The sequence below is a fragment of the Pueribacillus theae genome (assembly GCF_003097615.1).
Taxonomy (GTDB): domain Bacteria; phylum Bacillota; class Bacilli; order Bacillales; family UBA6769; genus Pueribacillus; species Pueribacillus theae.
Map to the genome: position 1 here is coordinate 1 of NZ_QCZG01000020.1, position 57,671 is coordinate 57,671.

Consider the following 57,671-nt stretch of genomic DNA (forward strand, 5'->3'; position numbering starts at 1 on the left):
TTATCTAGACTACTTGATAAATAAGCATTACTAGGACATCAATGAATTTCTATGAATAATTCAGGTTTAATTAACAGTTGGCTTGAGTTAGCCAATTATTGAAAATAAGGTTAATTATGCGAGGGTCGGATCTAAAATTCCGATCCTTTTTGATTCTTGAATAAACTTGGCAAATCGTTCTCAATTCATATAAAAAAATAGCCATATGGCTTTGTCGCCCAAATCATTGTTTCCTTCTATGGTTTTATATGGGGCAGGGAATTTACTTGTAGGCTGTTGCCTAATGTTGTCACCAAAATGGATTCCTGCTGCTTATCGTTGGAAAAATTTTGTTGATTAGTTTTCAGTGGCTGGAAATTATCTCTGATTTTCTATATCGATTAATCATAATCATTCCATAGCCAGCATAACCTGTACTGTACCTAGTCGGTTGAAAGGAAGTGACTAAATGATGGATAGTCTTTTACATTTTACAGTGGAAGAATCGGTATGGTTTAGAAAAGGAGAAGAAATTGAAGATATTTTATCCGTCTCGTTAGAACCTGAAATTACTGTCGAAGAGGACGGCGATTATGTATTCATTAAAGGTGAGCTTAGATTGAACGGTGAATTTCGTATTTTAGAGAATAACAACGATTTTGATGACAGCGATAATGAACAACTTTCATTTCGAACTGTACAAGACATCAGGGTTCAAAATGATGGGACAGCTGAATTTAATCACCGGTTCCCGGTAGAAATTACGATCCCGGTTGAAAGAGTCGATCAGTTGGATGATGTTTATGTCGTTGTCAATTCATTTGATTATCATTTACCTAATGAGCAATGCTTTCAATTGACAGCGGAACTCGCGATTTCTGGAATCAAAGGAGAGAGCACATCAAAATTTAATGAAACGAAAGAAATCGAAAACGATAACAGGCTCGAGCCATTTGAAAAAATGAAAGAACTCTATTTATCTGACAAATCCTCCTTTGAAATAAATATAAAGGAGCAAGATGTTGAGATGGAAAGAGAAGAAGAGAATGAAACGAATGACAACCTAGAAAAGCGGGAGGTATTGGAACAAACCCCGCAAATTGAACTGAAAGGCCGAACGGAAGAAGAAGAAAAAGAAACGTACAAGCAATTCGATCAAGCGTATCAAAATGATAACGATGCGTTACTATCGCTAAGCAATGCTGCTGACCGGGCAAGTGAGGACAAAGACATAGACATTCCAATGGATTTTCATGAAGATCAGGAAGAAGCTGAAGGAATTGACGACGTTGTAAATAGGGAAGAAGAGATCGTAACGAGTGAAGAAGAAATAGAAGAAGAGGAAACAGCAAAAAAGGAACCTCGAAATGAAAATGCATTATATCTTACTAAAATGTTAACGAGGGACGGTGAGGAATTCTCGAAACTTCGAATGCGAATCATTCAGCCAGGCGACTCTCTTGATTCGATTGCTGAAGTCTATGAGTTACAGCCGAGCCAGATCGCGAGAGTAAATCGGCTCGAACGTGAAGAAGTGGAAGAAGGTCAAATCTTATATATTCCGGTTAAAAAAGCAGGAAAATAAAATTTTAAAACCACTCCAGAGCTAAACAAAGCGTAATCGCTGCAAAAACCAATAAAAGAACTACGTCCAAAGCGGTTGGAAAAAAGAGTGTCCGAATCAACTGGAAAATGACGAGAGGCAAACAAACTTGTGCAGCAATGTCTCGAATTGTTAATACCCAAGGCGGATATTTCAATCGGCGGTAATACAATTTCTTTCTCCCAAACATAAAGCACCCTCCCGCAGCATTTTTTACAGTATATGTGAGGAATAACAAATGGTTCGCGACTTGACGATTCCCTCTACTATAGGTAAAATTTGAATAAATTAATGATTATAAAAAGCAACGAGAGGGAAGAGTAAGTGAAGAGCGCCTTATAGAGAGAGAAATCATCTGCTGAAAGATTTCTTAAGGTAAGCGTCATTGAAGTCGCCCTTAAGCAGTTTCTTTGAAAATTATCTACAAGTTCTCTTTAATGAGTAAAAGAAACCGGTCAAGCCGTTACCCGAACAAGAGTACAGTTAACACTGTGAAAAAAGGTGGCACCGCGGAATCTTTCGTCCTTTACGGATGAAAGTTTTTTTGTTTTTTGCCCTTGTATTATGCGCACCCGCGGGTCGATTTACCTTCCGAGAAGCGGTTCAAAGATGTGATTACGAAATGCATAAGTTTGCACCTGCGTCTAACTAGCCTATGCTCCGCTGTAGGCTTCCTCGGTGCAAGGCAACAAAGATGCAGAGTCAAGTAGTCGCCTTTCTAACGAAAAAAGGTTCTCTCCAGGCAAAATCGCCCCGCTAATATCCATTAAATAAGGACAAGCTTACATTCAAAAGTAAATAAACGTGACGGAGGAAGAATTATTATGGAAATGCCGAAAAAGTATAATCCGAAGGAAACAGAATCAAATTGGTATGCCTATTGGCTTGACGGAAGGTACTTCGAAGCGACAGGCGACAAGAATAAAAAGCCTTATACCATCGTTATCCCGCCGCCAAATGTTACCGGAAAACTCCATTTGGGACATGCATGGGATACGACCCTTCAAGATATGCTCACGAGAATGAAACGGATGCAAGGGTATGATGTGCTATGGCTGCCGGGTATGGACCATGCCGGGATTGCGACACAGGCAAAAGTTGAGGAGCAGCTGCGTAAAGAAGGATTAAGCCGCTATAATTTAGGACGTGAAAAGTTTTTGGAAAAATCGTGGGAATGGAAAGAGGAATATGCCGATTTTATCCGCAAGCAGTGGGCGAAGCTCGGCCTTGGCCTTGATTATTCCCGCGAGCGCTTTACGCTTGACGAAGGGCTTTCAAAAGCCGTTCGAGAAGTGTTCATCAAGCTTTATGAAAAAGGGCTTATTTACCGCGGAGAATATATTATTAACTGGGATCCAGAAACGAAAACGGCTTTATCTGATATTGAAGTGATTTATAAAGATGTCCAAGGCGCCTTCTATCATATGAAATACCCGTTAGTTGATGGAACAGGGTCTATTGAAATCGCCACAACAAGACCAGAAACAATGCTTGGAGATACGGCTGTAGCCGTCCATCCTGACGATGAGCGCTATAAGCATTTAATCGGAAAAAAAGTAATGCTTCCCATTGTTAACCGTGAAATTGAAATCGTCGCGGATGACTATGTTGATATGGATTTCGGCTCAGGAGCGGTAAAAATTACGCCTGCCCACGATCCGAACGACTTTGAAATCGGGAACCGCCACAACCTCGAAAGAATACTTATCATGAATGAAGATGGCACAATGAATGAAAACGCCGGTCCTTACCAAGGGCTTGACAGATTCGAATGCCGTAAAAAAATTGTCGAGGATTTAAAGGCGCAAGGAGTATTGTTTAAGATTGAGGAACATCTTCACTCCGTTGGCCATTCAGAACGAAGCGGTGCAGTCGTAGAACCTTATTTATCAACGCAATGGTTCGTGAAAATGGAACCGCTCGCGAAGCAGGCGATTGAACTCCAAAAATCGGAAGGGAAAGTAAACTTTGTTCCTGAGCGCTTTGAAAAAACATACCTTCGCTGGATCGAAAACATTCGCGACTGGTGCATCTCAAGGCAATTGTGGTGGGGACACCGGATTCCTGCATGGTATCACAATGAAACAGGCGAGATTTATGTAGGGCATGAGGCGCCAGAAGATAGCGAAAACTGGCATCAAGATGAAGATGTGCTAGATACATGGTTCAGTTCGGCACTTTGGCCTTTTTCAACGATGGGTTGGCCTGATGAAGATGCAGATGATTATAAACGCTTTTATCCAACAGATGTTTTAGTGACAGGGTATGACATCATTTACTTTTGGGTTGCCCGCATGATTTTCCAAGGCATCGAGTTCACTGGAAAAAGGCCATTCAACGATGTGCTTATTCACGGCCTTGTTCGTGATTCGGAAGGCAGAAAAATGAGCAAGTCGTTAGGCAATGGCGTTGACCCGATGGAAGTGATTGACAAATACGGGGCAGACGCGCTTCGTTATTTCCTCGTTACCGGAAGTTCACCAGGCCATGATTTGCGTTTTTATTGGGAAAAAGTTGAAGCGGCATGGAATTTCGCCAATAAAATTTGGAACGCATCGCGATTTGCCTTAATGAACATGGATGGATTAAAATATCGTGACCTTGATTTGTCTGGAGAAAAAACGTTGGCTGATCAATGGATCTTAACGAGATTGAACGAAACGATTGAAGAAGTGACAAACTTAAGTGAGAAATATGAGCTTGGTGAAGTCGGAAGCAAGCTCTATCACTTTATTTGGGATGATGTCTGCGACTGGTATATCGAAATGGCCAAGCTTTCGTTATATGGTGACAATGAAGATGCAAAGAAAACGACAAGATCTGTCCTTTCTTATGTTTTGGAGAAAACGATGTGCCTCCTCCATCCGTTTATGCCTTTCATTACGGAAGAAATTTGGCAGCATTTGCCCCATGAAGGAGATTCGATAACCGTTGCGAAATGGCCTGAAAAACAAAATGAATGGCATAACCCTGATTCGTTAGAAGAAATGAAACTCATTCAAGAGGTTATCCGTTCAAACCGAAATATACGAGCAGAGATGAATGTTGCGCCAAGCAAACCAATTGCCATGGAAATCAAACCGCTTACTGAACAGGCGGAAGCAACACTTCAAAAAAATGAATCGTATATTAAACGTTTTTGCCATACGAGCAGCCTCGTGATTTCAAAAGAAGCGAAAGCACCTGAAAAGTCTGTAACTCAAGTGATAACCGGTGCTGAAATTTACTTGCCGCTTCAAGATCTAATTAATCTTGAGGAAGAAATAAAAAGATTGAATAAAGAATATGAAAAATTAACAAAAGAAGTGGAACGTGTCCAGAAGAAACTTTCGAATGAAGGATTTACAAAAAAAGCGCCAGAAAAGATTGTTGAAGAAGAGAGACAGAAAGAACGAGACTATATTGAAAAACGCAAGCTAGTAGAGAAACGAATCAAAGAGTTACAAGGTTAAAGTGGATGGAGAGTGGTTGCGTGAAGACGTTGGATGAAGCAATGGATTGGCTAGGTTCCCTGCTGAAATTTGGTATAAAGCCTGGGCTGGAGAGAATGGAATGGATGCTTGAGAAACTTGATCACCCGGAACGGAGGCTGAAGTCAGTTCATGTTGCGGGTACGAATGGAAAAGGATCGACGGTCGAGTTTCTAAGCCAAATCATGATGGAAGCCGGGCATGAAGTTGGCACATTCACATCTCCTCATGTTTTGAAAGCAGCGGATCGGATTGCTGTAAATGGCGAGCCGATCCCAGATGATGTTTTTCTTACTCTTACAAATAAACTACGTCCTCTTGCCGAAGAGCTTGGTGAAACAGAATACGGGCAGGCGACCGAATTTGAAGTCATGACGATGATGGCAATCGTATATTTTGCCACAGTTGCCTATCCGGATGTCGTTATTTTTGAAGCCGGGCTTGGGGGTCGCCTTGATTCTACGAATGTGATTCACCCAATGGTTTGCATCATTACGAATATCAGCGAGGATCATACAGATGTACTGGGAGATACAATTGCTGACATCGCAAGGGAAAAAGCAGGGATCATAAAGTCAGGGGTTCCTGTTGTCACTGCGGCAGAGGGAGAAGCGTTATCCATTATTGAAAAAAGAGCAAAAGAAAAGTTAACGAAAACTTATCGGCTGGGACATGAGTTCCATGTTTTCAATGAACAATCATCTGCCGATGGCGAACGTTTTGATTTTCAGTCGCCATTTTCAAAGAAAGAGTCGCTCTGTATTTCTATGAAAGGGAAACACCAAGTTCAAAACGCTTCACTAGCCCTAATGTCACTTGATTATTTGTACTCTTTCTTTGGCTTGAACGTTGAGTTCGAACATATTCAAAAAGGATTGAAAAAAGCAAAACTCAAGCTGCGGTTTGAAGAAGTAATGGAAAAGCCGAAACTGATTTTGGATGGTGCCCATAATCAGGAAGCAATCGCGAAGTTAACGGAAATGATTTTAGATCGTTTTCCCAATGCGCATATCCATATTATTTTTGCCGCGCTCGAAACAAAAAATGTTAAAACAATGATTTCAAGTCTTGAAAAAGTTGCCGATGAAATGACATTTACGTCTTTCTCCCATAAAAAAGCGCACCGACCGGAAAAACTTCAATTATTTTCAACAATGGAGGCGACGAGAACAATCGACGATCCGAAGGAAGCCATTGATCAAGCGATTGCATCATCAGACGAAAACACGGTTATCATCGTAACAGGCTCTCTTTATTTTATTTCAGAAATTCACAATAGCATCCTGTGAATCTCCGGACTTTTTGAACAACCTCTAATCATAATTTTGCCAAGCTATCATATATTGATCGTACAAGCTGTCATCAAAGGAGCGGGTACGACAATGGAAAATAAACACCGGCAAATTACAATCGTTATTAACGGGAAAGAACAAATTGAGCGGATCGAGGATACAGAACATCACCACAATCGTTTTATTGAGGAAGTAACGCCAGAACAAAGTTATCCTATCGAAAACAGCCAGACGCCGGTATCGAAAAAAAAGAGAAAATGGCTGCGGGAAAGCAAAAAGAAATTGGCTCCAATAAAAAAGGTATGGCTATCCGCTGTTACAGCCCTTTTTATCGGCTCTACCTTTGGCATGTTAATGTTAATGATGTTTACTGGCGAAAACTCAGGCATTGAAAATGTAGAAGGACAAGCAATGAAGCCTGAACTTCGGACTGCTGCCTCTCCAACATCGGCGTCCAATCTTAATTTAAAGCTTTATGTCATTCAAGGAGGAGCCTTTGAAACGAAAGGATCAGCGGAGAAGTTTTCAAATGCGCTAATAAAGAAAGGCTATGCAGCTGTGATTGATGAAACAGAAAAACCATTCCGAATGTATATAGCGATTGGAACAAGTGATGGGAAAATTGAAGCTCTTGCAGCCGAGTTTGAAAAGATCGACCAAGAGACGTATACAAAAGAAATTGAAGCACTTTCTTCAGCCGAATTTGATAAAGAAAAAACGGTTCAATTCATTGAAGAGGGAAAGCAACTTCTCATTGATTTAATAAAAAACAAAGAAGCTTTATTTGACGGACAATTAAAGGGAAGCAGCCAGAAAAAAACTACTGAAAAACTTAAAAAATGGAAAGAAAAATGGGAACGCGCAAATAAAGATGACATTACATCAGGTTTCGCAGATGAATTATTACAGGCAGATGAAGCGATTACAGCAGCTCTCAATGAAAATAAAAAAACCGGATGGAAAGCTGAGCAACATTTAATCACTGCTTTTATCGAATATAGGAAAATCGTACAAGGTGAGTAAGCAAACCGTGATAAAATGGCGGTTTGCTTCTTTTTTTAAATAAGAAAGCATAAATCGGCAATTCCCAATTTAATCCATTCGCACCTCGCATTTCCAACCTCCAAGAAAAGCCGCATTAACGAGTGAGTACTAAACCGCTGTCTGCGCTATAAGGCTTGCCAATCGACAAGTTTTCTTTATTTAATGAATATGCTAAACTTTCATTAAAGAGCTTTTTTTGAAAAAATAGTACTCCATATCCCGCCTTCCGTTAGAGCAGGATCCTTCGTTTGTCAACACGTTCGATTTTACTCCATTTTTTCCACAACTAGAAACATTTTTCTATCAGTTTTCGTTTATTAAATAGAAGAGGTGACGCCATGGAAAAATTTCCTATTATGATTCGTGATGTTCCAGAAGAGGAGAGGCCGAGGGAAAGGCTTGTAAACAGGGGCGCTGCGGCGTTATCTAATCAAGAATTGCTTGCGATAATTCTCCGAACAGGAACTGTGAAAGAATCCGTTTTGGAAATTTCCCAACGCTTATTTATGCATTTTGAAGGCTTGAGGCGATTAAAAGATGCTACGATTGAAGAATTGACTGAAATAAAGGGGGTCGGTGAAGCAAAAGCGGTTCAAATTCTTGCGGCGATTGAACTCGGCCAGCGCGTCTGGAATTTAAATCCAAGTGAAAAATACACGATTCGCTCACCAGAAGATGCTGCGAATTATGTAATGGAAGAACTGCGTTTTCTGAATCAGGAACACTTCGTGTGTGTGTATCTCAACACTAAAAACCAAGTGATACATAAACAGACTGTTTTCATCGGAAGCTTAAATGCATCGATCGTCCATCCGAGAGAAGTGCTGAAAGAAGGGATTCGGCGTTCTGCTGCTTCCTTTGTATGTTTTCATAACCATCCGAGCGGCGACCCGTCCCCAAGCAAAGAAGATATCGATGTCACGAAACGTTTAGCCGAATGTGGAAAACTTATTGGAATGGAACTGCTCGACCATCTTATTATCGGTGACAAAAAATATATTAGCCTAAAAGAAAAAGGCTATGTCTAAGCACAAGCCTTTCATATTCCCTTCCGAAAAATTTTCACAGTAAAATGCCACTTTTTGAGCGCTTCATAAAAGAGGTTGTTCAAAAAGCCCGGAGGCTTACAGGAGATAAGTCGGTTCGACGTTATCACAAGACGTGGTTTATTAGTCGAACTTCAATTAAGGCTGCGAATCTCTTCGCCAGCTTGCTTTTCCGCTCCTCAACTAATTGAAAGAAGCTATGTACCTGCGTCTACAAGCATTTTGCTCCGAAGCCTGATTCCTCGGCGCAACTCGCAGCGGATCGTAGAAGTATTGCTCGTCTCTTCGATGCTCAGAGCTACGCTTCCTCGACGGAGCCAGGATGGCGACATTTCAACGTTGGCTACAGAGACGCGGCCTGCCTTTAGTTGAAATATCCTCTCGTTGTCCTCCTTTTTGAATACAAAATAGAACTTTTTATATAAGTCGATTTTCTCCTATCATTTTCATGCTTTTTAAAGTATAATCGAACTTGTTGATTATTTTTATCCTGCTCTAATGGAAGCTGGGATACTTTTGAGATTTGGGCACGGTTTTCGTCTTTAATTTGCTTTCACTCTTTGGGCATAAAGGGCCCAATTTCAGCGAAAGAAAGGCCACGTCCTGTGGTCAACGTTCAAACCAACTCACATCCTGTGAGTCCCTGTAGTTTTTGAACAACCTCTTTTAGGAATGAAGGGAGTTTTAATATATGTTTGGTGGATTTTCAAATGCAATGGGGATCGATCTTGGAACTGCGAATACGCTTGTCTACACAAAAGGAAAAGGTGTCGTTGTCCGCGAACCGTCCGTTGTAGCGATTATAAAAGATACTGGCCAAATTGAAGCTGTTGGCAATGATGCGAAAAATATGATCGGCAGGACACCGGGAAATATTGTTGCTGTGAGGCCGATGAAAGATGGCGTGATTGCTGACTATGAAATGACGTCCACGATGTTGAAATATTTTATTCAGCAAGCCCAAAAAAAGGGCTTTTTCTCACGCAAGCCAAATGTGATGGTCTGTGTTCCATCTGGAATTACAGCTGTTGAGAAGCGTGCCGTTGAAGATGCGACAAGACAAGCAGGGGCACGCGAAGCGTATACAATCGAAGAACCTTTTGCTGCTGCAATTGGTGCTGACTTGCCTGTTTGGGAGCCAACTGGAAGCATGGTCGTCGATATTGGCGGCGGAACGACCGAAGTAGCGATCATTTCATTGGGCGGCATTGTGACAAGCCGTTCGATTCGTGTGGCTGGAGACGAAATGGATGAAGCGATCATTCAATTCATTAAAAAGAACTACAATCTTATGATTGGGGAACGGACCGCCGAAACATTGAAAATGGAAATTGGATCTGCTTCTGTAACAGAAGACATGGGTGAAATGGAAATTCGTGGCCGAGACCTGTTAACTGGGTTGCCAAAAACGATTTCAATTAGTGGAAAAGAAGTGGCTGAAGCGTTAAGTGAAACAGTGAACAGCATCATTGAAACTGTAAAAATTACGCTTGAAACAACGCCGCCGGAGCTTGCGGCTGATATTATGGATCGTGGCATCGTTTTGACCGGTGGCGGTGCTTTGTTAAAAAATCTTGACAAAGTTTTAGGAGAAGCGACCAACATGCCTGTTGTCGTTGCTGAAGAACCTTTAGAGTGTGTTGCGATTGGAACAGGAAAAGCATTAGAAAATCTTCACTTGCTTCGTTCGAAGACAGGCATCACATCGCGTTCGAAATCACGCTAATTTTAACGACCGGAAGTTAGAACAAATCAAACCTCTATTCTCTAACTTCTAACCTCCAAATTGAAGTAGGTGTTTCCATGCGTCATTTTTTTTCTAATAAAAGACTGATTATCCTGCTTATCTCAATCATCGTGCTTGTTGCAATGATCGGTTTTACTATGAAAGAGAGAAGTACATTAAGCAAACCCGAACAGTTTTTTAAAGACTCGGTTGCATTTGTGCAATCCATCTTTTATAAACCCGCTAAAGCAGTAGCGGGTTTCTTTGAAAACATTTCCGATTTAAAAAACATGTATGATGAAAATAAAGTTTTAAAAGCTAGATTGGATGAATATGCAAAACTTAAAGTAGATTATGAGGATATAAAAAAAGAGAATGATGAATTAAAGGAATTAGTCGGAAAGAAAGACAGCTTGCGGGAATACAATATCATCTCAGCAAGCGTCATTGCCCGTTCTCCGGACCGGTGGAACAACCGCATTACAATTGATAAAGGAAGTGAGGATGGGGTTGAGACCAATATGGCTGTCATGACTCCAGCAGGTTTAATCGGCAAAGTGAAAAATGCCCAGCCATTCTCAAGCACAGTTCAACTTATTAGCGATGTTGATCGAACAAATCGAGTTTCCGCTTTCGTACAAGACAAGCATGATATATTTGGAGTTATTGACGGATATGATCCCGAGAAAAAAGCGTTGCTTTTTAATAATATAAGAATTGATATTGAAGTGAAAAAAGGCGCTAAAGTTGTAACCTCAGGACTTGGAGGTGTTTTCCCTTCAAATTTAATGATTGGTGAAATTATTGAAGTGAAAAACGATAAATACGGGTTAACTCAATCTGCACTCGTTAAACCTTCTGCCGATCTTTACGATATTAATAATGTGATGATCGTGAAAAGGAAAGCGGAAGTGATTACCGATGGACAAGAAAAGGAGGAGGAACGTTGAAACGTATTTTCCTTCCTTTGCTTCTTTTCTTTTTTTTCGTGTTTGAGGGAACAGTTATGCAAGTCGTTGCACCTGAAAATTACGGTTCCGAATTGGTGTTAGTTCCACGTTTTACAATGGTCATTATTGTATTGGTTGCGATTTATCATTCAATTCCTAAAGCCGTTGTTTATGCCATTGTAACAGGTCTTCTGTATGACATTATTTATACGGACTTAGTTGGTGTATATATGTTTTCAATGGCGATTACAGCATATATCGTTGGCCAGTCCGCCAAAATTATCCATGTTAATGTGATCGTTGGATTGCTGCTTACAATGATTGCGATAGCGATTCTTGACTTTCAAGTGTACGGTTTATATACATTAGTGGGAATTGTCCAACTCCCAATAAAGCTATTTCTCTATGAACGGCTTTTCCCAAGTTTAATCCTAAACAGCGGTTTTTTTATTCTTATGTTTTTCCCAATTCGAAAATTGATTGACAAGATTGACTAATTTTCGATTGGAAGAAAAGGATTTCGATTTCATGTTGTTGAATATCCTATGTTGAGGTGAATCATCATGGTAGAAAAGCAGCAATACGTTACAATCAAAGGTACGAAAGAAGGATTTACCCTAATCCTAGATGATCGCTGCTCTTATGATGACTTGCTGTATGAAATTGAAGAAAAATTGTCTGTGAATACACGTGAGAGCAAAGATAACCGGCTTGTCCCCGTTTTTTTGGAAACCGGCAACCGGTATTTAAACCAAGAACAAATTGATAAAATTTCTGAACTTGTACGCAAGAAAAAAAATCTTTCCGTGGAGGACATTCATTCAAATGTCATAACGAAAGTGGAAGCGGAAGAAATGCATAAAAAGAATCGAATCGTTTCAGTGGCGAAAATGATCCGTTCAGGGCAAGTGTTATCCATAACGGGTGATTTGCTTTTAATAGGGGATATTAATCCAGGCGCAAAAGTGGAAGCGACCGGCAACATTTTTATAATGGGCGTGCTAAGAGGGATTGCCCATGCAGGAATAGATGGCAATATAGATGCCGTCATTGCAGCGTCACGAATGGAGCCTTCCCAGCTTAGAATTTCGGATATCGTCACAAGGCCCCCAGATCATACAAATGATTCGGGCCATGACATGGAGTGCGCATATATAGATAAAGAAAAAAACCAAATCGTACTTGAAAAAATACAAGCCCTACCTTGGCTACGGTCAGAATTAACAAGGCTATAGGGAAAGGAGCATCTAATACAATGGGAGAAGCAATTGTCATTACATCCGGAAAAGGCGGTGTTGGAAAAACAACGACAACCGCTAATATAGGTACAGCACTCGCACTTTCAGATAAAAAAGTGTGCTTAGTCGATACGGATATTGGGTTAAGAAATTTAGATGTTGTGATGGGGCTGGAAAATCGAATCATCTATGATCTTGTTGATGTAGCAGAAGGCCGCTGCCGCTTGAAGCAAGCTTTAATCAAAGATAAACGGTTCGAATGTCTTTACATGCTGCCCGCAGCACAAACACAAGACAAATCAGCCATTCAACCAGAACAAATAAAAAACATCATTAATGAACTTAAGCAAGATTATGATTACGTATTGATTGATTGCCCGGCAGGGATTGAACAAGGGTATAAAAATGCTGTCGCTGGCGCTGATAAATCGATTGTCGTTACAACGCCTGAAAATTCTTCAGTCCGTGATGCTGATCGCATTATAGGACTGCTCGAACAGGAAGACATAGAGCCGCCAAAGTTAATTATTAATCGAATTCGTGGAAATATGGTCAAAAGCGGGGAAATGTTAGATGTTGATGAAATTGTCAATGTTCTCGCCATTGAGCTGTTAGGCATTGTCGTTGATGATGAAAGTGTCATTCGCGCTTCCAACAAAGGAGAACCGATTGCTCTGGATCCTACAAGTAAAGCATCGCTTGCTTACCGAAACATCGCAAGAAGGATACTTGGCGAATCGGTGCCGCTCTTATCCTTTGAAGAACCTAAAGGTTTTTTTGCAAAATTCAAAAAGTTTATTGGCATTCGTTAAAAACTCCCAACCTATTTTTGGGAGCTTTTTAGATTAATATAAGTATAAATTTGCTTTGTCGCAAATTTAGACCAATCCGGCTTCTGACCCCTGACTTCTGTTTCATGTTCTATCTCTCAAGGACAAGTCATAACATGTAGAGAGTATAAAGGACAGAGGAAGGGTGCATATGGGAAACAATTTGGATCGTTTTCGCAAGAGGCACAGAAGGCGTAAAGCTTTACGTAAAAATTACCGATCATTTCAAGCGAATCGCCCAAGCGAGGAAACTCACAATCACTCAATCAACACTTTGAATGAAGAAACAGAACGGATTCATCCTTTGTTTTCGAAAGAAACGTTTTTATTAAAATGCTTACTTTCTGTTACCCTTTTTTTCGCGGTGGCCATTTTATTCAAACAGCCTGAAGGCAAATTTGATAAGATTCGCCAAGCGATCGTTTATTCATTCGAGCATGATTTTCAGTTTGCAATGGTGGGGAATTGGTACGAAGAGCAGTTTGGAAAGCCTTTAGCACTTCTCCCTGAAAGTCTTACCAAAAATGAAAAGGATAAGGAAACAAAAGTAGTAAATAAACAAGAAAATTCGTATGCCGTTCCTGCAACGGGACGTATTGTAGAACCATTTGAAAAGGAAAAAAAAGGAGTGATGATTGAAACAGATAGCAAATCAGTAATCGAATGTGTACAAGACGGTTGGGTGGCCTTTGCAGGCAAGCGTGACAATTTGAATAAAACGGTTATCGTTCAGCATAACGACGGCAGTGAGTCATGGTATGGCAACTTAGACGAGGTTGATGTTGCGCTCTACGATTATATAAAAAGCGGCGACCCAATCGGTAAAGCCTCAATCGATGAAAAAGGTAAAAATGGGGTTTTCTTTTTTGCATTGAAACAAGGGGAATCGTTTATTGATCCAATCCAGGTGATGTCTTTTGATAAAGCGAATTGACATTCATCCACTTACGTGGTTTGTGTTCGGCATTGCCATTATAACAGGTTTTTTTCGTGACTTAGTCCTGTTATTTTCTATTATCTTCATCCATGAACTGGGTCATTATAGTATGGCCCGTTTTTTTAATTGGCGTGTCCGTAAAATTGTTTTATTGCCTTTCGGAGGTGTGGCGGAAGTCGATGAACATGGGAACAGGCCATTTAAAGAAGAGTTTTTAGTTGTCATCTTTGGTCCTTTTCAACATATTTTACTCATTGCTCTTGGGTTTGTTCTAGCGCATTCGGGATTGTGGACGCCCGCTTTTTTTGAAAAATTTCTTGCTTTTAATATGATGATTCTTATTTTTAATTTACTTCCAATTTGGCCATTGGATGGGGGCAAACTATTATTTTTAGCTTTTGCCTACTTTCAGCCTTTTAAACGAGCCCATCATTCTCAATTGCTTTTTTCCTCGATTTTTTTATTCCTTTTTGTTTGTATAACGATAACAATGTATAATTTCAACCTGAACTTGCTTATTATTCTTATGTTTCTGGCTTTTTCCATCTATACGGAGTGGCGCCATCACTACTATGTTTTCCTCCGTTTTTTATTAGAAAGGTATGAGGCCAATAAGGGCAAAGGAGGAAGGCAAAAACCAATTCATGCAAAACCAAGCCATGTACTTGAACAAGTATTAAAACGATTTCAAAAAGGTGTCCACCACAATATTTTAGTGCGGGCCGATGACAAACTGATGACAACAGATGAACGGAAATTTCTAGATGCCTATTTTGCTAAAAAAAAATACAGAACTACTATTTCTGAATTATTTCGGTTAAAATAGCCGGTAAATGAAAAGTATTTGTGGAGGAATGGCGTGCGAAAATTTTTTATTTCCAATTGGCAAGGTAAAACAATCCTTGCGGTTACGGAAAATCAAAAAACAGTGGAAATAATCGTTTGTAACAAGAAGATTGGGAAACTCGGAAACATATACAAAGGGATTGTGAAAAAAAGCAAAGAAGCAATGGATACGTATTTTGTACAAATTGGGCAAAATGAAGATGGTTTTCTTCTCGCAAAAGACTGCTTAGTTGAGCGGCTTGAGCACGGAGAAGAAATTGTTGTCCAAGTTGTAAAAGAAAGAAGCCGGTTCAAAAGTGCAAAGTTAACGATGAAATTGTCGTTTCCCGGAGTTTTTCTTGTTTATTCTCCATTCGCGGATTATGTGGCAGCATCAAAAAAAATGTCCAATAATGAAAGGGATAAATGGATATCTTTTGCAGAAAATCAGAAGCGTGGGCATGAAGGATTCATCATCCGAACGGCAGCGAGCGATTCAACTCTTGAAGAAGTTGAGAGAGAACTGAAACATTTAAGACAAACGTCGAGTCGCTTGTTATGGGAAAGCAATCATTTACATGCCCCTACGCTTTTACACGAAGGCTTTGATTGCATTGAACAAGCATTTCACAACTACATCTCATCAGGAATTGATGAGGTTGTGACAGACGATAAGGATGAATACGAAAAAATAAAAACCCTTGTAGAGAAAATTGATAACGACCACTCTTCAATTGTTACGTTTCAAACTAATCTACCTATAAATGTTGAAAATGAAATTCAGCTTGCTCTAAAAAAAGTTGTTTGGCTTCCAGATGGAAGCTATCTTCTTATCGAAGAAACAGAATCAATGACAATGATCGACGTAAATTCGGGAAAGTCTAGGTCCGGAGTAATGGAAATTAACAAACAGGCCGCCATTGAAGCGATGCGCCAACTTCGCCTAAGAAATCTTGGTGGAATGATCGTCATTGATTTTCTCCGAATGAAAAAAGAAGATGAACAATTGATTTTACAAGAAGTGCAACGGGCCTCATCAGCTGATCGAAAAACAGTAAAAATTTTTGGTTTTACACGCATGGGTTTATTTGAATTAACAAGAAAAAAAATTGGCGGCACATTAAAAGAAAATCTAGAGCCCGCAACTGCTGCACAGATTGACAATCAGTTTGGTTCGTGGTAACATTTCAATGTTAGTTGTTTGGAGCACCCAAAGAGCTACAACCGCACGGAGCAGGTTAAGGGCACTCCCTTATAAGCTTTCAGCACCTGCAATGGCGAGTCTTAGACAAAATAGGAGGTGCAGAAAATGTACGCAATTATAGAAACTGGCGGTAAACAAGTAAAAGTGGAAGAAGGACAAGAAGTTTACATTGAACTGCTTGACGCTGAAGTTGGCGATACAGTCACATTCGACAAAGTGCTTTTAGTTGGTGGAGAAGACGTGAAAGTTGGAGCCCCGCTTATTGAAGGTGCAACTGTAACTGGCAAAGTTGAAAAGCACGGCCGTTCCAAAAAAATCATTGTTTACAAATTTAAAGCGAAGAAAAACTATCGCAGGAAACAAGGCCATCGCCAACCTTATACAAAAGTAACAATTGAAAAAATTAACGCATAGCATGGTTGAAATTCAAGTTGAGCGTTCATCAAATCGCATTACGTCGTTCACACTTAATGGACATGCAGATGCGGGGCCTTATGGCTATGATCTTGTCTGTGCAGCCGTTTCGGCTGTCTCGATTGGTGCAATTAACGCAGTCTTTACATTGTGCAATGTTGAATTGCCAACAGAAACAGGCAAAGAAGGAGGCTTTCTCCGCTGTGTTGTTCCCAACAATTTACCAAAGGAAACAGATGAGAAAGTACAACTGCTGATCGAAGGAATGCTTGTTTCATTAGACGCTATCGCACAAGAGTACAGTGAACATATTACGATTCAAGAAGTATTTAAATAAAACAAATCTTAAGGAGGTGGATCGTCATGTTAAAAATGGATCTTCAATTTTTCGCATCGAAAAAAGGTGTAGGCAGTACGAAAAACGGACGTGATTCGATTGCGAAGCGACTTGGCGCAAAGCGCGCTGACGGCCAATTGGTTTCCGGAGGCTCCATCCTTTACCGTCAACGCGGGACAAAAATTCATCCAGGACTCAACGTCGGACGCGGTAAAGATGATACCCTTTACGCAAAAGTTGACGGCGTTGTTAAATTCGAGCGTTATGGCCGTGACAAAAAACAAGTAAGTGTTTACCCTGCTGCCCAAGAAGCATAAGCAGTCGTAACAAGCCCTTGCCAAGTGATGTTGGTTTGGGGCTTTTTTGTTTTTGTAATTTTTCATAAGAAGTTGTTAAAAATATCATACATAATTGAAAGGTGCTATTGAAACGGGTAAAGTATATTTAGAACTGAATTGAGCAAAGAAGGTGGATCCCCATGTTTATCGATCAAGTAAAGGTTTATGTGAAGGCTGGCGATGGCGGCAACGGAATGGTTGCTTTCAGGCGGGAAAAATATGTTCCTGACGGCGGACCAGCGGGAGGAGACGGTGGGAAAGGGGCAGACGTCGTTTTTGAAGTGGACGAGGGGCTGCGCACGCTGATGGACTTCCGTTACAACAAACATTTCAAGGCCAAAAGAGGTGAACACGGTGGCCCAAAAAATCGTCACGGAAGGAATGCGGAACCATTGATCGTTCAAGTACCTCCCGGGACAATCATCATTGATGAAGATACCGGCGACGCTATAGCAGACTTAACGAAACATGGACAAAAGGTTATTGCTGCGAAAGGCGGCCGCGGGGGAAGAGGGAATACCCGATTTGCGACACCGGCAAATCCAGCGCCGCATCATGCTGAAAACGGCGAGCCCGGAATGGAAAGAAACTTAATCCTCGAATTGAAAATGCTTGCAGATGTAGGTCTTGTCGGCTTCCCAAGCGTCGGAAAATCAACGCTCTTATCCGTCATTACTTCTGCCAAGCCAAAAATAGCCGATTATCATTTCACGACGCTTTCACCCAATTTAGGGGTTGTTGAGACAGAAGACAACCGCAGCTTTGTGATCGCGGATTTACCCGGCTTGATTGAAGGCGCCCATGAAGGCGTAGGTCTCGGCCATCAATTTTTAAGGCATATCGAACGGACTCGGGTCATTGTCCATGTCATTGATATGTCCGGTACAGAAGGCCGCGATCCGTATGATGACTATGTCACAATTAACGAAGAGCTTCGCCAATACAATTTAAAACTGACTGAGCGTCCTCAAATCATTGCAGCAAACAAAATGGACATCCCTGGCTCTGAAGAAAATTTGAAGCAATTTAAAGAAAAAATGAAGGATGATTCTCCGATTTTCTCGATTTCGGCCATAACAAAAAAGGGCTTGCGGGATCTATTGTTTGAAATCGCAAATACGCTTGAAAGAACTCCGGAATTCCCGCTTGTGGAAGTTTCCGAACAAGAGGAGCATGTGACATACCGTCACGAGAAAGAAGAAGAAAAAGGTTTTTCGATTACACGGGCAGATGACGGCGCTTTTGTAATTAGCGGGCCAAACGTAGAGCGGTTATTCAAAATGACTGATTTTTCAAGAGATGAAAGTGTCAGGCGTTTCTCCCGCCAGCTTAGAGGCATGGGGATTGATGATGCACTTCGTGAATTAGGTGCTGAAGACGGCGATACGGTAAGATTATTAAAGTATGAATTTGAGTTTATTGAATAAAGTGAGGAAAACCGGTGTGAAGCGAAAACCAGTCCAATATTATTTAGTTCGTGAAGATGTGTTGACCGAATCTATGAGAAAAACACTTGAAGCGAAGGCGCTGCTTGAAAGCGGAAAGGCAGAGCAAATCAACGATGCTGTAGCTAAAGTAGGATTGAGCCGGAGTGCATTTTACAAGTACCGGGATAGTGTCATTGCTTTCCATTCTCTTGTAAAAGAAAAAATAATCACACTGTTTATTTTCCTGCAAGATCGCTCCGGGGCATTGTCCCAAGTATTGCAAACGGTCGCTGAGCTTGGCTGCAATGTATTGACAATCAATCAGACCATCCCTCTTCAAGGAAGAGCCAATGTCACATTGTCGATTGAAACGGGCACCATGGTAGTCGGCATCAGTGAATTGATGCACCGCCTTGAAGAAGTTGATGCGGTGGAGCGTGTTGAAGTAATAGGGTCGGGAATGTGATGCTTTCAGAGGTCAGATGCCGGAAGCCGGACATGTAAAAGATATAAAAAATGAACAAAAGATTTTAACAGCAGTCTTTTGGAATTTGGATAGCTAAACGAAGAGAGCCGGAGAGCGGTCTTTACTTTCAGTCGCTCGAAAGATCTCGAAGTGTCTTGAATACATCACAGCTAAATTCAAACCCAATTGTGTTTAAAATTCTTTTGTTTAGCATATATAGAAAATTGATGGATAGGGGATTTATAAAAATATGAGTTTGAAAATAAGTTATCTTGGACCTAGTGGAACATTTACAGAATATGCCGCCAAAAAGATTTTTCCCAATGACGAGCTTATTCCATATAAAACGATTCCGAACTGCATTGATGCAGTAAGGGAAAATGAAGTCGAGTACAGTGTTGTGCCAATTGAAAATGCAATTGAGGGATCTGTCACAGTAACCGTTGATTACCTATTTAATGGAAACGGAAATCGGCTTCCGATTGTAGCTGACATTACGATTCCAATTAAACAGCATCTTATGGTTCATCCTTATCACGAAAAAACTTGGGAGCTGGCAAAATCGATTTATTCCCATCCCCAGGCTATTGCGCAGGCACATCATTATTTAAGAGAAAAGTTTCCGAATGCCTCGATCCATTATACAGATTCAACTGCTTCAGCGGCAAAATTTGTAAGGGAGAACCCGGATGAGATGATAGCGGCAATTGGAAATCAGTTCGCAGCGGAAACGTATGGGCTACAGATTGTCCAACATGATATCCATGACTTTCAAAATAATCATACGAAATTTGTTGTCTTGTCAAGAAAAAGTGAAAAATTGCCTAAGGGCAACTTTTACACTGGCGATAGAACAACGATAAAAGTGACACTGCCATCCGATTATCCGGGAGCGCTTCATCAAGTGTTGTCTGCTTTCGCGTGGAGAAAGCTAAACTTATCAAAAATCGAATCCAGGCCGTTAAAGACAGGTTTGGGCAATTATTTTTTCATTATTGATGTAGAGATGGAAGCAGATGAAGTGCTTATTCCTGGAGTGAAGGCTGAGCTTGAAGCATTGGGATGCGGCGTTGACATCATTGGAAGTTACCCGTGTTTTAAAGTGGAATGAAGAAGATCGTGAGATGGACAAAACGGAGAATCGCTTTGTCCATTTTTTTAATCATTTTGCCGTAATAAAAAGCCAGCTTTTTCTAAAGCATGGCAAGCCTCCTGAAGCTGTTCCTCATTTTCCGCATCCAGCGTATGCATATGAACCCCATCCGTTAGTTCTGATAGCAGGGAGGCCTTTGCCGATTTCATTTTTTTTATAAATAAGTCAACATCTCTTCTACTGGAAATCATGAGGGATCCAGTTAAATCACCATAAACTGGATGTTCAATCGTTGCATCTCTAACAGTGACACCGTGATCCACAAGGATTTCTAATTCTTTTCTCGTGTCTTCAGGCTTATGCTTCACCGCAATAACCCACTGGAAAGGCGGTTTAGCAGGCGGCTGCTCCATGTATAAATACCCTTGTGCGGTTGCTACAATCGGTTCATTTTTCGCTTTTAACAGGGAAATATCTTGGACTATAACCTGCCTCGATACATTCGTTCTTTTAGCAAGGGCACTGCCTGTTATTGGTTTTCCTTCTTCTTTTAGCCACTTTAAAATAAGCGCACGCCTTTCATCTCCCAAAATTTTTTCCTTGTTCCCTTTCATTGGAATCCTCCATTTTATTTCATTCTCGATTTTTGACGATTTCGTTTAAACAATTCGCAGCAGTGATGCAATCTTTTTCATCGGTATATTTTCCAAATGAAATTCTTATGAACTCTCTTGCTTCGTCAATGGTTCTTCCTAAAGCGTGCATCGTGTAGGATGGCGTATGTTCACCAATTTGACAAGCGGAGCCTGTGGAAAGTGCAATCCCGTGCCGGTTGCACTCAAGCATTGTATATTGTCCTTCCACACCTTTTAATCTCAATCCAAGCAAATACGGTGATTGAGCTTTGGAATCAGGGTGTTCCTCTACGATAATTTTATCATGATCCATTATACACGACAGAAAGATGTCACGTAGACGTTGAATTCGATTTTGTTCGCTCAAGATTGCTTCACAAGCTTCCTCAGCAGCATATACGAATGATACGATGCCTGGAAGATTGACTGTCCCAGGACGGAATCCATTTTCATGTGTAACATCATCAAACAATGCTTTCCACTTTATTTCAGGCGAGATATAAACTGCACCCACTCCTTTCGGACCGTAAATCTTATGGCTTGCTAGGCTAATACTTGATAAGTTCGCTTTCTGGGTGTCAATTTCTATTTTTCCAAATGCTTGTACACAATCGCTGTGAAATAGAATCTTTCTCTTTTTTAGGAAAGCTCCAATTTCTTCAATATTTTGGATGACGCCAATCTCTCCATTTGTATAGGCAAGTGATACGAGTATCGTCTCGTTTGTAATGAGATTGGCTAAAGCATCTCGTTCAACAATCCCGTGTGCATTGACAGGTACGTAACGAACGTCGAATCCTTCTTTTTTCAGCAGTTCAAAAGCTTGCAACACGGAAGCATGTTCCATTTTAGATGTAATAATTTGTTTCCCTTTCTCTTTATGAGCCCGGGCAAGTGAAAGAATTGCTAGATGATTGGATTCTGTTCCACCACTTGTAAAATAAATACCATGCTCGTCACCGTTAATTAATTCAGCAAGTGTCTTTCGGGAAGCTGTTAATGAATGATCTGCAATGGTGCCGACATCATGTAAACTTTTTGGATTACCGTATTGATTTTTTGCGATATGACCATATATTTCTAACGCTTTATCTGATATAGGTGTTGTTGCCGCATAATCTAAATAGATCATATATTATCACCCTTTAACTTTTTTCTATAAAAATGGAAATATTGCCTGAACATTTATTCTTGTCATGTGTAATATTATATGTCAATATAGGTGTAAAGACAACTGGAGTAAAGGGGAAGATCTATGCAAATAAGAAGAACGGATTGTCTCATTATTGGATCAGGTATTGCGGGGTTAATGATGGCAGAAATATTGTCCCAGTATAGGGAAGTTACGATAATTACGAAAAGTTCATGGCATGACAGCAATTCGTTTCTAGCTCAAGGAGGGATTGCATCCGTAAGTACAGAGGATGACCATTGGACCGAGCATTTTTTAGATACGGTCAAAGCAGGAGAATATCATAATTTAGCAGAAATGGTCCGGCTGCTCGTTACAACGGCGCCTGAAATGGTGAATAAGCTGAAAGAAATTGGGGTGCCTTTTGATCGAAATAAAGATGGATCGTTTATGTTGGCTCAAGAAGGAGGACATAGCAGAAGAAGAATTTTTCATGCAGGTGGGGATGCAACGGGAAAAGAAATTGTGTCGTGTCTTTACGAGCGTGTGAGACGACATGTAACAGTGATTGAATATGAAACAGCTATTGAACTTATTTCAAAGAATGGCTTTTGCTACGGGACGTGGACAGTTAACAGTGTAGGCGAGCGGACGGTTTATCTCGCGAGCCACACGATTTTGTCAACTGGTGGATTAGGCCAATTATACTCCTTCACCTCCAATCATCCGAATGCAACAGGAGACGGAATTGCGCTTGCGTATCGTGCTGGGGCAAAACTATCTGATCTTGAGTTTATTCAATTTCATCCGACTTTATTGATTAAGGATGGTAAATGCTTAGGGCTTGTCTCTGAGGCCGTTCGTGGTGAAGGAGCACGTCTCGTGACAGACAGTGGCCAATTTTTAATGGATGGCATTCACCCGATGAAAGACTTGGCACCTCGTCATATTGTTGCAAATGCCATTTATAACGCGATAAGTCAGGGAGAGAGAGTATATCTCGATATAAGTGCTATTCCATTATTTGAAAAGCGTTTCCCGACAATTTCTCACATTTGCAAAGTAAATGGTGTTTCTCTTTCAGGGGGCCTTCTTCCTGTTGCTCCAGGATCTCATTTTCTGATGGGTGGTGTTGTAACGGATTCAGTTGGACGGACGAATATTAAAAGGTTATATGCCATTGGTGAAGTAGCGAATACAACTGTTCATGGGGCGAACAGGCTTGCCAGCAACTCACTATTAGAAGCGATTGTTTTTGCAAAATGTGCGGCAAAATCAATTTTAAATGAAGGGTTTTTAACGACACCGATTTTTGAACAAGCTTTCAATGTCTCTTTTTGTGCTCTTCCAAAAGTAGATGAAATTAGAGCGGTAATGGACAGGTATGTTGGCATTGTACGTCATTATGAAGGTCTTTCGTATGCAGTAAATTGGTTTGAAACTTATTTAAGAAAAGAAGAAGCCAATCAAAGCTTTTCACTGGATGATGTAACAAGAAGAAATATGACAATGGTTGGCTGGCTTGTCGCTAAATCTGCTTTATTAAGAACGGAAAGTAGAGGAGGACATAACAGAAGCGACTATCCGAACAAATCGGATAAGTGGTGTAAAAAAAGAATCATTCATCAACATTCATCTAACGGAGCAAAGGAAATGGTTAATCAATAAAAAAGGGGATTTATATGAATAAATTACTTTTAAGAGAGAAATTAACGCAATTTTTCATGGAGGATATTGGAGTTCGAGATGTAACAAGCAGTTCAATTTTTAAGCATGGGGAGCAAGGAAGCGGTGTTATTGTAGCCAAGGAAGATGGTGTTATCGCAGGATTATCGATTATCTCAGAAGGTTATCACATTTTAAATCCGTCAATGGAAACTAAATTTCACTGTACAGATGGGGATCGTGTAAAAAAAGGAGATGTCATTGCACAAGTATATGGAGAAATAGCCGATTTACTGAGTGGTGAACGGGTCATTCTGAATCTTTTTCAACGTATGAGTGGTATCGCTACGAAAACGAATGAAGCGGTACAAAAACTTCGCTGTTCTCATACAAAGGTGTGTGACACGAGAAAAACGATGCCGGGACTCCGAATGTTTGACAAGTATGCGGTTCGCTGTGGTGGAGGAGATAATCACCGCGTTGGTTTGTATGATGGTGTCATGCTAAAAGATAACCATATCGCACATATTGGAAGCATTACAAAAGCTGTTCAGAAAGTAAGAGAACAAGTGGGGCATATGGTAAAGATCGAAGTTGAAACAGAATCTGAAGAGGAAGTTATCGAAGCGGTTCAAGCGGGTGCGGATGTGATCATGTTTGATAATCGCTCTCCGAAAGAAATTGAAGCATTTGTTAAATTAGTTCCGAAGCATATCATTACAGAAGCTTCAGGAGGTATTACCGTCGAAGCTTTGTCAGATTTTCGCCATACTGGGGTTGATTATATATCGCTTGGAGAATTAACACATTCAGTAAAAGCAATGGATACGAGTTTACTCGTTGAAGGAGGCAAAAAACATGAAAATGTTAGAACGGATTCAGAATAATCAAGTGCTGCCACAACAATATAAATCTCTAGATCGACATGAGATGGAAAAAAGAGTGAGCGAAATAAAAGAAAAATTAGGTTCACGCCTCTTTATTCCTGGCCATCACTATCAAAAAGACGAAGTGATTCAATTTGCGGATGCAACAGGCGATTCACTTCAGTTGGCAAGATTAGCACAATCCAATCAATCAGCAAAATTTATCGTCTTTCTCGGTGTTCACTTTATGGCGGAAACTGCGGATATATTAACGAATGATGATCAAATCGTTATTTTGCCTGATATGAGAGCAGGTTGTTCGATGGCAGATATGGCCAATATTCATCAACTTGATCGAGCATGGAAGAAGATGCTTGAACAGTTTGAAGATACGATATTGCCGCTCACGTATGTTAATTCTACAGCGGCGATTAAAGCATTTTGCGGAAAACATGGTGGTGCAACGGTTACGTCTTCAAATGCGAAAGAAATGTTACAGTGGGCTTTTTCTCAAAAATCTCGTGTTTTATTTTTGCCTGATCAACATCTTGGGCGTAATACTGCTTTTGATTTAGGCATCAATTTAGATGAGATGGCTGTTTGGGATCCGATTGAAGATGTATTCGAATATGAAGGTGATTTAAATAAAGTGAAAGTTATTTTATGGAAAGGATATTGCAGTGTTCACGAGAAGTTTACAGTGCAAAATGTAAATGATATTCGAGCGAAAGATCCAGAGATCAATGTTCTCGTTCATCCTGAGTGCACGCATGAGGTTGTTCGCTTGTCCGACTTTTCAGGTTCGACGAATTTTATCATCGATACAATTGAAAAAGCTCCTGCTAAGAGTAAATGGGCAATAGGGACAGAAATGAATCTCGTTAATCGATTGATTTCGATGCATCCAGACAAACAGATTGAATCATTAAATCCGAATATGTGTCCATGCTTAACGATGAATCGAATTGATTTGCCTCATTTATTATGGACGCTTGATAACATTGTTGGGGATAACATTCATAATCAAATAAGTGTCGATGAAGAGACGGCTTCTTTTGCTCAAATTGCTTTAACAAGGATGTTAGAAAGGTCGCTCAAATCCCTTCCTGAAAAAGTCATATTAGTTACGCAGAAAACATACATTTAAAGAGAGAATTTGATTGTGAAGTGTAGCATAACGCCTATCCGCACATATACTGTATAGACTTATTCTCAGGAGGGGAATGTAATTGAAGATCCATATCGTACAAAAAGGGGATACACTTTGGAAAATTGCCGAGAAGTATAATGTAAATTTTGAAGAACTTAAAAATATGAATACCCAGCTTAGCGACCCAAATATGCTTATGCCAGGTATGAAGATTAAAGTGCCAACAGGCGGCATGCATGTGAAAAAACATAAAAAAGAGGCCCCAATTATAAAAGAACAACCAACAAAACATGTCCCGATGCCACCACCAGTGCCAAAAAAGTTCTATGACGAATCACCAGAGTCGCCGGAAGGTTTTCATCCAATGCCTGAAGTCAATATACCGATTAACCAACCTGCTCCATTACCGGTGATGCAGGCGCCGACCCCAATGCCTTGTGGTTGTCCGCCGATGATGCCACCTCCGCCTCCAGTGCCTTGCGGATGTCAGCCTGTTATGCCGCCATGTCCTCATCCAATGCCGGGAATGGTTCACGGGATGGGGTACCCGGCTTACGGGAACGTGATGATGCCGCCTGGACCTGTTATGGGAGAAATGGAAATGAATGACGAATCATCAAGCTTCATGCCAAGTCCGGATTATCATCATCATATGGGAACACAAGGAATGCCGTATGCTCCATATTACGGCGGTTATGAAATGGGAGGCCAAGGTAATCCCCATATGTACGGAAACCCACAGCCATATTATTATGGTGGACAGCAAATGCATGGCTATTCTCCAATGATGCCAGGCTATTCACAAGCACCATTGTTCCCTGGCTATGGATCTAACCCGTATGGCATGGAAAGTTCGTACATGGGGCATTACCGGGAGTCGGAAAATGAAGAGAAGTCGAATGATGATGATGACACAATTTAATAATGAGAAAAGAGGCGATTTGTACAATAATCGTCTCTTTTCTTCTCTATTGTCTCAAAAAGGGCTTACTATTACTCAAATTCATCACATAAAAGAAAATGTATTGTTGCTCGAAACGGATAAAGATAAAAAGATTTTAAAAGGATTTCGCTCAAAACGAGAACTTTTCTTTCAATTTTATTTTATAAATACATTAAATCGAAGATCTCCGGATTCCTTTATCGCATTTGAATATTTTCCAGATGGCAACATTTTTTTTAAATATAATCATCGGTATTGGGGTTTGATGACATTTGTTAATGGAGAGCAGCTTCATTTCGCAAAAAAACAAGACCAACGTGACGCTTTTTATGCAGTGAGGCACTTTCATAAAATGAATCAAGGCATGGAGGCGATTCAGAATACCCGTTATTATATAGGGTTGATTGAGCATTATGAATCAAGGCTTCGTTTCTTTACACAGGCCGTCCCATATCTGCCCGATCAATCACGCGGAATGTTTAATGAGATACTTAACTGGGGAAATTATTCTTTAACGCTGTTGTCACAGGAACCGATCAAGGAAATGGAAGCGCAAGCGATACAAGAATTGCATTGGATCCACGGTGATCTTGCTGATCACAATTTTATTCGCAGTCATGACAAACAAGTTTTTCTCATCGACTTTGATCTCGTTGCAATCGCCCCCCAGCCCTATGACGATTTACAGCTTTCACATCGTATTCTTGTCAATAATGGCTGGGATATACAAGAACTGCTTACTTGCATTCCAACATTAGAACACCTCTTGTGTGAACGGTGGTTTCTATGTGCGCTTCTTTTTCCGAATGATCTAATTAGGGAATGGAAGCATTGGTTTAATGGGCGCCTGCAAATCAATAAGCAATCTTTATTGGAATATAGTGAAAGGCAGTTTACGCTACGATCACCTGTAGTCCGGGAAATCATTCATATGTTAGACTAAGACAGGAGAAGATGGAAGGTGGGAGAAGTGTGGAGAAGAAGGTAAATTTTTTAGTGGATTGGCTTCGGGAGAAAGTGAACGAATCGAAAATGAACGGATTGCTTGTCGGGGTAAGCGGTGGGATTGATTCGGCGGTTGTTGCCTTTTTAATTAAGCGTGCATTCCCTGACAACTCGCTCGGTGTCATTATGCCTGTCAAAAGCACGTCATCTGACCGGGATGACGCCCTTCAAGTAATTCAAAAAGCAGAGTTGGATTACATTGATATCGATTTATCGGAAGCCCACGAAGTTCTTTTTCATGCAATCAATAACAAGTTAAAAGAAAAGAATGCATTAAATGAGCAAAAGATGCAAATGGGTGATGCCAATTTAAGGGCAAGGATTAGAATGAGCACGCTTTATGCGATTGCCAATAATTATGGTTATCTTGTTTGCGGAACGGATAATGCAGCTGAATGGTATACAGGCTACTTTACAAAATATGGCGATGGCGGTGTGGACATAAATCCACTCATTCATTTGAAAAAAGGACAAGTCCGTGAAATGGCATCCTATTTAGGGGTCCCTGATTCCGTTGTATCGAAAGCACCAAGTGCCGGGCTTTGGGAAGGCCAGACAGACGAAACAGAATTAGGTACAACATATGCTGCGATTGATGCATTTTTGGACGGTAAAGAGATTCCTGAAAAAGATAAAGCAATTATAAACAAGCTTCACGAAATAACAGAGCACAAAAGAAATACGCCTGCAATCCCTCCAAATTTTTAGAGGTTTTGCCTATAAGTGTAAGGATGAAACCGACTCCTTTTCGCCATCATAGAAGGTGAAAGGGGGTCAATTTAATGAAAAAGATTGCATTAACGATATCCACAATGATGTTAGCCGGAGGGCTTGCGGCATGTAACACGAATGACGACAACGCCTTTAACGATAGATACGATAACAACACAAGGCCTATCGGTTATTATACGGATGACAATGACAACACCAGGCGTGGTTGGATAGGCAACGGCGATAACAATGCCAATCGAAATAACAACGATCGGCGAGGCTGGTTTGGTAATGGCAATAACAATGGGAATGGAACCGGTTTTGGCAATAATAATGATGGGCGAGGATTAGTTGGTACGAACGATGATGCGAACCGAAGACAAAGCCCTTTCATGGATCGCGACGATCAAGTGAACAACCGGAATGAAGGCCCAATAACTGACATGATGGATCGGGATGACCATGACCAACTCGGAAACAACCCTCAAAACAACAACCGAAGAGGAACAATGGAAAACCGTGGAAATGTTGGTTACTATGACGGCACAGATGGAAAACTTGCACGTAAAGTATCTGATCGCGTAAAAGATCTTAAAGGCGTTCAAGATGCTCGAACAATTGTCTATGGCGACCAAATCATTATCGGTGTAGACACGAAAAACGATAACGACAGAGATGTTGACAGACAAGTCCGCAACGCTGTCCGTGACATCGTCCAAACGCGAAATGTTACAGTTGTCTCTGATGACGATGATATGTTTAACCGAATTCGTACAGTAGACACGAATTTGCGCAACGGAAACGGGATGGACGAAGTTCAGTCTGACATTAATGCAATTTTGGATGACCTAGGTGATGCGATTTCACGTCCTTTCCAAAACAATAGATAAAAAAAGAAAAACAGGGAATGACATTCTGTCAGGACCCTGTTTTTCGCTGTTTTATGTTATATTAAAAAATAATAGATGTAGGAGGAGCACATATGGCAGGACATTCAAAGTGGAAAAACATTCAACATCGAAAAAATACGCAAGATGCCAAAAGAGGAAAAATTTTCATGAAGCTTGCAAGGGAAATTTATGTAGCAGCGAAAAATGGCGGGGGAGATCCCGAAACAAACTCCGCTTTGCGCCTTGTTATTGAAAAAGCACGAACGCATAACATGCCAAACGATAATATTGAACGAGCCATTCAAAAAGCGACTGGCGGCCAGGACGACACCCAGTATGATGAAATTACATACGAGGGCTATGGGCCTGGAGGGATTGCGGTCATGGTAAAAGTGCTTACAGATAATCGAAATCGATCAGCAGCCGAAGTACGCCACGCCTTTACAAAAAATGGCGGCAATCTTGGAGAGAATGGCTGTGTTGCTTTCATGTTTGAACGGAAAGGTTTATTAATGATCGATAAAAATGTTGAAGCAGATGAAGAAGAAATAATGCTTCAAGCGATTGAAGCTGGGGCTGATGAAGTGGAGTCAGAAGAAAACGGAATGATTATTTATACAGAGCCGGATCATCTGGAGTCCGTAAAAGAGGCATTGGAGGCGGAAGGGATTCAATTTGTCACCTCTGAAGTTACGATGATTCCTCAAACAACAACAACCCCCAGTGAAGAAGATGCAATGAAAATGCAAAAACTAATTGATATGCTTGAAGATTATGATGACGTTCAAGACGTGTACCATAATATGGATTAAGTTCGTTATCTGTGCAGAATGAATAATTATTGTCACCTCGGGGCAGTCTGATGGGTAAACCCACTTAACTCAATACGCGAGGTGTATTATGGGTAAACCAATGAAGTTTTTTTATATTGTTGCATCCATCATGATTTTTCATATCGTTTTTTTAAGTGAAACTGCTGAAGCAGGTTTTCAAAGCCATGAAAAAACGATCGAAGTCCAATTGGTAAGATCCTATCTGGACGGCGAAAAAAGTGTAGAAGTTGTAAACATGACAGTGGAATCAATGGAAAATTTGCTGGAAATTTTTGAAGGCTGGCAGCTTATTGAACAGAATGGGAAACAGTTTACATTTCATAAAGAAATTCAAGACATATCGCCTCTACTGAAAACAAATGGCTATTTCGGATTATCCGAGGATGGAATTTTAACGATTTATGAAGGAAAGCCAAAAGAAGACAATGCGATTCAATCCTTTTACCAGCTAAATATTGATAAGCTCGAAAGCAAAATGGCAAATGAGCTAAAAGCAGGAATTCCGATTAAGTCAAAAAAGAACTACTTGAGCTGGATAAATGAATTAAAACGATTTGAAAAATAAATGATCGATCAGAAGCCAAACGGCTTCTTTTTTAATGCCATATTTTGGACTAAAAAACAAATGCGATCTCGCATTTATGTTACAATAAGATATTGAGAAAAAGTTAGAGGAGCGATCGAACGTTGTTCGAATTTTTTGTTGGCGAAATCGATGATGTCCACCCTGAGTATATTGTGGTGGAAACAAATGGAATTGGCTATCGAATCATTTGCCCAAATCCATTTATTTATAAAAACATAAAAGATAAGGTAAAAATATATACTTACCATTATGTGCGTGAAGATGCATCATTATTGTACGGTTTTCAATCAAGGGAAGAGAAAGCTCTTTTTTCTAAATTGATCAGCGTATCTGGCATTGGGCCGAAAGGCGGGTTAGCCATTCTAGCAGCCGGAGAACCTAATCAGGTGATAACAGCAATTGAAAATGAAGATGAAGCATTTCTTATGAAATTTCCAGGCGTGGGCAAAAAGACTTCGAGGCAAATTATTCTTGATTTAAAAGGCAAGCTTGGGGATTTGGCCAACGTAAGCAATCATACTTTATTTAATGAACAAGACCGAGAAATCGCAGTTGAAAGGAATCCGTTGAATGAAGCTCTTGAAGCGCTTCGTGCGTTAGGCTATGCAGAGAGGGAAATTAAAAAGGTGGTTCCAAAATTAAAAAATGAACAATTAACGACAGATGCTTTTGTGAAGAAAGCCCTTCAATTGTTAATTCAGCAATGACAGAGGTGATTGCATTTGGAAGAACGGATTGTGACTGGAGAAATGACAGTCGATGACTCATTTGAATATAGCTTAAGGCCAACAACGTTAAACCAGTATATCGGACAAGAAAAGGTAAAGGAAAATTTGCAGATTTTTATTGAAGCGGCAAAAATGCGCAATGAAACACTTGATCACGTACTTTTATACGGCCCGCCTGGACTTGGTAAGACAACCCTTTCAACGATTATCGCGAATGAGATGGGTGTAAATGTCAGAACGACATCAGGGCCTGCAATTGAGAGGCAAGGTGACCTCGCAGCCATCTTAACGGCGCTTGAACCTGGTGACGTGCTTTTCATTGACGAAATCCACCGGCTCCATCGATCCGTCGAGGAAGTGCTTTATCCGGCTATGGAAGACTTTTGTCTTGATATTGTTATCGGCCAGGGGGAAACGGCTCGCTCACTGCGCATTGACTTGCCACCATTTACGCTGATCGGAGCAACGACAAGGGCGGGGTACCTTTCCGCACCTCTTCGTGATCGTTTCGGTGTGATGAGCAGGCTTGAATATTATACGGAAAGCGAGCTTACATTAATTGTAAAGCGAACCGCTGAAATTTTTTCAACTGAGATTGAAGAGTCGGCAGCCATCGAAATTGCGACTAGGTCGAGAGGGACACCGCGGATTGCCAATCGGCTTCTTCGCAGGGTAAGGGATTTTGCACAAGTAAAGGGCAATGGCAAAATTACGCTGAAACTGGCTGTCGAGTCGCTTGAACGATTACAAGTTGATCGTTTAGGGCTCGACCAAATTGACCATAAAATAATAACAGGGATTATTACGAAGTTTAAAGGTGGGCCAGTTGGACTGGACACCATTGCATCGACAATTGGAGAAGAGTCGCAAACCATTGAAGACGTTTATGAACCTTATTTGCTGCAAATTGGTTTTCTGCAGCGGACACCGAGAGGAAGAGTGGTAACGGAGCAGGCGTATCGCCATTTTAATATGGAGGTGCCGGAGTAAATGGAGTTTTCCAAAATTTTTATCGTTTTGGGGATAGCTTTCTTAGTCATCGGTTTCGTTATGCAATTTATCGGTAAGCTTCCCGGTGACATCGTCATAAAAAAAGGAAATACAACGTTTTATTTCCCAATCGTTACCTCAATTGTTGCGAGCATCGTTCTTTCATTGATATTTTATTTTATAGGGAAATTTAAATAAGGATGGCTATTTATGGACGTTACAGATTTTGATTTCAACTTACCAGAGGAACTGATTGCACAAACGCCATTAAGAGAACGTACAGCATCAAGATTAATGGTTGTTGATCCTCTTTCTGAAAAAATTGCGCATCGACAATTTACTGATCTTGTTGACTTGCTGCATCCCGGTGATTGCCTTGTCTTAAACGATACAAGAGTATTGCCTGCAAGGTTGATTGGCCTGAAAAGTGATACAGGTGCAAAGGTGGAAGTGCTTCTCTTGAAGCAAATCGAGGGCGACAAATGGAGCACGCTCGCCAAACCTGCAAAACGGGTTAAAGAAGGGACTGTCATCACGTTTGGTGATGGCAGGCTGAAGGCTACTTGTACTGCCGAAGGAGAAAATGGCGGGAGGGAATTTGAATTTCACTTTGAGGGCATTTTTTATGAAGTGCTGGAGGAACTCGGAGAAATGCCGCTTCCGCCTTATATTAAAGAGCAGCTTGACGACAAGGAGCGCTACCAAACTGTCTATGCCCGGCACAAAGGCTCGGCGGCCGCGCCAACTGCAGGGCTCCATTTTACGAAGGAATTGCTAAAAACTTTGGAGGAAAAAGGGATCCATATTGCGTATCTTACGCTTCATGTTGGCTTAGGTACGTTTCGCCCAGTTTCGGCGGAAGTGGTGGAAGAACATAAAATGCATGCTGAGTTTTACCAATTGTCGGAAGGCACAGCAGCTTTATTAACGAATGTTCGGGAAAATGGCGGGCGAATTATCGCTGTTGGTACAACAACAACGAGAACATTGGAGACGATAACGGCTATGAACCATGGGAAATTTAAAGCTGATGCCGGATGGACTGATATTTTTATTTATCCCGGGTTTACATTCCAAGCAATTGACGGTATGATCACAAATTTTCATTTGCCAAAATCATCATTAATGATGTTAGTATCAGCGTTGGCGGGGAGAGAACTGATTATGGATGCCTATCAACAAGCAATTGAAGCAAGGTACCGTTTTTTTAGTTTTGGGGATGCGATGTTAATTTTGGAAGGAAGTATGAAATCTTGACAGCGATACAGTATGAATTAATCAAAACGTGTAAACAGTCTGGAGCACGGCTTGGCAGGCTGCACACGCCGCACGGTACGATCGAAACACCTATTTTTATGCCTGTAGGCACGCTAGCAACGGTAAAAACGATGAGCCCGGAGGAACTCGAAGAAATCGGCGCCCAAATCATTTTAAGCAACACATACCATTTGTGGTTAAGGCCTGGGCATGACATCGTTCAAGAAGCGGGTGGGCTTCATCAATTTATGAATTGGGACCATCCCATTTTAACAGATTCCGGGGGTTTCCAAGTTTTTAGTTTAAGCGATTTACGTGAAATTGAAGAAGAAGGTGTGCGCTTTCGCAACCATTTAAGCGGGGAAAAATTATTTCTGTCGCCTGAACGGGCTGTCGAAATTCAAACTGCTCTCGGCGCGGATATTATCATGGCGTTTGATGAATGCCCGCCGTATCCTGCAACGTATGAGTATATGAAAACGTCTGTTGAAAGGACGAGCCGTTGGGCGGAACGTTGTCTCGCTGCCCATAAAAACGTCGAGCGGCAAGGGCTGTTCGGCATCGTCCAGGGCGGTGAATTTAAAGAGCTTCGGAAACAAAGCGCAGAAGAGCTTGTCTCTTTAGATTTCCCCGGCTATGCGATTGGCGGATTGTCAGTAGGGGAACCGAAGCCGACCATGAATCGCATCCTTGAATTTACGACGCCACTTCTGCCTGAGAATAAGCCGAGATATTTAATGGGAGTCGGTTCTCCTGATTCGCTGATTGACGGTGCGATCCGCGGAATTGATATGTTTGATTGCGTTCTTCCAACAAGGATTGCCCGGAATGGGACATGTATGACATCAACTGGCAGATTAACGGTCAGAAATGCGGAATATGCCCGTGACTTCAGGCCGCTCGATGAGGAGTGCGACTGCCATGTTTGCAAGACATACACAAGGGCCTATATTCGCCATTTAATAAAAACGAATGAAACATTCGGATTTCGATTAACAACTTACCATAATCTTCATTTTCTGTTAAAATTAATGGAGAATGTCCGACGGGCTATCGCCCAGGATTGCCTGCTTGATTTTAAAGAAGAATTTTTTGAGCGTTATGGATTTTATAAGCCAGACGCTAAAAACTTTTAAACAAAACTTTTAAAGTGCGTGTTCAAAAAGGAGGACAACGAGAGGCAGAAGGTCGAGGAAGCGTAGCTCTGGGCAACGCAGCGTATGTTTATAGGATACGTGAGGAGCGGAAGGGCAAGCTGACGAAGAGATTCGCAGCCTATTAATGAAGTTCGACTAAAGACATCACGTCCTGTGATAACGTCGAACTGACTTACCTCCTGTAAGCCTCCGGGCTTTTTGAACATCCTCTAAAATGATTTAATGGAAGTGAAAGGGGTGAAAAGATGGAAGGATACGGTGGGTTTATTACGCTCATTTTAATGTTTGCTGTTCTTTATTTCATTTTAATCCGTCCACAGCAAAAGCGGCAAAAAGAAATGAACCAAATGCACAGCAATTTAAAGAAAGGCGATAAGATTGTAACAATTGGCGGGTTGCATGCCATTATTGATGCGATTGATGAAGACACAATCGTTCTTCGCGCCGGTGATGGTTCAAAGCTTACTTACGATCGCAGGGCGGTCCGAGAAGTGGTAAGTGAATCGTAATTGACAGAAAAAAAGAGCATTGTCAACAGTAAAAATTGTTGCTACAATGCTCTTTTTTAAAAAATAAGAAAGTCTAAATTTGTTCTTTCACAAATTTAGACCAATCTGGCTTCTGACTCCTGACTTCCTAAGAAAGACGTGTCAGCGTTTTTCTTAGTGTTTATGCATTTTTTCCAATGACGTTTACCCCGATTATCCCCCCAAAAGCGGCTGTAAGCATATATGCAAGATGGAAAAGAACTTGCTTTACATCAAACATCATATCAAAACCGAGAAACTGAATCATTAAAATGATCGCTACATACGCAAGCCCGGTCATGCCTCCTAACATCCAGCCGGATTCCCCAGCTTTCCCCCCCGCAACAAATCCGCCAATAAATAGTGCAGCAAATGTAATCGCTATAATGATCCAAGATAATGAACTTTCTGTAACTGAAGTAAAATGAAGGATGAAAGATAAGATAAAGCTTACGGCTAATATGATGGCAAAAGTAAAAATTAACCCATATCCAATTGCCTGCGCCAGTCTTCGCAATGATATACCCCCCATCATTTAAAATGTTAGTTCATTTTATTCGATAATAAAAAATTTAGAATCATTTCCATTTCATCCCTTTCATGAACTTCGTAAGGTTGGTGAAACTAGTGGTAAATTCTTAAGGGAGCATTATTGAAAATGACGACAATTTTGCTTAGAACGGTCATCATGTATTTTTTCATCTTGTTGATTTACCGGCTAATGGGAAAAAGGGAAATTGGACAATTAAGTGTCATTGATCTCGTCGTATCCATTATGCTTGCTGAATTAGCGGTTGTCGCTTTGGAAAATCCGGATAAGCCGCTGATGAATACGGTATTGCCAATGATCTTATTGGCGATCATTCAAATCATAATGGCCTATCTTTCACTAAAAAGCCAAAAATTAAGAGAATTAATGGATGGCAAGCCCTCCGTTCTTATTGATAAAGGTAAAATTAATGAAAAAGAAATGAAAAAACAGCGTTATAACTTTAATGATTTACTTTCACAGTTGCGTGAAAAAGATATATCGAAACTACAAGACGTAGAATTCGCCATTCTTGAACCATCAGGAACTCTTTCCGTCATTAAAAAAAATGATGAGCATTCTGATGGAGAGCGGGATTACATTATGCCGCTTCCACTTATTCTTGATGGAAAAATACAAGAAGAGCATCTGGCACGAATAAACAAAACTTCTTTCTGGTTAAGGCAGCAATTAAGAAAACTTGGCTACCGGGATATAAAAAAAATTTCTTACTGTTCTATGGACGGGCCAAACACATTTTTTATTGATCTTATGGATGAATAACGGTTACTTAATAAGCTTTCCTACGAAGGGAATCGGTTTCAAATCTTCTTTTTTTATTGCGCCTGAAAGCACGGAAACAATACAATAGATAACACAAACAAAAAATATTGATAAAACCAATGTGGAAAGAAGGTTGGTGTCATTTATTAGCAGATCGTACAATGGCTGCGCAACGAGCCAGCAAATGATAACAGAAAATAGGCATCTTAATAGATCATTTGTTTGAATTTTGAATGACGTTACTTTTAAAACGGTTGCGAAGTGAAGCAAAGTAACGAGAACAATTCCCGAAGAAATGGCTAATGCCACACCTTTTATTCCAAGGCTTGGCATTGATGCCAATACAAAGATTGCCAACGTCTTTACAACGTTGCCAATCAGGCTGTTAATCATTGCTGCTTTTGCATATCCCAGTGCCTGCAATGCCGCTGCCAGCGGCCCTTGGAAATAGTGGAAAAAAAAGAATGGAGCCATAATTTTAACATAGCCGGCAAACTCTGGTGCCTTGTATAAAAGATCCATTAAAGGAAGAGCAAAAACGTAAGTGACAATAAGAGCAAGCCCTCCGGCAATGAACGAAAGCCTTATCGCTTGATTCAGCCGGTAATCAATGGTTCGATAATGGTTTTGCGCTGCCGCTTCACTAATTGCCGGTACGAGCGTTGTTGAGATGGCGTAAGTGATAAAGCCCGGCAAAAGAAGGAGCGGAATGGCAAAGCCAGTGAGCGCCCCGTATTGCTTTGTCGCCAATGCCGGAAGCATACCAGCTAAAGCAAGGCTTTGCGCTACGATAATTGGTTCTAAAAAGTAGGAGATTGATCCAATGAGCTGGCTGCCCGTTGTCGGAAGGGAGATGCTCATCAATGATTGGAACGTTTGTTTCCCTTCCTTTAAATAATGAAAAAAGCTGGAGCGTATTTTAAATTTTTTGTTCAATTTAAACACCGAAAATAAATAAAGCAGTGATGCCACTTCACCGCAGATAGCTGAAATCATTGCTCCTGCTGCAGCGAATTCAACGCCGTAAGGCAATAGGGCGGATGTTAAAAAAGCGACGAGCGCAATGCGGACAATTTGCTCAATGACTTGGGAATAAGCGGAAGGGCGCATGTCTTGTTTTCCTTGAAAATATCCCCTTAATACAGAGGAAATGGCGACAACAGGAACGACAGGAGCAATCGCAAGAAGCGGATAAATTGTCCTTTCATCTGTAAAAAAGTGATTCGCCATAAGAGGGGACAGAAGAAACAACCCACTTGTCCAAATGATACTTAGGGCAATTGTCAAGGAAAGAGAAACGATTAAGATTTTTTTCACTTTATGGCTGTTTCCCTCTGATTCAGCTTCTGCCACCATTTTTGAAATGGCGACTGGAAGTCCCAGCCTTGTCAGCGTGACAGCTAAAATAAAAGTGGGCACAGCCATCATGTACAGCCCGACGCCTTCCTCTCCCATAATTCTGGCGACAACAATTTTATTTATGAACCCTAGGAGCTTCGTAATCAATCCAGCAATAATTAAAATAAAAGTGCCGCGAAGAAACGATTGTTTCGACAAGGCTATTCCCAACTTTCTCTCGATTTTATCGCCATCTGGTTTCTGGCTTCCGATCTCTGACTTCTGGAAAAATGGTAGATCTTTTTCATCACTATGTATATGCTTAAAGATGTACAAACCATGACAAGTATACTTTTATAAATTAGAAATTATGCAGGTTTGGAGGGCCAAAATGGCGAATATTGATCAAATTAGAGAATGGAAACAAACCGTTTATCCAGTGTTAGCAAGCAAGGTCGAGGAGTTCCATTTGATTGGATATGATACAGCCACAATTGAAGAAGTGTGGGAATGCCTGATTGCCAAGCTGGAAAGAAAAAAAGAAGTGTACAAGCTCCATCAATTGGTCGCGGCGATTTTTAATCTTTCGGTAAATGAATATATGAATTGGCTGACAATCAGTGCTTATACTGGGCCGAATTCGTTGGAAAGCAATATTCTTTTAGGATCTGAAGAAGAAAAGTAAAGAATGTCAAGTAAGCGATTTACGGTATTTTTACAAAGGAAGGATAGAAAGAATGGTTAAAAAAGGGCGTATCTCACTATTTTTTAGCATAGTGATTGCATTGGGACTGCTAATTGGTTTTACATATGACAAAGTGACCAACAATATAAATTTAGGATTGGATCTTCAGGGCGGATTTGAAGTGCTTTATGAAGTGAAACCTCCGAAAAATGAAAAGACAGAAATAAACCAAGAAACACTTCAAGCAACGGTCAGCGCACTTCGCAATCGGATTGATGTCATCGGTGTGGCGGAACCAAATATTCAAATTGAAGGAAAGGACAGAATACGTGTTCAGCTTGCAGGTGTTGAAAATCAAAATGAAGCACGCGAGCTGCTTTCTACACAGGCTGAACTGACGTTTCGCGATGTTGATGACAACCTGATGTTAAGCGGCCAAGATCTTGAAAGCAATGGCGCAAGCTTGACATTTAGTGAAACGAACCAGCCGTGGGTTGCTTTAACGTTAAAGGATGCCGATAAATTCGCTAAAGTAACGAAAGAAATTTTGAATAAACCGCCTGGCGAAAATCAGCTTGTGATTTGGCTTGATTATGAGGAAGGCGATTCGTTTAAAGAGGAAGTGAAGAAGCCTGATCCGAAATTTTTATCTGCTCCAAGTGTAAACGAAGTTCTTAATACGAAAAATGTCGTGATTCAAGGTAATTTTTCAACGGAAGAAGCTACAAATTTAGCAGATTTGCTGAATGCGGGTGCACTCCCAGTTGAATTGGAGGAAGTTTATTCAACTTCAATTGGGGCGCAGTTTGGACTGCAGGCAATGGAAAAAACCATTGTTGCCGGTGCTATAGCGATTGCGCTTATCTTCCTGTTTATGATTGGCTATTACCGTTTCCCGGGCTTTATTGCCAGCATTACACTGACTTTCTACATTTTTTTAATTTTAGTTGTCTTCAGCTGGATGAAAGCTGTGCTCACATTACCGGGGATAGCTGCGCTCGTTCTTGGTGTAGGGATGGCGGTTGATGCAAATATTCTTACGTATGAACGCATTAAAGAAGAATTGAAAGCAGGCCGTTCCGTGTTATCTGCCTTTAAAGTAGGTGGTAAAAGGGCATTCACAACGATTTTTGATGCCAATATTACAACACTGATTGCTGCCGGCGTCATGTTCGCTTACGGTACAAGCTCTGTTAGAGGCTTTGCTGTTATGCTGATTATAAGTATCCTTGTCAGCTTTCTTACCGCGGTATACGGTTCAAGACTTTTGCTTGGCTTATGGGTGAACAGCAGGGCGCTAGATAAAAAGTTCAGCTTATTCGGCGTTAAAAAAAGTGAAATTGTCAACCTTTCAAAAGGGGAAAAGCCTAAAGTAAACATCCGTTTTGATTTTGTAAAACACCGGAATAAATTTTTTGCGCTTTCTGTCATTCTGCTCATTCTTGGCGGAATAGCCCTTGGAATGTTCGGATTAAATCTCGGCACAGATTTTAAAAGCGGTTCGCGCGTTGATATTACAGGCGGCGAACCGATTGAAGAAAAAGTATTGTTAGACGAATTTAATAAATTGGGGCTGGAGCCTAACGAAGTGACGTTTGCTGGCGAAAACCGAGAAATGGCGGTAGCTCGTTTTTCGAGTGTTCTCTCACAGCAGGAAATCGCTGACATAAAAGAACAGTTCGCAAAAGACTTCGGAGCAGAAGCGAACATTAGCACCGTCTCTCCCCAGGTAGGCAGAGAACTCGCCAAAAATGCATTTATCTCACTTTTAATTGCGTTTTTAGGTATGATTATTTACGTTGCAGTCCGGTTTGAGTGGCGCATGGGACTGGCTGCAATTATTGGTCTCATACATGACGCGTTTTTCATGATTGCGATCTTTAGTTTATTGCGTTTGGAAGTTAACATTACTTTTATTGCCGCGGTCCTAACGATTGTTGGCTACTCGATAAATGATACGATCGTGACTTTTGATCGGATAAGAGAAAATATGCGTTTTGAAAAGAAAATAAAAACATTTGAAGAGATCGCTCACATCGTGAATAAAAGCTTAATCCAAACGCTGACACGCTCAATAAATACGGTGTTAACCGTCGTTTTTGCTGCTGCTGCGCTTGCGATATTTGGTAGCGAGGCGATTCGTCCTTTCTCCATTGCGCTCTTAATTGGGCTCGTGCTTGGCACATACTCATCCTTATTTATATCCGCACAGCTTTGGGCGATTTGGAAAGGAAGAGAGTTAAAGCGGAAACGCACAGCGCCGCGCGAAACAGAGGCATAGAGAATTGTTAAGGAGGAGAGAAGATGAAAGGCCAAATTGGTTTTATTCTAGCGTTGGTTTTTGCTGTCCTGATTGCCATCTTTGCTGTCTTAAATGTTGAGGCAGTTGAAGTGAATTACGGATTTGCAAAAACAGAATCACCTTTAGTGCTCCTCATATTAGGGTCTGTGTTAATGGGCGGCGTTATTGTTTCTCTCTTCGGCGCCGTCCGCATGTATCGACTAAAGCGCCAAGTGAAAGAACTTGAGAGAGAAAATGAATCATTAAAAACCAACAGCGGCACTAACTCAGCGGTTGTCCCAGATGAAGATTTTACGGAACAAAAAGAAAATGAAACTTAATCTGTTAATATCTATCGCCTCTTACCCATCTCTTGTATAATGAGAAAGGGTTAAGAGGTGATTTCATGTTAAAGGCAAAAACGAAATGGAGATTAAAAAAGGCATCCGAACAAGCTGTTTTTGATTTACAAAGCAAGCTGTCAATTAGTGAATTAACAGCAAAATTGCTTGTCACGCGAGGCATTGTCACGGAAGAAGATGCGAGAAATTTTTTGGATGTTGACGCAGCACAGTTTTATGATCCTTTTTTACTTGATGGAATGGACAAGACAGTTGCAAGAATAAAGCAGGCAGTAGAGAATCGAGAGAGGATTCTTATATTTGGTGACTATGACGCTGATGGGGTAACGAGCACATCTTTGCTTGTTTATACGCTAAGAAAATTGAAAGCGGATTTTTTTACATATATTCCGAACCGGTTTACAGAAGGATATGGGCCGAACGAAGCTGCCTTTCGCTGGGCAAAGCAGCAAGGAGTCAACTTGATTGTTACGGTTGATACAGGGATTTCCGCTGTTTATGAAGCTGAAGTGGCTTTGATGCTCGGCATCGATTTGGTCATTACTGACCATCACGAGCCTCCGCCGAAGCTCCCGGAAGCTTATGCCATCGTCAATCCAAAAAAGCCCGGCTGTTCTTATCCTTTTAAAGGGCTCGCCGGGGTTGGTGTTGCGTTTAAAGTGGCGCATGCCCTTTTAGGTGAATTGCCAAGAGATATGCTAGATTTGGCGGCGATTGGCACAGTTGCTGATTTAGTCCCGATGAAGGATGAAAATCGGAAAATTGTTTCAGAAGGCATAAAATTAATTGGTAAACGCAAAAAGCCCGGAATTGATGCGCTTCTGAAAGTGTCCGGCATACAAGGAAATGAAATCAATGAAGAACTAATTGGGTTCGCGATTGGGCCAAGATTGAATGCCGCAGGCAGGCTTGATTCGGCGGAACCTGCATTAAATCTACTAATCTCGGAAGATGAAGAAGAAGCTCAGATGTACGCAGAAGAAATTGATCGCCTAAATAAAGAAAGGCAAGAAATTGTCAATGTCATAACGAAGCAAGCAATGGAATTGGTAGAGAAACAAAACCAACTGGGTAGAGTCATTGTTGTAGCAGGAGAGGGCTGGAATTCCGGCATTGTCGGCATTGTCGCATCAAGGCTTGTTGAACGGTATTACCGCCCGGCGATCGTCCTGGCAATTGAACCGGAAACTGGTGAGGCGAAAGGTTCAGCAAGAAGCATCCCCGCTTTCGATTTATATGCAAATCTTTCTGAGTGCAGAGATATTTTGCCCCAATTCGGCGGGCATCAAATGGCGGCAGGCCTTACTATTGCAACAGAAGATATTGATGAATTAAGCCGTCGCCTTAACGAAAAAGCCCATCAACAATTAACGGAGGACGATTTTACACCGATATCGGAGATCGATGCTGTATGCCATATAGAGAATACAACAATTGACACCATTGAGGAAATAGCAAGGCTTCAACCTTTCGGTACGGACAACCCTGCGCCCAAATTTTTATTTGAAAACAAGCAGCTCTCCCAATTGAAAAAAATCGGCAGCAAGGAAAATCATCTGAAATTCCAATTAAAAGAAAATGGGGCAACGCTTGACGGGATTGGTTTTCATTTTGGCCACCTTTTTAATGAAATAAATCAAGGCTCGGCAGTGTCTGTTGTAGGAGAGCTATCGATAAATGAATGGAACGGTTTCAGGAAACCGCAGCTCATGTTGCTGGATATGAGTGTGAATGAATGGCAATTATTTGATTTAAGGGGAAAAAGAAAGATTCATAGCGAGCTTGGCAAACTACCGGCTGAGAACATTCAACTCGTTTATTTTAGGGAAGGCACGCTGGACGTTTTACAGTTAAACGATTGGAGGCAACATGCATATAATCCTATTAAGGATGAAGGCAGCTATGAACGGGAAAAGCCTTTCTTGTTCATTTTGGATTTGCCCTACGATTTGCAGCATTTCAAAGACTGGTATGAAACGACACAACCTGAACGCACGTATGTTGTTTTTTTCAATACGGAGAATCATTTTTTCGATTCAGTGCCATCGCGTGAACAATTTAAGTTTTATTATGCTTTTCTAATGAAACAAAAAACATTTTCGTTGCATCAAGCAGAGCGCTTAGCAAAGGCGAAGCGGCTGTCTATCGATTCGATTCACTTCATGTCAAAAGTGTTTTCAGAACTTAATTTTGTTACAATAAAGAAGGATAATGTTTCATTCGTCACAAAACCGCTTAAAAGAGATTTGGCAGAATCAGAAACGTACACCCAAAAGTTAAAAATGATTGAGATTGAAAAGGCATTATTATACTCATCTTACGAAGAACTTAAATCCTTTTTGAAAAAAATAAACCATTGTTCATTTACTGAGGGGGCAAAAATTAATGGATTATAAGCCTTATATTACGATTATTAATGATTATCCAGAAAAGGGTGTTAAATTTAAGGATATTACGACATTGATGCAAAATGGAGAAGTGTATAAACAAGCGATTAACGATATTGTCCGTTATGCAAAAGACAAACAAGTTGATCTTATTGTGGGGCCTGAGGCGAGAGGATTCATCTTTGGCTGCCCTGTCGCATACGAACTCGGTGTAGGCTTTGCTCCTGTGAGGAAAGCCGGAAAGCTGCCAAGAGAAGTGGTTAGCGTTGATTACGGCCTTGAATATGGAAAAGGTGTGCTTACCATGCATAAAGATGCCATCAAGCCAGGCCAGAGAGTGCTCATCACCGATGACTTGCTTGCGACAGGCGGAACGATTGAAGCGACAATTAAACTTGTGGAAAGTCTTGGAGGAATTGTTGCAGGTATTGCTTTTTTAATAGAATTGGCTTATCTTAAAGGTAGAGGCAAACTTGATGGATACGATGTTTTTGTTCTAACAAAATATGAATAAAGATAAGTGCTCTTTCTAAAAAGGGCGCTTTTTATTTTACGGAGGAAAGGATAACTTTCCAGCGGGTCAGATTCCATCGAAATGCTTTACAGTTTGCCGCAATTTAACGATAATGATAAAAACGATAATATAAAGGTGATTTAATGTGACAATCGATCACGTACTAGAGATGGCTAAAAATTATATGGCTGATGGCGAGATCGCTTTTTTGGAGAAAGCGTATTTATACGCGAAAGAAGCCCACTCTAACCAGTTTCGCAAGTCTGGGGAGCCATATATTAATCATCCTGTTGAAGTTGCAGGAATATTAGTTGAACTTGGGATGGATTATATTACGACAGCCGCTGGGTTTCTTCATGATGTCGTCGAGGATACCGATGTCACCCTTGATGATTTAAAGGAGGAGTTTGGTGAAGAAATTGCCGATTTGGTTGACGGCGTCACCAAACTAAAGAAAATAAAATTTAAATCAAAGCAGCAGCAACAAGCAGAAAACCATCGAAAAATGCTTGTCGCAATGGCGCAGGATATCCGCTGCATTCTTATAAAACTCGCAGATCGCCTTCATAATATACGGACATTAAAATATATGTCAAAGGAGAAACAAATCGAGAAAGCAAATGAAACGATTGAAATTTTCGCTCCTCTTGCACACCGCCTCGGAATCTCAACAATTAAATGGGAGCTGGAGGATATTTCTCTTCGTTATTTAAATCCGCAGCAATATTATCGGATTGTAAACTTGATGCAAAAACGCAGAGCGGAAAGGGAACGAAATGTTGAAGAGATAAAAGCTGAGATTAAACGCCAGCTTGATTCGGTATCCATTAAAGCGGAAATTTCAGGCAGACCCAAGCATATCTACAGTATTTATCGAAAAATGGTGCTGCAGAAAAAACAGTTTTCTGAAATCTATGATTTGCTTGCAGTAAGAGTGATTGTCAACAGTATTCGCGATTGCTATGCAGCCCTTGGCATTATCCATACGTGCTGGAAGCCGCTCCCTGGCCGTTTCAAAGATTATATTGCGATGCCTAAAGCGAACATGTATCAATCACTGCACACAACCGTCATTGGCCCGAAAGGGGATCCAGTTGAAGTTCAAATCAGGACAAAAGACATGCATAATGTCGCGGAATACGGGATTGCTGCGCATTGGGCGTACAAGGAGGGCAAAAAGAACCCGCAAACAGCATTCGAGAAAAAACTAACTTGGTTTAGAGAAATTTTAGAATGGCAAAATGACGCGAATGACGCGGAAGAATTTGTGGAATCCCTAAAAATGGATTTGTTTAGCGATACTGTGCTTGTCTTCACGCCAAAAGGCGATGTTATCGAACTTCCGGCAGGTTCCATTCCGATCGATTTTGCATACCGAATTCATACAGAAATCGGCAACAAAACAATCGGTGCCAAAGTAAACAGTAAAATGGTGCCGCTGGATTATAAATTAAAAACAGGGGACATTGTTGAAATTATTACGTCCAAACATTCCTATGGGCCAAGCAGAGATTGGTTGAAACTAACGAAAAGTTCGCAGGCAAAAAACAAAATTAAGCAGTGGTTTAAAAAAGAGAAGCGTGAAGAAAATATTGCGAAAGGGAAAGAGCTCGTTGAAAAAGAAGTGAAGCAGCACGGTTTTGAAGAAAAGCTCGTATTCACTCCGGAAAATCTGAAAAACACTGCAAATAAATTTAATTTTACCAATGAAGATGATATGTATGCTGCTGTCGGATTTAGCGGCATTACCGCAGCGCAAATTGCTACACGGCTTACTGACAAATTAAGAAAACAAAAAGATGAAAATACGGACAATGAGTCATTAATTGAATCGATCGCAGAATCAAAGCCTCAAGCTAAACATCGGAAAACAGATACCGGTGTAAGAGTAAAAGGCGTAGACAATATGCTTATTCGATTATCGAAATGCTGCAATCCTGTGCCTGGCGATGAAATTGTCGGATTTATTACAAAAGGCCGCGGTGTTTCCATACACAGAGTCGATTGTCCCAACCTCAAAACAGACGATGCAAAACAGAGGCTGCTCGAAGTGGAATGGCAAGGCGATGGCGAAAATAATAAAAGCTACCATGTTGACATCGAAATTACAGGATATGATCGTAGAGGTTTACTGAACGAAGTACTTCAAGCTGTAGCTGAAACGAAAACAGACATTCAGACTGTAACAGGAAGAACAGACCGGAATAAATTGGCGACGGTGAACATGACAATTTTGATTCACAATGTAAACCACCTTCACAAAATTGTCGAGCGGATTAAGAGAATACACGATATTTATTCGGTTCGAAGAGTGATGCAATGATGGGAGCTAGATAAGGTGAAAGTTGTATTACAGCGTGCAAAAAACGCATCAGTTGCAGTGGGTGGAAACATTGTCGGAAAGATCGATTACGGTGTCGTACTTTTAGTGGGAATTACGCATGATGATGATGTAGAAGACGCCGCATATCTTGCGGATAAAATCGTGAACCTGCGCATTTTTGAAGACGAGGAAGGGAAAATGAACCGCTCCTTGCTTGACGTTGAAGGAAAAATATTATCTGTTTCCCAGTTTACGCTTTATGGCGATACTCGAAAGGGACGCCGGCCAAGCTTTATTAATGCCGCAAAGCCAGATAAAGCAGAACCTCTTTACAATCAATTTAACCAATTATTGCGAGAAAAAGGCGTCGTTGTTGAGACAGGACAATTTGGCGCCATGATGGATGTTCACCTCACGAATGATGGGCCGGTTACTTTGATTTTGGAGTATTAGTATTAAATTCACACATGGGCATGTATAGCGTTAATAAAGTCTAGGGTGCCCATTAAATTCTAAAAAATCATTCAGTAAAAAACACGCAATCTCCAAAATATCTTTTGTACTTTAGTAATCAAACTACAAATAAAGATATAGGAGATGCGTGTATATATTGCATTTTATTTAAAATAATCACTTCGTACTTTTGACCCAATCAATGCCTTAATAAGCAACAAAGAGGGTGCAAACTCTCCTTTTTTTTAATATGAGAATAATTAAATTGGCTTAAGAAATCTAATTTTGTACTTAGATAGATCCTAAAATTAATTTTCTTCTAGAATACTTAATTTTTTAGGGTTTTCATTTGTTAAAAAACCAACGATTGCCTCAAAGCAAATTTTGCGATAAAAATCATGAAGTTGATCTCGATTAGGAAGTTTCTCATTATCTCTCATTAACCACTGTGTAAGACAACCGTCAATGATGGTTCGAATTGTGATTGCTGCGTTATCGATATCTTGCGAATAGAATACTCCTTCCTTAATTCCAAGAGATACAATCTCCCTTCCTATACTCCAACAATTTTCATAAAACTGATTATTAATTTCAAGATAGCGTGGATTATGTACTGCTTGAGCTAGAAAATCAAGATAAACTTTATAAACCCTTCTATTTCTTTTAGGAGTTGAAAATGTACTTAACATATATGTCCTAAGCTTATTCATTGCTGTTGTCTCTTTGCTGATTGCAGTATGATCATCATGATAAATTTTATTTGTTACCCATTCAAGCGTTTGATATAAAACATCATCCTTGTTTTTAAAGTAGTAATTTGTAACTCCCTTACTTACTCCAGCGTAATCAGAAATATCTTGTAATGTTACTGCACTAAAACCTTTAACTGAAAGAGCTTGATATGTTGCTCTAAGGAGCTGTTCTTTTCTTTTACTGGCATTTTTATTCATTTTAATCATTTGACCTCCTATGGCTTTTAAAAAATACTGAATGGATATTTTGAAATTCATTTAAATATTATTTTACTATGGTTTTATAAAATAAACTAATAAAAAATATTATCCGGTCATTTATTAGGGTAAAAATATATTGACCGGATAATATATATATATTATTATGAATTATATAATTTGAATGGATACTCAATTGTATTTTTAGTTGAATAGGAGGAGAGGTAAAATTGATAGAAAGAGTTTGGCATAAAAATTATCCGCCTACAGTTAGAAAATATTTAAATGAGCCAGATAGAACTTTAACGGAAATTATAAAAGAGAATGCTGAGAAGTTTAGTGATAGAGTTGCTATAAAGTCTTTTGATATGACAATTAATTACAAGCAACTGGTAGAAAAAATAAATAAGCTATCAAACTCTTTAGAAGATTTGGGTGTTTCGAAAGGTGACCGAGTAGCTCTAATGATGCAGAACAGCGTAGAGTACATAATAAGCTATTGTGCAATTTTAAACATTGGTGCTACTGCCGTACCCATTAATCCTTTGTATAAAGGCCGTGATATTTCTTATCGGATTAATGATTCTGGAACAAATATTTTAATTATAGAAAAAGAGCTTGTTGAACGTTTTAAAAAAATTCAAAACGAAACTAAGATACATAAAATGATTGTGACAAAAATAAAAAAAAGAATTGAAAATTTTACTAAAAGTATTGAGTTAAACGAATCAATTACTATTTATTCTTTTGATACATTGTTAAGCATCTATTCATCTAATTTTATGGAATCCTCTATTAAAATGGATGATGTTGCTTTATTAGCTTATACAGGAGGGACAACAGGTGTATCAAAAGGGGCAATGCTTACACATAAAAATATGATGGCAAGTGTTTGGCAAATGTTTGAATGGTATGTAGGTTTGGAAAAAGGGAAGGAAGTCGTTCCATTAATTTTACCTACCTCGCATATCACTGGTTTGAATTGTGTTATGAATCTCGCTCTTGCAACTGCGCAGACAATCATTGTTAAACCGCGTTTTAGCGCAACTGATATTTTAGAGACTGTAGAAAAAGAGCGCGTAACAATGTTATGCATGGTTCCGACTTTATATGTAGAGCTCATTAATCATCCTGATTTACCGAAATACAATCTTAAATCACTGAAAATATGTACAAGTGGAGGTGCTCCAACACCTATAGAAGTCCAAAAACAATTCGAAAGAATCACCGGTAGTAACCTTACAGAAGCATTTGGGTTGACAGAATGCTCTCCTGGTGTTTGTTTAACCCCGGTTGGGGGGGAGAAAAGAGATAGAAGTATTGGACTTCCACTTCCGGATACAGATTGCAAGATTGTTGATCTTGAAACCGGGACAAAAGAGGTTCCTGTAGGTGAGATTGGTGAATTGATTGTTCAAGGTCCTCAAGTTATGAAAGGTTATTGGAATAAACCTGAAGAAAATAAGATCACATTACGCAATGGATGGTTATATACGGGAGATGTTGTTTATAGAGATGAGGACGGTTTTTTTTACGTTGCTGATCGTAAAAAGGATGTAATCGTAACGGGTGGATATAATGTTTATCCTAGAGAAGTGGAAGAGATTCTATATGAAATTCCTGGCATAAAAGAAAGCGCTGTCATTGGAATCCCCCATGATTATTACGGAGAAACGGTAAAAGCTGTTGTTGCACTTAAAGAGGATCACAACATAACAGAAGATGATGTTATTAATTTTTGCAAGCAACGTTTGACAACTTATAAATGTCCCACAGTTATAGAAATTAGAGATGAGTTGCCAAAGTCTCCGGCAGGAAAAATTCTCCGAAGAGAGTTAAGACTACAGAAAACGAATTAATATAAAGAAAATTAGAAACCGTAAAGCAACTTAACTTGTCATGAATTGTAAAATTTATGAGGAGTTTTATTATGGCCAGATAAACAAATTACAATTGTGAATATTTAAATAAAATAAATAGTAAAGTTGTTTAGGATTTAATGTTTCTAAAGATTAGGGGGTGGTGAAAAACGAAGTGCATGAGGGTGTAGATGTTTTTTTCTGTATCCCTTTTCTTAGGTAATAAATTTAAATCATATAATTTTTAGGAGGTAATTGAATTGAGTCAAGTTATTTCAAAAGATCAGTTAAAACATTACAAATTATTTGTGAACGGTGAATTCGTCGACGCGGAAGAAGGTAAAGAATTTGAGGTAATAAACCCTGCTGACGAATCGGTAGTGGGTTATGCCTCATTAGCAACTCAGAAAGATGCTGAAAAAGCTGTAAAAGCAGCTAAAGCCACCTTTGAAAGCGGTATTTGGGCGAACAAAACAACTGGGGAGCGTGCACAAGTATTAAATAAACTCGCTGATTTAATGGAAGAAAATTATGACGAAATAGCAAAGCTACTTATCGCTGAATCAGGGTCAACGGTTGCGAAAGCGGATGTTGAAATACTTAACACGATAGATGGTTATAGAACATATGCAGATTTAGTTCGCACGGACTATGAATATGAGGCGATACCTCCTAATTCAGTAATGGGAATTCCAAGTCTTAATTTCGTGAATAGAGTGCCTGTAGGGGTTGTTGTTGGAATTATTCCTTGGAACTGGCCATTATATCTCGCGATGTGGAAAATAGCACCGGCACTTGCTGCGGGAAACAGTGTAATCGTTAAAGTGGCAAATGAAACACCATTGCATGGACTCTTTATCGCTGAGTTAGCTCAAAAAGCTGGCGTTCCCGCCGGAGTTCTTCAAGTGATTACTGGAGATGGACCTGAAGTAGGGGAATATTTGGTCACACACCCATTTGTAAATAAAATTTCTTTCACAGGTTCGACTGAAGTTGGTAAACGAATTATGAATTTGGCATCGGATGACTTAAAGCGATTGAAATTAGAATTAGGAGGAAAATCAGCTCAAATTTTCCTTGAAGATGCAGATTTAGATATTGCGATTGATGGTGCGTTGTTTACAGGTTATCAACATAATGGGCAAACGTGTCATAATGGTACGCGAGTATTTGTACCACGCAGTATTCATGATGAAGTGGTTGAAAAATTAGTAGAGCGCACAAAAGCAATTAAAGTAGGTGTTGGTCCAGAAGCTGGAATTGGCCCAGTTATTTCAAAAGTTCAACATGATAGAATAAAAAAATATATTCAGATTGGGCAAGAAGAAGGAGCCACTCTTGCAATTGGTGGTGATGAACCTCAAGGAGAAGAATTTGAAAAAGGGTATTGGATAAATCCAACAGTATTTACGAATGTGACGAATGATATGAGAATTGCAAGAGAAGAGATTTTTGGACCTGTTATTTCTGTTATCCCATATGATGAGATTGATAAAGCAATTAATATGGCAAATGATAATCCAAATGGATTATCAGGAAACGTATGGAGTAGGAGTATTGATCGTGCAATCGAAGTTGCAAAGAAAATGAGAACCGGTATGGTGCTTATTAATGATTCTGCCCTTATCAGTAACAAAGCTCCATTCGGAGGATTTAAACATAGCGGTTTTGGAAGAGAATCAGGAATTTATGGTTTATTAGAATTTACAGAAGTACAACATATTCATGTAGGTATTTCTTCTGAAAAAGATTACTATAAGGCTATGTTTACTGAATAATTAAAGGTAAGACCATTAAAAGAATACAATAAGCTTCATACAAAGTAGATTTGTTGCTTCAAAAGCCAAGGTATCACAGGTTTTTTACAATTAAAGCGGTGTCGAACTTAGAAGTTGATGCCGCTTTTCCAATCGGTTTGCTTATGCTTTTCAAAATACGAGTTTTATTAGGGAGTGTATGTATGGTAAATGAAGTAATGTCGAGACAACGGGCTTATGATTTGCAGACAAAAGAAATTGGTTATTCAGAATTTTGGGATATTGAAATGGAGACAATGTCAAGAGATAAATTGCTTAGGCTAAAGGAGGATAAACTACAAAAAATAATTGAACAAGCTTATCAGACCCCTTTTTATCAAAGAAAATTTAAGGAAGCTGGTGTTTCACCTTCTGATATAAGAACAATTGAAGATTTAAAGAAACTACCAATCACTACAAAAGATGACATACGAAAAAGTCAAGCGGAACACCCCCCATATGGTGATTATCTGACAGTTCCTTTAAAGCAGATTTCTGGGTTATATTCATCTTCTGGATCGACTGGGCAACCGACAACTTCTTTATTAACATTTAGAGACCAAGAGGTTGTAACAGAAAGATCAGCAAGAAGTTACTGGGCTTTTGGAATACGTCCAGAAGACGTTGTACAAAATATAATTAATCCCCAACTATTTTTAGGATATTGGTTTGTGCATTGGGGTGCAACAAGAATTGGTTGCTCCGTCATTAGCATGGGTATTGGGTCAAGCGACAGACAATTGCAAGTGATGCAGAGATATGGAGTAACTTGTGCTTTTATGACTCCTTCCTATGCCTTCCATTTAGCAGAATTTGCTTCAAAGAAAGGCATTCACGTTCGGAAAGACCTCAATCTTCAATATATTGTTCTAAGTGGGGAACCGGGTGGATCAGACCCTGTCATTCGAAGCAGAATTGAAGAAACTTGGGGTGTGAAAGTTTTTGATTGCCCAGGTATGATGGAAGCTATGGGATGGGGATATACTTGCAAAGAACAGAAGGGTGTTCATATGCAAGAGGATCATTTTATTTGGGAAGTTTTAGATCCAGAGACAAAAGAACCGGTTCAACCTGGTGAAAGAGGGGTACTAGTTTTAACGACGTTAGAAACAGATGCTCAACCGCTAATTCGGTGGTGGACTGATGATTATGTTCTTTATTCTGAAGATTATTGTCCTTGTGGACGAACTTCTCATGTTTTCCCGGGAGGTATTTTGTCAAGATCCGATGATATGTTAAAAATTTCAGGTGTTAGGGTATGGCCTTCTGGTATTGAATCTGCATTGAAAGAAGTCAACGGATTTGGCGGTGAATTTAGAATCGTTAAGGACAGTTCCTCTATTCGTAAAGAGACAGGAGCTTTGTTCAAATTGAAGTTACAGGTTGAATGCAGATCTGAAACCGATGCAGTAGATTTTATAAAGAATGTCAAAGATAAAATAAAGGCTAAATTCAACATTACACCAGAAGTTGAATTAGTAGCCGTTAACTCTTTGGATCGTTTTGAATTTAAAGCGAAGCGCATTATCACTAAATAAATATAAAAACTTGACATGTATAAATCTTAAAATGGTACACAATATAGAACACCTCTGATAATGTTGATTTATTGAAAGGTTTTTTTACATGGCAAAACCTTTTAAAAAAGTAATATGACCAGTCGAAATTATATTGACTGGACATACCATTTATACGATATGGATTTTTAGAGAAGGGTTTGAAAATTTAGTAATGTGGAAATACGGATGGGTTTTGAAAATGAGTTTTAAAGTTTAAATGAACAATGGTCAATAAGCTTTCAAAGAAAAGGCAAGGTGAGGAGGTTGGTATTGATGAATAGAATTGATAGGTCTATAACTTTGCTATCCAGATATGCGAAGTATATTTCCATGTTTGTTCAAGCCGTTATGATGATATTTATCACAATTTCTGTCATTATGCGAAAATTTAACCATGCGGTATTAGGAGATTATGAACTTGTTCAGTTAATGTTGGTAGTTTTAGTGATGTTGGGTTTGGCGTATGTGCAACAAATCAATGGCCATGTTTCGATTGGGTTAATCGTTGATCGTTTTTCGAAAAAAACCCAAAGATTCTTTGATGGAATTGCTTATTTATTAATATTTTTCTTTTGTGGATTAATTGGAATCATCAATATTCAAGTTGCCATTGATTATTTCTTTACTCTTCGAACAACTGCCATACTAAAGGTGCAGCTTTACCCATTCGTATTTTTAGTTGGCATTGGTTTCATTTTTTGGAGTTTAGTCGCCTTGTTAAACTTAGTAAAAGTATTTAGACCAACACTTGAACAGGAATAAAATGAAAGTTCAATATAAAAAAAATAAAGGAGAGTAATAATGCCAGTTGAAGTTATTGGGTTTATAGGAATAATCGTAATGTTTGTATTGATGGCTATTCGAGTTCCAATTGCGATTGCAATGATGGTTCCTGCAATTATTGGCATTTATTATATTCGTGGCTGGGATGCCGTATCCACTAGTTTACATACAATAGTATGGAATCAAACATCTAGTTACACTTTAGCTACAATTCCAATGTTTATTTTAATGGGACAGCTGCTATATATTTCTGGAATTAGCAGTGAGCTTTTTAATATGTTTAGAGTTTGGACAGGTTCACTAAGAGGTGGATTGGGTATAGCTACAGTAGGTGCGTCAGCTATTTTTTCTGCTGCATCTGGATCAAGTTTAGCTAATACGGGAACAATGGGAGTTGTCGCTTCGAAAGAAATGCTTAATTCGGGTTATGATAAATCATTATCTGCTGGTGCGATTATAGCAGGTGGAACACTTGGTATTTTGATTCCTCCAAGTACAGCTTTTATTGTATACGGATTAATTACTGAGGTTTCTATAGGTAAGCTGCTAATAGCGGGGATTATTCCGGGGATTATACTAGCTTTATTATATATGATAACTATTTATGTATCCGTTCTTATTAAACCCCAATTTGGTCCAGCTGTTGAAAAAACAAGTTGGAAAGAGAAGTTCAGTTCATTTAAGTCTATATATTCGATTGCCCTATTATTTATTTTAGTAATAGGCGGAATGTATTTCGGCTTATTCACTCCTACGGAGGCCGCTGGGGTTGGTGCGTTTGGAGCTCTCGTAATTGGTTTAATAAGAAGAAGAATTACGCTAAAAAGTTTCATTACCGCCTTAAATAGTACATTAACAACAACTAGCTTTATATTTGCTATTGTAGTTGGAGCATTTATTTTAAGTTATTTCATGGTTCTAACGAAAATCCCAACTTATCTAAGTGACTTTTTAACTTCTACTAATTTATCAACTCTCGGTATTTTAATGCTTATTGTTTTAATGTATATAATTTTAGGAGCAGTAATGGATTCATTGTCGATGATTGTCGTTACATTGCCGATTATCTTACCTACACTTGTGGCACTAGAAGTTGATTTGATCTGGTTTGGTGTCATTGTTGTATTACTTATTGAAATGGCCATGATTACACCACCGATTGGCATGTTATGTTTTGTTCTTAATGATGTTGCACCAGAAATGGGAGGATTGAACACCATTTTCAAAGGAGCTTTAAGATTTGTTATTCCTTTAGTAATCATGATCGTTTTGCTTTTTATTTTTCCTACATTAGCATTGTTCTTACCAAGTTCCTCCTTTTAAAATAACTTAATCAAAAGTTAGTTATCAGGAGGGTGAATATAATGTAAAGGAAAATAGAATGCTAGAGTTTAAATGTTCATTATTCTTTGGTGATACAGTTTGTAGAATTTAATTATGGATTATGAGGGGGAATTTAACTATGTTATTTAAAAACAAACTTTTTTTAATTTTTAATCTATCCTTACTGGTATTGCTTATTTCTGCTTGCAGTGGTTCAACTGGAGGTAAACAAGAGGAAGGACAAGAGCAATCTACAGGAACATCAAAAGTAATAGAATTAGATTTTAATAATGTGTTTCCTGCCACTCATCATCTAGCGGCAAATGTTTTTGAACCTATGGAAGAAGTTGTTAAGGAAAAAACAGATGGCCAACTTAAGATAAATTTCCACCATAGTGCGGTTCTAGGTTCAGTCACTTCAACTTTAGATGATTTAAACGGTGGACTTTATGATATGGCTTTAGGGGTACCCGGATATTTTTATGATACAGATTTATTCAAATTGTCGCTTCTAGAGCTTCCATTTTCTTTTGAGAATGTAAGAGATATCGCAAATGTCCAAACAAAATTTATGGAACTACATGGAGAAGGTGTTTGGGGAGATAAAATCACATACTCCAAAGTTGGTGCTGCAAGCGATCCGTTCGTCATATATAGTACAAAAGAAATTCGCTCAGTTGACGATATGAAAGGAATGAAAGTTGCTGTTACAAATGATACTTGGAATTTAGTTTTTGAAGAGTGGGGAGTCACACCAGTTCAGTTAGACCTAGCCGATTTGTACGAAGGCCTTCAGCGAGGGGTAATTGATGCTGCGTTGTGGTCGACAGTAGGGGGAATGGGTATTAAATTATATGAACCTGCACCATACATTGTGGATCTCAAAATGTATTTACCAATTAGTGGACCAGTAATAAGAACCGAAGCTCTCGAAAAAATGCCAGAAGATTTAAGAAATCTTTTTGTAGAAGATATATTACCGGAATTTAGTGAAATGCTAGTAGATAACTATGAAAAACAAGAGGCTAACGCGTGGAAAGAATTAGAGAAATTGGTGGAGGGTAAGGGAGAAATTATTAAATTGTCTCCAGAAGCTGAAAAAGAATTTAAACAATCAGCTGAAGAAACATGGAACAATTGGGTAGATCAGGCAAATGAAAGAGGGTTTGATGGGGAACAATTAATGAATGACTATAAACAAATCCGTAAGGAGTTAGGGATCGAACTACCTTTTTAATTATTTGTATATATTAAAATACTGACCAGACAAAATAATATTGACTGGTCATTTTTTTTATAATATTATAGATATTAGGAAAACATTTTGAAAATTAATTTTATAAAAAGTAAAGGGGGAATGAACATAAATTTAGTTTGGCTTCCAAAGGTCTATAAAGTAATGAAAAAAAGTTTTAAACAAATTATTAAATAGGAGGTATTTCTATGTTCGCAAATAATGATAAAAAAGTAATTCCTGGAGAATACGAATATAAGTGGGTGAAGCTTGAAAGGATTGGGAAGGTTCTTAAAATTACCTTTGATCGCACGAAGCAACTAAATGCTTTAAGTGATGAATTAGAAAGTGAAATTCACCTTGCTCTTGATGAGGGGGATGCTGATGACGGTGTAAATTGTATGGTGATTACAGGCAATGGGCACTTCGGCGTAGGATATGATATGGCGAATGAGCCAGGTGAAAAAAATGTCTTAGATCCAGGTAGATTTGATACGGTAGGTGATTTTATTGCATTTTGGCAAGAAGCTGACGATGCAATCGTAAGGAGGCAGCTACACTTCTTTAATTTAAAGAAACCCGTTATTGCAGCAGTGGAAGGGTATTGTTTAGGTGGTAGCATGTGGTTAGCCATGGCATCCGACATGGCCTATTGTTCTGAAACAGCTGTATTTGGTCAACCAGAAATTAGACACTGTTCCAATAGTACTTTTCTAATCCCTGCTTTATGTGGTAGGCAGCATGCTAGCCGATGGTTGTACACAGGGGATCATTTTGACGGTAAGGAAGCAGAAAGAATCGGTTTGGTAAATGAATGTGTTCCTCCTGAAAAATTAATGGATACTGTAATGTATGTAGCTGAGAGAGTCGCAAAAGTTCCTCATCTTTCTGTTCGATATATGAAATCATTGATCATGCAAGGCACGTTAGCAGCTGGACTGGCTAGCGCAATGGAATATACTGCACCTATATCAACACTTGGTCATACAGCTCATTCGAAAGAAAGAGAAGAATTTATGAAGTTGGCAGAAGAGAAAGGGATAAAAGCCTTTTTAGAGAAAAGAGACGGTCCATTTCTACCAGAACCAATGGGTCCAAAATCAAAAGTTAAATAATTTTTTAGTCAGTTTCTGTAGTTTAATAGAAGGAAGTGAAACTTTTGAAAAAAGCCGTCATTATTTCGGGTGTTCGTACTGCGATTGCTAAATCTCATGGTCA

The 57,671-nt window shown here is 39.7% G+C and carries 56 protein-coding genes and 2 other annotated features (1 of these 58 running past the window's edge); of the genes, 50 read left to right on the top strand and 6 right to left on the bottom strand.

What is annotated here, in order from left to right; all coding sequences use genetic code 11:
- Nucleotides 1-448: 448 nt before the first annotated feature.
- Nucleotides 449-1,564, top strand: coding sequence for a stage VI sporulation protein D (spoVID, locus tag DCC39_RS10440; RefSeq protein WP_116554843.1), 1,116 nt, complete (start codon nt 449-451; stop codon nt 1,562-1,564).
- 4 nt (nt 1,565-1,568) lie between these two features.
- Here spoVID and DCC39_RS10445 read toward each other — a convergent pair whose 3' ends face one another.
- Entirely contained in the window at nt 1,569-1,772 is a 204-nt protein-coding gene (locus DCC39_RS10445; RefSeq protein ID WP_116554844.1) for a hypothetical protein, read from the bottom strand.
- A gap of 108 nt (nt 1,773-1,880) precedes the next feature.
- Nucleotides 1,881-2,112 (top strand) — a binding site (T-box leader).
- Between the two features lie 294 nt (nt 2,113-2,406).
- On the opposite strand from DCC39_RS10445, the gene DCC39_RS10450 reads away from it, so the two are divergent.
- From DCC39_RS10450 to pheA, 18 genes are all read left to right on the top strand, one after another.
- Complete coding sequence (locus tag DCC39_RS10450) at nt 2,407-5,034, top strand: valine--tRNA ligase (protein ID WP_116554845.1); 2,628 nt, start codon at nt 2,407-2,409, stop codon at nt 5,032-5,034.
- Between the two features lie 20 nt (nt 5,035-5,054).
- On the top strand, nt 5,055-6,341 hold the full coding sequence (locus tag DCC39_RS10455) for a bifunctional folylpolyglutamate synthase/dihydrofolate synthase (RefSeq protein WP_240613600.1): 1,287 nt from the start codon (nt 5,055-5,057) through the stop codon (nt 6,339-6,341).
- A gap of 93 nt (nt 6,342-6,434) precedes the next feature.
- The gene (locus tag DCC39_RS10460; protein ID WP_116554847.1) at nt 6,435-7,367 is read left to right on the top strand and encodes a hypothetical protein; all 933 of its coding nucleotides are present in this window, start codon (nt 6,435-6,437) and stop codon (nt 7,365-7,367) included.
- Between the two features lie 359 nt (nt 7,368-7,726).
- Complete coding sequence (radC, locus tag DCC39_RS10465; RefSeq protein WP_116554848.1) at nt 7,727-8,416, top strand: RadC family protein; 690 nt, start codon at nt 7,727-7,729, stop codon at nt 8,414-8,416.
- A gap of 709 nt (nt 8,417-9,125) precedes the next feature.
- A complete protein-coding gene (locus tag DCC39_RS10470; protein WP_116554849.1) occupies nt 9,126-10,160 on the top strand; it encodes a rod shape-determining protein in 1,035 nt (344 codons plus the stop codon).
- A gap of 77 nt (nt 10,161-10,237) precedes the next feature.
- Complete coding sequence (gene mreC / locus DCC39_RS10475) at nt 10,238-11,110, top strand: rod shape-determining protein MreC (protein ID WP_116554850.1); 873 nt, start codon at nt 10,238-10,240, stop codon at nt 11,108-11,110.
- On the top strand, nt 11,107-11,607 hold the full coding sequence (mreD, locus tag DCC39_RS10480; RefSeq protein ID WP_116554851.1) for a rod shape-determining protein MreD: 501 nt from the start codon (nt 11,107-11,109) through the stop codon (nt 11,605-11,607). Before mreC ends, mreD begins: the two co-directional genes overlap by 4 nt.
- 66 nt (nt 11,608-11,673) lie before the next feature.
- Entirely contained in the window at nt 11,674-12,345 is a 672-nt protein-coding gene (gene minC, locus DCC39_RS10485) for a septum site-determining protein MinC (protein ID WP_116554852.1), read from the top strand.
- Nucleotides 12,346-12,365: 20 nt separating this feature from the next.
- Nucleotides 12,366-13,160 carry a septum site-determining protein MinD gene (gene minD / locus DCC39_RS10490; RefSeq protein ID WP_116554853.1) on the top strand — a complete coding sequence of 265 codons (795 nt, stop codon included), beginning with the start codon at nt 12,366-12,368 and terminating at the stop codon, nt 13,158-13,160.
- A gap of 169 nt (nt 13,161-13,329) precedes the next feature.
- Complete coding sequence (locus DCC39_RS10495; RefSeq protein ID WP_116554854.1) at nt 13,330-14,112, top strand: M23 family metallopeptidase; 783 nt, start codon at nt 13,330-13,332, stop codon at nt 14,110-14,112.
- The gene (locus DCC39_RS10500) at nt 14,096-14,941 is read left to right on the top strand and encodes a M50 family metallopeptidase (RefSeq protein WP_116554855.1); all 846 of its coding nucleotides are present in this window, start codon (nt 14,096-14,098) and stop codon (nt 14,939-14,941) included. The genes DCC39_RS10495 and DCC39_RS10500 overlap by 17 nt, the downstream gene beginning before the upstream one ends.
- Nucleotides 14,942-14,974: 33 nt before the next feature.
- Nucleotides 14,975-16,123 (top strand): ribonuclease E/G, encoded by a 1,149-nt coding sequence (locus tag DCC39_RS10505; RefSeq protein WP_116554856.1) that lies wholly within the window; start codon nt 14,975-14,977, stop codon nt 16,121-16,123.
- Between the two features lie 29 nt (nt 16,124-16,152).
- Nucleotides 16,153-16,235 (top strand) — a sequence feature (ribosomal protein L21 leader region).
- Nucleotides 16,236-16,249: 14 nt separating this feature from the next.
- Nucleotides 16,250-16,558 carry a 50S ribosomal protein L21 gene (gene rplU, locus DCC39_RS10510; protein WP_116554857.1) on the top strand — a complete coding sequence of 103 codons (309 nt, stop codon included), beginning with the start codon at nt 16,250-16,252 and terminating at the stop codon, nt 16,556-16,558.
- On the top strand, nt 16,539-16,895 hold the full coding sequence (locus DCC39_RS10515; protein ID WP_338066551.1) for a ribosomal-processing cysteine protease Prp: 357 nt from the start codon (nt 16,539-16,541) through the stop codon (nt 16,893-16,895). The genes rplU and DCC39_RS10515 overlap by 20 nt, the downstream gene beginning before the upstream one ends.
- A gap of 26 nt (nt 16,896-16,921) precedes the next feature.
- Nucleotides 16,922-17,212, top strand: coding sequence for a 50S ribosomal protein L27 (gene rpmA, locus DCC39_RS10520; RefSeq protein ID WP_116554858.1), 291 nt, complete (start codon nt 16,922-16,924; stop codon nt 17,210-17,212).
- Between the two features lie 161 nt (nt 17,213-17,373).
- Nucleotides 17,374-18,660 (top strand): GTPase ObgE, encoded by a 1,287-nt coding sequence (obgE, locus tag DCC39_RS10525; RefSeq protein ID WP_116554859.1) that lies wholly within the window; start codon nt 17,374-17,376, stop codon nt 18,658-18,660.
- Nucleotides 18,638-19,126, top strand: coding sequence for an ACT domain-containing protein (locus DCC39_RS10530; protein WP_165820837.1), 489 nt, complete (start codon nt 18,638-18,640; stop codon nt 19,124-19,126). The genes obgE and DCC39_RS10530 overlap by 23 nt, the downstream gene beginning before the upstream one ends.
- 256 nt (nt 19,127-19,382) lie before the next feature.
- Nucleotides 19,383-20,237 carry a prephenate dehydratase gene (gene pheA, locus DCC39_RS10535; protein WP_116554903.1) on the top strand — a complete coding sequence of 285 codons (855 nt, stop codon included), beginning with the start codon at nt 19,383-19,385 and terminating at the stop codon, nt 20,235-20,237.
- 47 nt (nt 20,238-20,284) lie between these two features.
- On the opposite strand, the gene DCC39_RS10540 is transcribed toward pheA, so the two are convergent.
- The gene (locus DCC39_RS10540) at nt 20,285-20,833 is read right to left on the bottom strand and encodes a transcription repressor NadR (protein ID WP_116554860.1); all 549 of its coding nucleotides are present in this window, start codon (nt 20,831-20,833) and stop codon (nt 20,285-20,287) included.
- Nucleotides 20,834-20,852: 19 nt separating this feature from the next.
- Complete coding sequence (locus tag DCC39_RS10545) at nt 20,853-21,986, bottom strand: IscS subfamily cysteine desulfurase (protein WP_116554861.1); 1,134 nt, start codon at nt 21,984-21,986, stop codon at nt 20,853-20,855.
- Nucleotides 21,987-22,109: 123 nt separating this feature from the next.
- On the opposite strand from DCC39_RS10545, the gene nadB reads away from it, so the two are divergent.
- The 15 genes from nadB (at nt 22,110) to yajC (ending at nt 35,276) form a co-directional block, all read left to right on the top strand.
- Nucleotides 22,110-23,654 carry an L-aspartate oxidase gene (gene nadB / locus DCC39_RS10550; RefSeq protein WP_116554862.1) on the top strand — a complete coding sequence of 515 codons (1,545 nt, stop codon included), beginning with the start codon at nt 22,110-22,112 and terminating at the stop codon, nt 23,652-23,654.
- 14 nt (nt 23,655-23,668) lie between these two features.
- The gene (nadC, locus tag DCC39_RS10555) at nt 23,669-24,538 is read left to right on the top strand and encodes a carboxylating nicotinate-nucleotide diphosphorylase (RefSeq protein ID WP_116554863.1); all 870 of its coding nucleotides are present in this window, start codon (nt 23,669-23,671) and stop codon (nt 24,536-24,538) included.
- Nucleotides 24,510-25,664, top strand: coding sequence for a quinolinate synthase NadA (nadA, locus tag DCC39_RS10560; RefSeq protein WP_116554864.1), 1,155 nt, complete (start codon nt 24,510-24,512; stop codon nt 25,662-25,664). The genes nadC and nadA overlap by 29 nt, the downstream gene beginning before the upstream one ends.
- Before the next feature lie 82 nt (nt 25,665-25,746).
- Entirely contained in the window at nt 25,747-26,589 is an 843-nt protein-coding gene (safA, locus tag DCC39_RS10565) for a SafA/ExsA family spore coat assembly protein (RefSeq protein WP_116554865.1), read from the top strand.
- On the top strand, nt 26,552-27,553 hold the full coding sequence (locus tag DCC39_RS10570; RefSeq protein WP_133243482.1) for a phosphotransferase: 1,002 nt from the start codon (nt 26,552-26,554) through the stop codon (nt 27,551-27,553). Before safA ends, DCC39_RS10570 begins: the two co-directional genes overlap by 38 nt.
- 29 nt (nt 27,554-27,582) lie before the next feature.
- Nucleotides 27,583-28,323, top strand: coding sequence for an NAD(+) synthase (nadE, locus tag DCC39_RS10575; RefSeq protein ID WP_116554867.1), 741 nt, complete (start codon nt 27,583-27,585; stop codon nt 28,321-28,323).
- Nucleotides 28,324-28,397: 74 nt separating this feature from the next.
- Nucleotides 28,398-29,216, top strand: a complete 819-nt coding sequence (locus DCC39_RS10580) for a YhcN/YlaJ family sporulation lipoprotein (RefSeq protein WP_116554868.1) — start codon at nt 28,398-28,400, stop codon at nt 29,214-29,216.
- A 92-nt stretch (nt 29,217-29,308) separates the two neighbouring features.
- Nucleotides 29,309-30,028 (top strand): YebC/PmpR family DNA-binding transcriptional regulator, encoded by a 720-nt coding sequence (locus DCC39_RS10585; RefSeq protein WP_116554869.1) that lies wholly within the window; start codon nt 29,309-29,311, stop codon nt 30,026-30,028.
- 88 nt (nt 30,029-30,116) lie between these two features.
- Nucleotides 30,117-30,614 carry a BofC C-terminal domain-containing protein gene (locus DCC39_RS10590; RefSeq protein ID WP_116554870.1) on the top strand — a complete coding sequence of 166 codons (498 nt, stop codon included), beginning with the start codon at nt 30,117-30,119 and terminating at the stop codon, nt 30,612-30,614.
- A 122-nt stretch (nt 30,615-30,736) separates the two neighbouring features.
- Nucleotides 30,737-31,342, top strand: coding sequence for a Holliday junction branch migration protein RuvA (ruvA, locus tag DCC39_RS10595; RefSeq protein WP_116554871.1), 606 nt, complete (start codon nt 30,737-30,739; stop codon nt 31,340-31,342).
- 42 nt (nt 31,343-31,384) lie between these two features.
- Nucleotides 31,385-32,353 (top strand): Holliday junction branch migration DNA helicase RuvB, encoded by a 969-nt coding sequence (gene ruvB / locus DCC39_RS10600; protein ID WP_407071850.1) that lies wholly within the window; start codon nt 31,385-31,387, stop codon nt 32,351-32,353.
- Nucleotides 32,354-32,551, top strand: coding sequence for a DUF2905 domain-containing protein (locus DCC39_RS10605; protein WP_116554873.1), 198 nt, complete (start codon nt 32,354-32,356; stop codon nt 32,549-32,551). It begins immediately after the preceding gene.
- A gap of 12 nt (nt 32,552-32,563) precedes the next feature.
- Complete coding sequence (queA, locus tag DCC39_RS10610) at nt 32,564-33,610, top strand: tRNA preQ1(34) S-adenosylmethionine ribosyltransferase-isomerase QueA (protein WP_116554874.1); 1,047 nt, start codon at nt 32,564-32,566, stop codon at nt 33,608-33,610.
- Complete coding sequence (tgt, locus tag DCC39_RS10615; RefSeq protein WP_116554875.1) at nt 33,607-34,746, top strand: tRNA guanosine(34) transglycosylase Tgt; 1,140 nt, start codon at nt 33,607-33,609, stop codon at nt 34,744-34,746. Before queA ends, tgt begins: the two co-directional genes overlap by 4 nt.
- 266 nt (nt 34,747-35,012) lie before the next feature.
- Nucleotides 35,013-35,276 carry a preprotein translocase subunit YajC gene (gene yajC / locus DCC39_RS10620; RefSeq protein WP_116554876.1) on the top strand — a complete coding sequence of 88 codons (264 nt, stop codon included), beginning with the start codon at nt 35,013-35,015 and terminating at the stop codon, nt 35,274-35,276.
- Between the two features lie 160 nt (nt 35,277-35,436).
- Here the strand turns inward: yajC and DCC39_RS10625 are convergent, their stop codons facing one another.
- A complete protein-coding gene (locus DCC39_RS10625; RefSeq protein WP_240613601.1) occupies nt 35,437-35,811 on the bottom strand; it encodes a TIGR04086 family membrane protein in 375 nt (124 codons plus the stop codon).
- A gap of 135 nt (nt 35,812-35,946) precedes the next feature.
- Between DCC39_RS10625 and DCC39_RS10630 the strand changes: the two genes are divergently transcribed.
- Complete coding sequence (locus DCC39_RS10630) at nt 35,947-36,606, top strand: YetF domain-containing protein (protein ID WP_116554878.1); 660 nt, start codon at nt 35,947-35,949, stop codon at nt 36,604-36,606.
- Between the two features lie 3 nt (nt 36,607-36,609).
- Here DCC39_RS10630 and spoVB read toward each other — a convergent pair whose 3' ends face one another.
- On the bottom strand, nt 36,610-38,163 hold the full coding sequence (gene spoVB / locus DCC39_RS10635; protein ID WP_116554879.1) for a stage V sporulation protein B: 1,554 nt from the start codon (nt 38,161-38,163) through the stop codon (nt 36,610-36,612).
- A 172-nt stretch (nt 38,164-38,335) separates the two neighbouring features.
- On the opposite strand from spoVB, the gene DCC39_RS10640 reads away from it, so the two are divergent.
- From DCC39_RS10640 to dtd, 7 genes are all read left to right on the top strand, one after another.
- Complete coding sequence (locus DCC39_RS10640) at nt 38,336-38,629, top strand: post-transcriptional regulator (RefSeq protein WP_116554880.1); 294 nt, start codon at nt 38,336-38,338, stop codon at nt 38,627-38,629.
- Between the two features lie 52 nt (nt 38,630-38,681).
- Nucleotides 38,682-40,910, top strand: a complete 2,229-nt coding sequence (secDF, locus tag DCC39_RS10645) for a protein translocase subunit SecDF (RefSeq protein ID WP_116554881.1) — start codon at nt 38,682-38,684, stop codon at nt 40,908-40,910.
- A 23-nt stretch (nt 40,911-40,933) separates the two neighbouring features.
- The gene (locus DCC39_RS10650; RefSeq protein WP_116554882.1) at nt 40,934-41,251 is read left to right on the top strand and encodes a LapA family protein; all 318 of its coding nucleotides are present in this window, start codon (nt 40,934-40,936) and stop codon (nt 41,249-41,251) included.
- Between the two features lie 65 nt (nt 41,252-41,316).
- Entirely contained in the window at nt 41,317-43,668 is a 2,352-nt protein-coding gene (recJ, locus tag DCC39_RS10655) for a single-stranded-DNA-specific exonuclease RecJ (protein ID WP_116554883.1), read from the top strand.
- Nucleotides 43,658-44,173 carry an adenine phosphoribosyltransferase gene (locus DCC39_RS10660; protein WP_116554884.1) on the top strand — a complete coding sequence of 172 codons (516 nt, stop codon included), beginning with the start codon at nt 43,658-43,660 and terminating at the stop codon, nt 44,171-44,173. Before recJ ends, DCC39_RS10660 begins: the two co-directional genes overlap by 11 nt.
- A 169-nt stretch (nt 44,174-44,342) precedes the next feature.
- Nucleotides 44,343-46,496, top strand: a complete 2,154-nt coding sequence (locus DCC39_RS10665; protein ID WP_116554904.1) for a RelA/SpoT family protein — start codon at nt 44,343-44,345, stop codon at nt 46,494-46,496.
- A gap of 15 nt (nt 46,497-46,511) precedes the next feature.
- Nucleotides 46,512-46,949, top strand: coding sequence for a D-aminoacyl-tRNA deacylase (gene dtd / locus DCC39_RS10670; RefSeq protein ID WP_116554885.1), 438 nt, complete (start codon nt 46,512-46,514; stop codon nt 46,947-46,949).
- A gap of 308 nt (nt 46,950-47,257) precedes the next feature.
- Here dtd and DCC39_RS10675 read toward each other — a convergent pair whose 3' ends face one another.
- Entirely contained in the window at nt 47,258-47,908 is a 651-nt protein-coding gene (locus tag DCC39_RS10675) for a TetR/AcrR family transcriptional regulator (protein WP_240613602.1), read from the bottom strand.
- A 221-nt stretch (nt 47,909-48,129) separates the two neighbouring features.
- Here DCC39_RS10675 and DCC39_RS10680 point away from each other — a divergent pair, with 221 nt between their 5' ends.
- The 8 genes from DCC39_RS10680 to DCC39_RS10715 form a co-directional block, all read left to right on the top strand.
- A complete protein-coding gene (locus DCC39_RS10680; protein WP_116554886.1) occupies nt 48,130-49,758 on the top strand; it encodes a long-chain-fatty-acid--CoA ligase in 1,629 nt (542 codons plus the stop codon).
- A 260-nt stretch (nt 49,759-50,018) separates the two neighbouring features.
- Nucleotides 50,019-51,536 carry an aldehyde dehydrogenase family protein gene (locus DCC39_RS10685; protein ID WP_165820838.1) on the top strand — a complete coding sequence of 506 codons (1,518 nt, stop codon included), beginning with the start codon at nt 50,019-50,021 and terminating at the stop codon, nt 51,534-51,536.
- Between the two features lie 182 nt (nt 51,537-51,718).
- Entirely contained in the window at nt 51,719-53,092 is a 1,374-nt protein-coding gene (locus tag DCC39_RS10690; protein WP_165820839.1) for a phenylacetate--CoA ligase family protein, read from the top strand.
- 294 nt (nt 53,093-53,386) lie between these two features.
- Entirely contained in the window at nt 53,387-53,875 is a 489-nt protein-coding gene (locus DCC39_RS10695; protein ID WP_116554889.1) for a TRAP transporter small permease, read from the top strand.
- A gap of 39 nt (nt 53,876-53,914) precedes the next feature.
- Nucleotides 53,915-55,219 carry a TRAP transporter large permease gene (locus DCC39_RS10700; RefSeq protein ID WP_116554890.1) on the top strand — a complete coding sequence of 435 codons (1,305 nt, stop codon included), beginning with the start codon at nt 53,915-53,917 and terminating at the stop codon, nt 55,217-55,219.
- A gap of 139 nt (nt 55,220-55,358) precedes the next feature.
- Complete coding sequence (locus tag DCC39_RS10705; protein WP_165820840.1) at nt 55,359-56,456, top strand: TRAP transporter substrate-binding protein; 1,098 nt, start codon at nt 55,359-55,361, stop codon at nt 56,454-56,456.
- A gap of 206 nt (nt 56,457-56,662) precedes the next feature.
- Nucleotides 56,663-57,568 (top strand): enoyl-CoA hydratase/isomerase family protein, encoded by a 906-nt coding sequence (locus DCC39_RS10710; protein WP_116554892.1) that lies wholly within the window; start codon nt 56,663-56,665, stop codon nt 57,566-57,568.
- Nucleotides 57,569-57,612: 44 nt separating this feature from the next.
- Nucleotides 57,613-57,671: the beginning of a thiolase family protein gene (locus tag DCC39_RS10715; RefSeq protein ID WP_116554893.1), read on the top strand. 1,114 nt of this gene lie beyond the right edge of the window; the window shows 59 of its 1,173 coding nt (coding positions 1-59); the start codon lies at nt 57,613-57,615; its stop codon lies beyond the right edge, outside the window.

Excerpts from the sequence above, each read along its gene's own strand:
- queA (WP_116554874.1), top strand. The coding sequence starts at position 32,564 with ATGGACGTTACAGATTTTGATTTCAACTTACCAGAGGAACTGATTGCA.
- DCC39_RS10605 (WP_116554873.1), top strand. The coding sequence starts at position 32,354 with ATGGAGTTTTCCAAAATTTTTATCGTTTTGGGGATAGCTTTCTTAGTC.
- DCC39_RS10570 (WP_133243482.1), top strand. The coding sequence starts at position 26,552 with ATGAAGAGAAGTCGAATGATGATGATGACACAATTTAATAATGAGAAA.
- DCC39_RS10675 (WP_240613602.1), bottom strand. The coding sequence starts at position 47,908 with ATGATTAAAATGAATAAAAATGCCAGTAAAAGAAAAGAACAGCTCCTT.
- DCC39_RS10540 (WP_116554860.1), bottom strand. The coding sequence starts at position 20,833 with ATGAAAGGGAACAAGGAAAAAATTTTGGGAGATGAAAGGCGTGCGCTT.
- DCC39_RS10445 (WP_116554844.1), bottom strand. The coding sequence starts at position 1,772 with ATGTTTGGGAGAAAGAAATTGTATTACCGCCGATTGAAATATCCGCCT.
- DCC39_RS10545 (WP_116554861.1), bottom strand. The coding sequence starts at position 21,986 with ATGATCTATTTAGATTATGCGGCAACAACACCTATATCAGATAAAGCG.
- obgE (WP_116554859.1), top strand. The coding sequence starts at position 17,374 with ATGTTTATCGATCAAGTAAAGGTTTATGTGAAGGCTGGCGATGGCGGC.
- rplU (WP_116554857.1), top strand. The coding sequence starts at position 16,250 with ATGTACGCAATTATAGAAACTGGCGGTAAACAAGTAAAAGTGGAAGAA.
- DCC39_RS10700 (WP_116554890.1), top strand. The coding sequence starts at position 53,915 with ATGCCAGTTGAAGTTATTGGGTTTATAGGAATAATCGTAATGTTTGTA.
- nadB (WP_116554862.1), top strand. The coding sequence starts at position 22,110 with ATGCAAATAAGAAGAACGGATTGTCTCATTATTGGATCAGGTATTGCG.
- DCC39_RS10695 (WP_116554889.1), top strand. The coding sequence starts at position 53,387 with ATGAATAGAATTGATAGGTCTATAACTTTGCTATCCAGATATGCGAAG.
- DCC39_RS10580 (WP_116554868.1), top strand. The coding sequence starts at position 28,398 with ATGAAAAAGATTGCATTAACGATATCCACAATGATGTTAGCCGGAGGG.
- minC (WP_116554852.1), top strand. The coding sequence starts at position 11,674 with ATGGTAGAAAAGCAGCAATACGTTACAATCAAAGGTACGAAAGAAGGA.
- DCC39_RS10710 (WP_116554892.1), top strand. The coding sequence starts at position 56,663 with ATGTTCGCAAATAATGATAAAAAAGTAATTCCTGGAGAATACGAATAT.
- DCC39_RS10585 (WP_116554869.1), top strand. The coding sequence starts at position 29,309 with ATGGCAGGACATTCAAAGTGGAAAAACATTCAACATCGAAAAAATACG.
- DCC39_RS10705 (WP_165820840.1), top strand. The coding sequence starts at position 55,359 with ATGTTATTTAAAAACAAACTTTTTTTAATTTTTAATCTATCCTTACTG.
- DCC39_RS10690 (WP_165820839.1), top strand. The coding sequence starts at position 51,719 with ATGGTAAATGAAGTAATGTCGAGACAACGGGCTTATGATTTGCAGACA.
- DCC39_RS10495 (WP_116554854.1), top strand. The coding sequence starts at position 13,330 with ATGGGAAACAATTTGGATCGTTTTCGCAAGAGGCACAGAAGGCGTAAA.
- minD (WP_116554853.1), top strand. The coding sequence starts at position 12,366 with ATGGGAGAAGCAATTGTCATTACATCCGGAAAAGGCGGTGTTGGAAAA.
- recJ (WP_116554883.1), top strand. The coding sequence starts at position 41,317 with ATGTTAAAGGCAAAAACGAAATGGAGATTAAAAAAGGCATCCGAACAA.
- DCC39_RS10650 (WP_116554882.1), top strand. The coding sequence starts at position 40,934 with ATGAAAGGCCAAATTGGTTTTATTCTAGCGTTGGTTTTTGCTGTCCTG.
- DCC39_RS10660 (WP_116554884.1), top strand. The coding sequence starts at position 43,658 with ATGGATTATAAGCCTTATATTACGATTATTAATGATTATCCAGAAAAG.
- ruvB (WP_407071850.1), top strand. The coding sequence starts at position 31,385 with ATGACAGTCGATGACTCATTTGAATATAGCTTAAGGCCAACAACGTTA.
- nadA (WP_116554864.1), top strand. The coding sequence starts at position 24,510 with ATGAAAATGTTAGAACGGATTCAGAATAATCAAGTGCTGCCACAACAA.
- DCC39_RS10530 (WP_165820837.1), top strand. The coding sequence starts at position 18,638 with ATGAATTTGAGTTTATTGAATAAAGTGAGGAAAACCGGTGTGAAGCGA.
- mreC (WP_116554850.1), top strand. The coding sequence starts at position 10,238 with ATGCGTCATTTTTTTTCTAATAAAAGACTGATTATCCTGCTTATCTCA.
- DCC39_RS10590 (WP_116554870.1), top strand. The coding sequence starts at position 30,117 with ATGGGTAAACCAATGAAGTTTTTTTATATTGTTGCATCCATCATGATT.
- DCC39_RS10450 (WP_116554845.1), top strand. The coding sequence starts at position 2,407 with ATGGAAATGCCGAAAAAGTATAATCCGAAGGAAACAGAATCAAATTGG.
- DCC39_RS10470 (WP_116554849.1), top strand. The coding sequence starts at position 9,126 with ATGTTTGGTGGATTTTCAAATGCAATGGGGATCGATCTTGGAACTGCG.
- DCC39_RS10665 (WP_116554904.1), top strand. The coding sequence starts at position 44,343 with ATGGCTAAAAATTATATGGCTGATGGCGAGATCGCTTTTTTGGAGAAA.
- spoVID (WP_116554843.1), top strand. The coding sequence starts at position 449 with ATGATGGATAGTCTTTTACATTTTACAGTGGAAGAATCGGTATGGTTT.
- yajC (WP_116554876.1), top strand. The coding sequence starts at position 35,013 with ATGGAAGGATACGGTGGGTTTATTACGCTCATTTTAATGTTTGCTGTT.
- secDF (WP_116554881.1), top strand. The coding sequence starts at position 38,682 with ATGGTTAAAAAAGGGCGTATCTCACTATTTTTTAGCATAGTGATTGCA.
- radC (WP_116554848.1), top strand. The coding sequence starts at position 7,727 with ATGGAAAAATTTCCTATTATGATTCGTGATGTTCCAGAAGAGGAGAGG.
- rpmA (WP_116554858.1), top strand. The coding sequence starts at position 16,922 with ATGTTAAAAATGGATCTTCAATTTTTCGCATCGAAAAAAGGTGTAGGC.
- DCC39_RS10640 (WP_116554880.1), top strand. The coding sequence starts at position 38,336 with ATGGCGAATATTGATCAAATTAGAGAATGGAAACAAACCGTTTATCCA.
- DCC39_RS10460 (WP_116554847.1), top strand. The coding sequence starts at position 6,435 with ATGGAAAATAAACACCGGCAAATTACAATCGTTATTAACGGGAAAGAA.
- nadC (WP_116554863.1), top strand. The coding sequence starts at position 23,669 with ATGAATAAATTACTTTTAAGAGAGAAATTAACGCAATTTTTCATGGAG.